General features: G+C 40.1%; 63 protein-coding genes and 1 other RNA gene (2 of these 64 only partly in view). 57 read left to right on the top strand and 7 right to left on the bottom strand.

What is annotated here, in order from left to right; all coding sequences use genetic code 11:
* The 28 genes from der to CZ382_RS06800 form a co-directional block, all read left to right on the top strand.
* Window positions 1-158, top strand: partial view of a ribosome biogenesis GTPase Der gene (gene der / locus CZ382_RS06945; protein WP_088050474.1) — the final stretch only. It extends 1,153 nt beyond the left edge of the window; the window shows 158 of its 1,311 coding nt (coding positions 1,154-1,311); its start codon lies beyond the left edge, outside the window; its stop codon occupies window positions 156-158.
* A 13-nt stretch (window positions 159-171) separates the two neighbouring features.
* Window positions 172-1,206 (top strand): NAD(P)H-dependent glycerol-3-phosphate dehydrogenase, encoded by a 1,035-nt coding sequence (locus CZ382_RS06940; RefSeq protein WP_088050473.1) that lies wholly within the window; start codon window positions 172-174, stop codon window positions 1,204-1,206.
* 111 nt (window positions 1,207-1,317) lie between these two features.
* Window positions 1,318-1,578: a stage VI sporulation protein F gene (locus tag CZ382_RS06935; RefSeq protein WP_088050472.1), complete on the top strand. Its 261-nt coding sequence runs from the start codon at window positions 1,318-1,320 to the stop codon at window positions 1,576-1,578.
* A gap of 275 nt (window positions 1,579-1,853) precedes the next feature.
* On the top strand, window positions 1,854-2,048 hold the full coding sequence (locus CZ382_RS06930) for a DUF2768 domain-containing protein (RefSeq protein WP_088050471.1): 195 nt from the start codon (window positions 1,854-1,856) through the stop codon (window positions 2,046-2,048).
* Between the two features lie 24 nt (window positions 2,049-2,072).
* Window positions 2,073-2,804, top strand: coding sequence for a hypothetical protein (locus CZ382_RS06925; RefSeq protein ID WP_088050470.1), 732 nt, complete (start codon window positions 2,073-2,075; stop codon window positions 2,802-2,804).
* 274 nt (window positions 2,805-3,078) lie between these two features.
* Window positions 3,079-4,557, top strand: a complete 1,479-nt coding sequence (gene spoIVA, locus CZ382_RS06920; protein WP_088050469.1) for a stage IV sporulation protein A — start codon at window positions 3,079-3,081, stop codon at window positions 4,555-4,557.
* Between the two features lie 372 nt (window positions 4,558-4,929).
* Window positions 4,930-5,202 carry an HU family DNA-binding protein gene (locus tag CZ382_RS06910; RefSeq protein ID WP_088050467.1) on the top strand — a complete coding sequence of 91 codons (273 nt, stop codon included), beginning with the start codon at window positions 4,930-4,932 and terminating at the stop codon, window positions 5,200-5,202.
* Window positions 5,203-5,398: 196 nt separating this feature from the next.
* A complete protein-coding gene (gene mtrB, locus CZ382_RS06905) occupies window positions 5,399-5,617 on the top strand; it encodes a trp RNA-binding attenuation protein MtrB (protein WP_088050466.1) in 219 nt (72 codons plus the stop codon).
* Between the two features lie 209 nt (window positions 5,618-5,826).
* On the top strand, window positions 5,827-6,624 hold the full coding sequence (locus CZ382_RS06900) for a heptaprenyl diphosphate synthase component 1 (protein ID WP_088050465.1): 798 nt from the start codon (window positions 5,827-5,829) through the stop codon (window positions 6,622-6,624).
* A gap of 3 nt (window positions 6,625-6,627) precedes the next feature.
* Window positions 6,628-7,347 carry a demethylmenaquinone methyltransferase gene (locus CZ382_RS06895; protein WP_123057243.1) on the top strand — a complete coding sequence of 240 codons (720 nt, stop codon included), beginning with the start codon at window positions 6,628-6,630 and terminating at the stop codon, window positions 7,345-7,347.
* 24 nt (window positions 7,348-7,371) lie between these two features.
* Window positions 7,372-8,343: a heptaprenyl diphosphate synthase component II gene (gene hepT, locus CZ382_RS06890; protein ID WP_088050463.1), complete on the top strand. Its 972-nt coding sequence runs from the start codon at window positions 7,372-7,374 to the stop codon at window positions 8,341-8,343.
* A gap of 152 nt (window positions 8,344-8,495) precedes the next feature.
* Window positions 8,496-8,942: a nucleoside-diphosphate kinase gene (gene ndk, locus CZ382_RS06885; RefSeq protein WP_088050462.1), complete on the top strand. Its 447-nt coding sequence runs from the start codon at window positions 8,496-8,498 to the stop codon at window positions 8,940-8,942.
* Window positions 8,943-9,054: 112 nt separating this feature from the next.
* Window positions 9,055-9,828, top strand: a complete 774-nt coding sequence (locus tag CZ382_RS06880) for a CheR family methyltransferase (protein WP_088050461.1) — start codon at window positions 9,055-9,057, stop codon at window positions 9,826-9,828.
* A gap of 222 nt (window positions 9,829-10,050) precedes the next feature.
* Window positions 10,051-11,217 (top strand): chorismate synthase, encoded by a 1,167-nt coding sequence (aroC, locus tag CZ382_RS06875; RefSeq protein WP_088050460.1) that lies wholly within the window; start codon window positions 10,051-10,053, stop codon window positions 11,215-11,217.
* Window positions 11,217-12,293, top strand: a complete 1,077-nt coding sequence (aroB, locus tag CZ382_RS06870; protein ID WP_088050459.1) for a 3-dehydroquinate synthase — start codon at window positions 11,217-11,219, stop codon at window positions 12,291-12,293. The genes aroC and aroB overlap by 1 nt, the downstream gene beginning before the upstream one ends.
* Complete coding sequence (gene aroH / locus CZ382_RS06865; protein ID WP_088050458.1) at window positions 12,290-12,679, top strand: chorismate mutase; 390 nt, start codon at window positions 12,290-12,292, stop codon at window positions 12,677-12,679. The genes aroB and aroH overlap by 4 nt, the downstream gene beginning before the upstream one ends.
* On the top strand, window positions 12,669-13,751 hold the full coding sequence (gene hisC / locus CZ382_RS06860; RefSeq protein WP_088050457.1) for a histidinol-phosphate transaminase: 1,083 nt from the start codon (window positions 12,669-12,671) through the stop codon (window positions 13,749-13,751). The genes aroH and hisC overlap by 11 nt, the downstream gene beginning before the upstream one ends.
* Before the next feature lie 9 nt (window positions 13,752-13,760).
* Window positions 13,761-14,864, top strand: a complete 1,104-nt coding sequence (locus CZ382_RS06855; RefSeq protein ID WP_088050456.1) for a prephenate dehydrogenase — start codon at window positions 13,761-13,763, stop codon at window positions 14,862-14,864.
* A 49-nt stretch (window positions 14,865-14,913) separates the two neighbouring features.
* On the top strand, window positions 14,914-16,206 hold the full coding sequence (gene aroA / locus CZ382_RS06850) for a 3-phosphoshikimate 1-carboxyvinyltransferase (RefSeq protein WP_088050455.1): 1,293 nt from the start codon (window positions 14,914-14,916) through the stop codon (window positions 16,204-16,206).
* 893 nt (window positions 16,207-17,099) lie between these two features.
* The gene (locus CZ382_RS06840; protein WP_088050453.1) at window positions 17,100-18,362 is read left to right on the top strand and encodes a tetratricopeptide repeat protein; all 1,263 of its coding nucleotides are present in this window, start codon (window positions 17,100-17,102) and stop codon (window positions 18,360-18,362) included.
* Window positions 18,363-18,385: 23 nt separating this feature from the next.
* Window positions 18,386-18,961, top strand: a complete 576-nt coding sequence (locus tag CZ382_RS06835) for a ReoY family proteolytic degradation factor (protein WP_088050452.1) — start codon at window positions 18,386-18,388, stop codon at window positions 18,959-18,961.
* 152 nt (window positions 18,962-19,113) lie between these two features.
* Window positions 19,114-19,575, top strand: a complete 462-nt coding sequence (locus CZ382_RS06830) for a YpiF family protein (protein ID WP_088050451.1) — start codon at window positions 19,114-19,116, stop codon at window positions 19,573-19,575.
* A gap of 144 nt (window positions 19,576-19,719) precedes the next feature.
* Window positions 19,720-20,232 (top strand): QcrA and Rieske domain-containing protein, encoded by a 513-nt coding sequence (locus CZ382_RS06825; RefSeq protein ID WP_088050450.1) that lies wholly within the window; start codon window positions 19,720-19,722, stop codon window positions 20,230-20,232.
* 6 nt (window positions 20,233-20,238) lie between these two features.
* Window positions 20,239-20,913: a menaquinol-cytochrome c reductase cytochrome b subunit gene (gene qcrB / locus CZ382_RS06820; RefSeq protein ID WP_088050449.1), complete on the top strand. Its 675-nt coding sequence runs from the start codon at window positions 20,239-20,241 to the stop codon at window positions 20,911-20,913.
* Window positions 20,914-20,933: 20 nt separating this feature from the next.
* Entirely contained in the window at window positions 20,934-21,710 is a 777-nt protein-coding gene (locus CZ382_RS06815; RefSeq protein ID WP_088050448.1) for a menaquinol-cytochrome c reductase cytochrome b/c subunit, read from the top strand.
* 91 nt (window positions 21,711-21,801) lie between these two features.
* Window positions 21,802-22,383, top strand: coding sequence for a lipoprotein heptaprenylglyceryl N-acetyltransferase LhaT (gene lhaT / locus CZ382_RS06810; RefSeq protein WP_088050447.1), 582 nt, complete (start codon window positions 21,802-21,804; stop codon window positions 22,381-22,383).
* Window positions 22,384-22,455: 72 nt separating this feature from the next.
* On the top strand, window positions 22,456-22,719 hold the full coding sequence (locus CZ382_RS06805) for a sporulation protein YpjB (RefSeq protein WP_088050446.1): 264 nt from the start codon (window positions 22,456-22,458) through the stop codon (window positions 22,717-22,719).
* 68 nt (window positions 22,720-22,787) lie between these two features.
* Window positions 22,788-23,474: a zinc metallopeptidase gene (locus CZ382_RS06800; protein WP_088050445.1), complete on the top strand. Its 687-nt coding sequence runs from the start codon at window positions 22,788-22,790 to the stop codon at window positions 23,472-23,474.
* A gap of 59 nt (window positions 23,475-23,533) precedes the next feature.
* On the opposite strand, the gene CZ382_RS06795 is transcribed toward CZ382_RS06800, so the two are convergent.
* Window positions 23,534-24,406: a YitT family protein gene (locus CZ382_RS06795; RefSeq protein ID WP_088050444.1), complete on the bottom strand. Its 873-nt coding sequence runs from the start codon at window positions 24,404-24,406 to the stop codon at window positions 23,534-23,536.
* Window positions 24,407-24,639: 233 nt separating this feature from the next.
* Here CZ382_RS06795 and CZ382_RS06790 point away from each other — a divergent pair, with 233 nt between their 5' ends.
* The 16 genes from CZ382_RS06790 to nth all read left to right on the top strand — a co-directional run bounded on the left by CZ382_RS06790 (window position 24,640) and on the right by nth (window position 40,735).
* On the top strand, window positions 24,640-24,984 hold the full coding sequence (locus tag CZ382_RS06790; RefSeq protein WP_088050443.1) for a nucleotide pyrophosphohydrolase: 345 nt from the start codon (window positions 24,640-24,642) through the stop codon (window positions 24,982-24,984).
* Window positions 24,985-25,015: 31 nt separating this feature from the next.
* Window positions 25,016-25,813, top strand: a complete 798-nt coding sequence (gene dapB / locus CZ382_RS06785) for a 4-hydroxy-tetrahydrodipicolinate reductase (protein WP_088050442.1) — start codon at window positions 25,016-25,018, stop codon at window positions 25,811-25,813.
* Between the two features lie 9 nt (window positions 25,814-25,822).
* Window positions 25,823-26,230, top strand: a complete 408-nt coding sequence (gene mgsA / locus CZ382_RS06780; protein WP_088050441.1) for a methylglyoxal synthase — start codon at window positions 25,823-25,825, stop codon at window positions 26,228-26,230.
* Window positions 26,231-26,760: 530 nt separating this feature from the next.
* Window positions 26,761-27,879, top strand: coding sequence for an N-acetyl-alpha-D-glucosaminyl L-malate synthase BshA (gene bshA, locus CZ382_RS06775; protein WP_088050440.1), 1,119 nt, complete (start codon window positions 26,761-26,763; stop codon window positions 27,877-27,879).
* A 339-nt stretch (window positions 27,880-28,218) separates the two neighbouring features.
* Window positions 28,219-29,421 carry a CCA tRNA nucleotidyltransferase gene (locus CZ382_RS06770; RefSeq protein ID WP_088050439.1) on the top strand — a complete coding sequence of 401 codons (1,203 nt, stop codon included), beginning with the start codon at window positions 28,219-28,221 and terminating at the stop codon, window positions 29,419-29,421.
* Complete coding sequence (locus tag CZ382_RS06765) at window positions 29,397-30,407, top strand: biotin--[acetyl-CoA-carboxylase] ligase (RefSeq protein WP_088050438.1); 1,011 nt, start codon at window positions 29,397-29,399, stop codon at window positions 30,405-30,407. Before CZ382_RS06770 ends, CZ382_RS06765 begins: the two co-directional genes overlap by 25 nt.
* Window positions 30,391-31,218 (top strand): 3-methyl-2-oxobutanoate hydroxymethyltransferase, encoded by an 828-nt coding sequence (panB, locus tag CZ382_RS06760; RefSeq protein ID WP_088050437.1) that lies wholly within the window; start codon window positions 30,391-30,393, stop codon window positions 31,216-31,218. Before CZ382_RS06765 ends, panB begins: the two co-directional genes overlap by 17 nt.
* A 16-nt stretch (window positions 31,219-31,234) precedes the next feature.
* Window positions 31,235-32,107, top strand: coding sequence for a pantoate--beta-alanine ligase (gene panC / locus CZ382_RS06755; RefSeq protein ID WP_088050436.1), 873 nt, complete (start codon window positions 31,235-31,237; stop codon window positions 32,105-32,107).
* A 34-nt stretch (window positions 32,108-32,141) separates the two neighbouring features.
* Window positions 32,142-32,525 carry an aspartate 1-decarboxylase gene (panD, locus tag CZ382_RS06750; RefSeq protein ID WP_088050435.1) on the top strand — a complete coding sequence of 128 codons (384 nt, stop codon included), beginning with the start codon at window positions 32,142-32,144 and terminating at the stop codon, window positions 32,523-32,525.
* Window positions 32,526-32,867: 342 nt separating this feature from the next.
* Complete coding sequence (gene dinG, locus CZ382_RS06745) at window positions 32,868-35,669, top strand: ATP-dependent DNA helicase DinG (RefSeq protein WP_088050434.1); 2,802 nt, start codon at window positions 32,868-32,870, stop codon at window positions 35,667-35,669.
* Between the two features lie 181 nt (window positions 35,670-35,850).
* Window positions 35,851-36,054: a DUF4264 family protein gene (locus CZ382_RS06740; protein ID WP_250889563.1), complete on the top strand. Its 204-nt coding sequence runs from the start codon at window positions 35,851-35,853 to the stop codon at window positions 36,052-36,054.
* The gene (locus tag CZ382_RS06735) at window positions 36,017-36,550 is read left to right on the top strand and encodes a cell wall elongation regulator TseB-like domain-containing protein (protein WP_140392718.1); all 534 of its coding nucleotides are present in this window, start codon (window positions 36,017-36,019) and stop codon (window positions 36,548-36,550) included. The genes CZ382_RS06740 and CZ382_RS06735 overlap by 38 nt, the downstream gene beginning before the upstream one ends.
* Before the next feature lie 14 nt (window positions 36,551-36,564).
* On the top strand, window positions 36,565-37,752 hold the full coding sequence (locus CZ382_RS06730; protein WP_088050432.1) for a pyridoxal phosphate-dependent aminotransferase: 1,188 nt from the start codon (window positions 36,565-36,567) through the stop codon (window positions 37,750-37,752).
* A 96-nt stretch (window positions 37,753-37,848) separates the two neighbouring features.
* The gene (asnS, locus tag CZ382_RS06725) at window positions 37,849-39,141 is read left to right on the top strand and encodes an asparagine--tRNA ligase (RefSeq protein ID WP_088050431.1); all 1,293 of its coding nucleotides are present in this window, start codon (window positions 37,849-37,851) and stop codon (window positions 39,139-39,141) included.
* Between the two features lie 260 nt (window positions 39,142-39,401).
* A complete protein-coding gene (locus CZ382_RS06720; RefSeq protein WP_188724728.1) occupies window positions 39,402-40,082 on the top strand; it encodes a DnaD domain-containing protein in 681 nt (226 codons plus the stop codon).
* A 2-nt stretch (window positions 40,083-40,084) separates the two neighbouring features.
* On the top strand, window positions 40,085-40,735 hold the full coding sequence (gene nth / locus CZ382_RS06715; protein WP_088050430.1) for an endonuclease III: 651 nt from the start codon (window positions 40,085-40,087) through the stop codon (window positions 40,733-40,735).
* A gap of 167 nt (window positions 40,736-40,902) precedes the next feature.
* On the opposite strand, the gene CZ382_RS06710 is transcribed toward nth, so the two are convergent.
* Both CZ382_RS06710 and recU read right to left on the bottom strand, forming a co-directional pair.
* Entirely contained in the window at window positions 40,903-43,674 is a 2,772-nt protein-coding gene (locus CZ382_RS06710) for a PBP1A family penicillin-binding protein (protein WP_088050429.1), read from the bottom strand.
* A 17-nt stretch (window positions 43,675-43,691) separates the two neighbouring features.
* Window positions 43,692-44,282 carry a Holliday junction resolvase RecU gene (recU, locus tag CZ382_RS06705; protein WP_088050428.1) on the bottom strand — a complete coding sequence of 197 codons (591 nt, stop codon included), beginning with the start codon at window positions 44,280-44,282 and terminating at the stop codon, window positions 43,692-43,694.
* Between the two features lie 133 nt (window positions 44,283-44,415).
* On the opposite strand from recU, the gene CZ382_RS06700 reads away from it, so the two are divergent.
* From CZ382_RS06700 to CZ382_RS06645, 12 genes are all read left to right on the top strand, one after another.
* Window positions 44,416-45,375, top strand: a complete 960-nt coding sequence (locus tag CZ382_RS06700; protein ID WP_088050427.1) for a DUF2515 family protein — start codon at window positions 44,416-44,418, stop codon at window positions 45,373-45,375.
* A 434-nt stretch (window positions 45,376-45,809) separates the two neighbouring features.
* Window positions 45,810-46,016 (top strand): hypothetical protein, encoded by a 207-nt coding sequence (locus CZ382_RS06695; RefSeq protein ID WP_088050426.1) that lies wholly within the window; start codon window positions 45,810-45,812, stop codon window positions 46,014-46,016.
* Between the two features lie 109 nt (window positions 46,017-46,125).
* The gene (locus CZ382_RS06690; RefSeq protein ID WP_088050425.1) at window positions 46,126-46,479 is read left to right on the top strand and encodes a DUF1798 family protein; all 354 of its coding nucleotides are present in this window, start codon (window positions 46,126-46,128) and stop codon (window positions 46,477-46,479) included.
* A 68-nt stretch (window positions 46,480-46,547) separates the two neighbouring features.
* Window positions 46,548-46,952 (top strand): cytidine deaminase, encoded by a 405-nt coding sequence (locus CZ382_RS06685; protein WP_088050424.1) that lies wholly within the window; start codon window positions 46,548-46,550, stop codon window positions 46,950-46,952.
* Window positions 46,953-47,355: 403 nt separating this feature from the next.
* Complete coding sequence (gpsB, locus tag CZ382_RS06680; protein WP_088050423.1) at window positions 47,356-47,658, top strand: cell division regulator GpsB; 303 nt, start codon at window positions 47,356-47,358, stop codon at window positions 47,656-47,658.
* Between the two features lie 388 nt (window positions 47,659-48,046).
* Entirely contained in the window at window positions 48,047-48,253 is a 207-nt protein-coding gene (locus tag CZ382_RS06675; protein ID WP_088050426.1) for a hypothetical protein, read from the top strand.
* A gap of 109 nt (window positions 48,254-48,362) precedes the next feature.
* Window positions 48,363-48,716 (top strand): DUF1798 family protein, encoded by a 354-nt coding sequence (locus CZ382_RS06670; protein WP_088050425.1) that lies wholly within the window; start codon window positions 48,363-48,365, stop codon window positions 48,714-48,716.
* Between the two features lie 68 nt (window positions 48,717-48,784).
* Window positions 48,785-49,189, top strand: coding sequence for a cytidine deaminase (locus tag CZ382_RS06665; RefSeq protein WP_088050424.1), 405 nt, complete (start codon window positions 48,785-48,787; stop codon window positions 49,187-49,189).
* A gap of 403 nt (window positions 49,190-49,592) precedes the next feature.
* Window positions 49,593-49,895: a cell division regulator GpsB gene (gene gpsB, locus CZ382_RS06660; RefSeq protein ID WP_088050423.1), complete on the top strand. Its 303-nt coding sequence runs from the start codon at window positions 49,593-49,595 to the stop codon at window positions 49,893-49,895.
* A 63-nt stretch (window positions 49,896-49,958) separates the two neighbouring features.
* Window positions 49,959-50,338, top strand: an RNA gene (rnpB, locus tag CZ382_RS06655) — RNase P RNA component class B.
* Between the two features lie 161 nt (window positions 50,339-50,499).
* Window positions 50,500-51,642 (top strand): THUMP domain-containing class I SAM-dependent RNA methyltransferase, encoded by a 1,143-nt coding sequence (locus CZ382_RS06650; RefSeq protein ID WP_088050422.1) that lies wholly within the window; start codon window positions 50,500-50,502, stop codon window positions 51,640-51,642.
* Window positions 51,642-53,144, top strand: coding sequence for a carboxypeptidase M32 (locus tag CZ382_RS06645; protein ID WP_088050421.1), 1,503 nt, complete (start codon window positions 51,642-51,644; stop codon window positions 53,142-53,144). The genes CZ382_RS06650 and CZ382_RS06645 overlap by 1 nt, the downstream gene beginning before the upstream one ends.
* Before the next feature lie 141 nt (window positions 53,145-53,285).
* Here CZ382_RS06645 and CZ382_RS06640 read toward each other — a convergent pair whose 3' ends face one another.
* From CZ382_RS06640 to CZ382_RS06625, 4 genes are all read right to left on the bottom strand, one after another.
* Entirely contained in the window at window positions 53,286-54,323 is a 1,038-nt protein-coding gene (locus tag CZ382_RS06640; RefSeq protein ID WP_088050420.1) for a multicopper oxidase domain-containing protein, read from the bottom strand.
* A 386-nt stretch (window positions 54,324-54,709) separates the two neighbouring features.
* Window positions 54,710-56,368, bottom strand: coding sequence for a b(o/a)3-type cytochrome-c oxidase subunit 1 (locus tag CZ382_RS06635; protein WP_088050419.1), 1,659 nt, complete (start codon window positions 56,366-56,368; stop codon window positions 54,710-54,712).
* Window positions 56,368-56,871: a cupredoxin domain-containing protein gene (locus CZ382_RS06630; protein WP_088050418.1), complete on the bottom strand. Its 504-nt coding sequence runs from the start codon at window positions 56,869-56,871 to the stop codon at window positions 56,368-56,370. The genes CZ382_RS06635 and CZ382_RS06630 overlap by 1 nt, the downstream gene beginning before the upstream one ends.
* A 33-nt stretch (window positions 56,872-56,904) precedes the next feature.
* Window positions 56,905-57,051 (bottom strand): cytochrome c oxidase subunit 2A, encoded by a 147-nt coding sequence (locus CZ382_RS06625; protein ID WP_088050417.1) that lies wholly within the window; start codon window positions 57,049-57,051, stop codon window positions 56,905-56,907.
* Between the two features lie 209 nt (window positions 57,052-57,260).
* On the opposite strand from CZ382_RS06625, the gene CZ382_RS06620 reads away from it, so the two are divergent.
* Window positions 57,261-57,671, top strand: partial view of a type III polyketide synthase gene (locus CZ382_RS06620; RefSeq protein ID WP_088050416.1) — the start only. It continues 678 nt past the right edge of the window; the window shows 411 of its 1,089 coding nt (coding positions 1-411); the start codon lies at window positions 57,261-57,263; its stop codon lies off the right edge, out of view.

Raw genomic sequence — 57,671 nt, 5'->3', positions numbered from 1 at the left:
CAACTCAGGTAGCAGCTAAACCACCCAGTTTTGTCGTTTTTGTTAATGATCCGGAATTAATGCATTTTTCGTACAAACGTTTTTTGGAAAATAAAATTAGAGATGCATTTGGCTTTGTTGGTACACCGATAAAAATTTTTGCTAGGAAAAGGCAATAGGAGGAGAGTTATTTTGGCAAAAGTCGCAGTATTAGGTGCTGGCAGCTGGGGAACTGCATTAAGTATTGTACTGGCGGATAACGGGCACGATGTGCGATTGTGGACCCACCGCAAAGAACAGGCTGAGGCAATCAATAGTACCCATAAAAATGAAAAATATCTGGAAATTATGATCCCGGAAAAGATTAACGCATATGATGATTTAGCGAAGGCAATTCAGGGTGTTTCAGCAATTGTCCTGGTTGTTCCAACAAAAGCAATACGTGACGTATGTGCTAGGCTGGACACCATTCTTGAGGAGAAAATAACACTGATTCATGCGTCTAAAGGGATTGAGCCTGAATCGTTAAAGCGGGTATCGGAAATGATTGCTGAAGAAATGGAAAAATATGCGTATGAAGATATCGTTGTACTATCCGGTCCAAGTCATGCGGAAGAGGTCGGTAAGCGGCAGCCCACAACGGTGACCGTTTCATCATTAAATGAGAAAAATGCCAAAATTACCCAGGATTTATTTATTAACGAGTTCTTCCGCGTATATACCAGTCCAGATGTTATCGGCGTTGAACTTGGCGGCGCACTAAAAAATATCATCGCGCTTGGTGCGGGAATTTCTGATGGGCTAGGATATGGCGATAACGCCAAGGCAGCGCTGATAACCAGAGGTTTGGCGGAAATTGCCCGGCTTGGGACATCACTCGGGGCTAACCCACTTACCTTCTTGGGATTACCGGGCGTAGGTGACTTGATCGTAACCTGTACAAGTGTCCACAGCAGAAATTGGCGTGCCGGGAATCTGTTAGGCAAGGGAAATAAGCTTGATCAAGTGCTGGATCAAATGGGTATGGTTGTTGAAGGTGTCAGAACGACAAGGGCAGCACACCAATTTGCCGCCAAACAGGAGATTGAAATGCCGATAACGAATGGTATTTATAAAATATTGTTTGAAGAAGCAAAACCAAAAGATGTTGTTGACCAATTAATGAACCGGACTAAACGGGAGGAAATGGATGATCTCGCCGTATTGCTGAGTAATCGATATGCTTAATAATCCGTTTTTGAACATCCTCTTTGTAATGTTTACGGGTCTTTTGCACACTCACTTTCACCGCCTCTTTGCATATAATATGATGAATTAACATTGCAAGGAGGCGAGCAAGTGAGCAATTTTCAAAAGAATCTATTCGATAAAATAAACCAAAAAGCAAATATTGATCCAAACGAAGTATATAAGGTAGCTGATTCGGTAAAAAATGCAGATTTTTCGGATGAAAAAACAGTCAGAAATCTGGTGCGAAGGTTGGCGAAAATGGCGAATAAACCATTGTCAAAAGAAAAAGAAAATAAAATTGTACAATCCATTACAAAGAATAAAATGCCAGCAGATATGCAATCGTTAAATCAATTATTCAAAAAATAACGTGAACTGGGCAAGTGAGGATACAAAGACAGAAAAACTTGCATAAAATAAATCGCACAAGCATTCATGGATAGAGGTGTTGTGGGTATTATTTAGTCAATCTGAGATGAAGTCAGCCCCCTTCATCTCAGGAATCTTTTAAAATCAATCCATATTTGTGGAGAACCTTTAATGCGTTAATTGTATTAAAGGTCTTTTCGTGCTATGGATAGTGACTCTATGGTATAATACGTTGTCAGGATATAAAAAGCGTTTTGCATTTTAGGAGTGAGTACATGTCAGTAGGCTTGATAAAAATGTGGATATCCTTTGCTGGTATCATCCTGCTTTTCATGGCAATCGGTCTGATCCTTTTAAGCAGGTACAAGCTAAGAGGCTTTTTTGCTGGAGTCGTATCGGTATTAGCCTATCTTTGTTTCATTTTAGGTAGTATTATTATATTTTATATTGTCTTTAGCGGGCCGACCTGATAGAGGGCTTAGGAGGATATGTCAATGAAGTATACATATATACGTGCATTTGGTGTTTTGTTCGCGGTAAGCCTTTTTTTAAGTGGCTGTTTATACCCGGATAACGAGCTTGCAAAAAACCAGGTGCCAAATGAAGATCAGTTGGAATTAGTCCAAAAATCTGTAAATGAATATCGTGAAAAAACAAACGGTTTAGTTCCAATCAAAACAAAAGAGCAGGACACACCGATTTTTCAAAAATATCTGGTTGATTTCACTGCTTTGAAGGAAAAGCATCTTTTAACCGAAATACCTGGGAATGCATATGAAAATGGCGGTGTTTACCAATACACACTAATAACACCAGAGGATAATCCCCGGGTCAAATTGATCGATTTACGCATAACTGAAACCATCCGGAAGGTAAGTGTACAATTGGACATTTACCGTAATGAACATTTATATCCTCCATACGGGGATCAAATTGCGAATGGGATATATAAATTGAACTATAAAAAGTTAGGTTTTGACAGTGAGCCAGTTGTTGAAAGCCCGTACTCGCAAAAAAACCTGCCGATTATCATGGATACAGAAGGAAAAATATATGTTGATTACCGGATGGATTTATATGAAGCCTTAACCGAGGGTAAACATGATTATAAGGAAGGAGACGATATCCGGTATCTATTGGCGGAAAACACGCCGTTCGTACCTGTATACTCCCTTCCATATACAGTACATGACGGAGAGCCTGTTTTTTTACATGTTAATAAATAAGCATATATATTCCCTTGTAACATATATTGTTGCAAGGGAATTTATTTGTTACCGTTTATTATTGCTGAATGAATCACGATGAGGTGTGTTTCAAAACTCCATGATCTCGGTCCTTTCTTATTACAAAACAATCCAAGCGTGTGGACGTAATATTATTTTACGCTTTTACACACTTTTAAGTCATATTTTGATAGGACAACATCATAGACTTGTAATGTCAATTATTCGTAGTTTGTTCATTAGTAAATGGTAATGGAGATCGGGAGGGGATCGTTTGGAAAGAGTTGATATTTTTAAAGATATTTCGAAACGGACGAATGGAGATATTTACTTAGGCATCGTTGGAGCAGTTCGAACAGGCAAATCAACCTTTATTAAAAAGTTTATGGAACTGGTTGTTTTGCCGGATATTGAAGATGAAAGTGACCGCAGCCGGGCGCTCGATGAATTGCCGCAAAGTGCTGCCGGGAAAACCATCATGACGACTGAGCCCAAATTTGTACCAAATAAGGCTGTGTCTGTTCATGTTGACGAAGGACTGGACGTAAACGTTAGACTGGTAGATTGTGTAGGATATGCAGTCGAAGGGGCGAAAGGGTTTGAAGATGAAAATGGGCCGCGAATGATTCACACTCCATGGTATGAGGAGCCAATCCCATTCCATGATGCTGCCGAAATAGGAACTAGAAAAGTAATTCAGGAACATTCTACGATAGGCGTTGTCGTTACCACAGATGGAACAATTGGTGAAATCCCTCGCAGTGATTATGTGAACGCTGAGGCAAAGGTAGTAGATGAATTAAAAGAAGTAGGAAAACCGTTCATCATGGTTGTGAACTCGGTCAGGCCATCCAGTCAGGAGACGGAGCTGCTGCGTCAGGAACTGGCGGAGAAGTATGATATTCCAGTACTGGCAATGAGTATTGAATCGATGACGGAGCATGATGTTCATAACGTATTACGTGAAGCCTTATATGAATTCCCGGTATTGGAGGTCAATGTAAATCTTCCTAGCTGGGTTATGGTATTAAGAGAAAATCATTGGCTCAGAGAGAATTACCAGGATGCAATCCAAACAACAGTCAAGGACATTAAACGATTAAGAGACGTTGATAACATAGTAGGACACTTTACAGATTACGACTATATTGACCGGGCAAATATTGCTGGAATGGAAATGGGCGATGGCGTTGCCGAAATAGACTTGCATGCGCCTGACCATTTATATGATCAGATCTTAAAAGAAATTGTTGGCGAGGAAATCCGCGGGAAGGATCACTTGCTCGAATTAATGCAGGACTTCGCACATGCAAAACGTGAATATGATCAAGTCTCGGGAGCACTGCAAATGGTGAAGCAGACCGGATACGGGATTGCCGCACCGAGCCTGGAAGATATGGTGCTGGATGAACCCGAAATTATCCGTCAAGGATCCAGGTTTGGTGTTCGGCTAAAGGCAGTTGCGCCTTCCATACACATGATTAAGGTCGAGGTAGAATCAGAGTTCTCCCCGATCATTGGAACCGAAAAACAAAGTGAGGAACTTGTAAGATATTTGATGCAGGACTTTGAAGAGGATCCGTTATCCATCTGGGAATCGGACATCTTCGGCCGCTCGCTCAGTTCAATTGTACGAGAAGGCATCCAGGCCAAAATCGCCATGATGCCGGAAAATGCCCGATATAAATTAAAAGACACACTAGAACGGATTATTAATGAAGGTTCAGGAGGATTAATCGCAATCATTTTATAGCAGCAATAGAGCTGCTATTTTTTTTTGGTTTTTAAACACGTACTTAAGAACCACATTTTTAAAATCTTTTTTTATAAAACAGCAGGAAATACTGAATTTACGTCGTATAGATATAATAGAACGAAATCCAGTTGGATAAGGAGGGATCACTATAAATTGGTAAAAAGCTGAAATAATTGCGACAAAATCCTGGTATTGGCCAAAAAATGCGGTTTTAATGTTGAATTTTGTTGCAAACTCAGTTATTATAAGCTTTGTCATCATGAAAAAGATGACATTAGAGTATAAAAGAAGGCAAATTGGTTAACAAATGAAACAAGAATTATTTATTTGTACCAATGTCGATTGAAACTTTGGGAGGAGGTGAATGTCATGAATAAAACAGACTTAGTCAATGCGGTTGCTGAAAAAAGCGAACTATCGAAGAAGGATGCTACAAAAGCTGTTGACGCAGTTTTTGAATCTGTCATGGATTCACTTAAAAAAGGTGAAAAAGTACAGTTGATTGGATTCGGGAACTTTGAAGTACGGGAGCGTTCAGCCCGTAAAGGCCGTAATCCGCAAACTGGTGAGGAAATCGAAATTCCAGCAAGTAAAGTTCCTGCATTTAAACCGGGAAAAGCCCTAAAAGATACAGTAAAATAATCGAACTACATAGGGCGGAAAAAGAGTGCGTTCAAGCGCACTCTTTTTCTATTTTCGCGTGAATTATAATAATGTATAAAATGATAACGGAGCATACATCATCCTGGTTAGCCTCGGAGCGCCTTCCTGCGGTTTTACTTCTTTGTATTCTTCCAGTATAGTATTGTATGATGTAGAAGGAATAGGGAGGGTTTGTATGGATAATGCAAAAACTGATTTTTTTGTTATAAAGGCATTGGAAGATGGCGTTAACGTAATCGGATTGACAAGAGGGTCGGACACACGGTTTCATCATGCAGAAAAGCTTGACAAAGATGAGGTTATGATTGCACAATTTACGGAGCATACATCGGCTGTCAAGATTCGCGGCAAGGCTATCATCCAAACAAGTCATGGTCAACTTGACAACAAGTAGCAATTCGTTGTTCCGCAACTTTTCACCAATTGTAGTCGATAACGATCCCGCCATCAGCCTAATATTCGAAAAAAGGAAGGAAAACTTTTACTGATGAAGTTTCACCTTATGAATTGCCTGGGAATTATGCTATAATGTCTGATGGAAAGTTCAATAGATGCAGGAGATAGACTCGGGGAATCATGGAGAAAGGGCTTAGGTGATGACATTTGAACACAACAGGTATGGAATTTGCACATATAAAAGAATTGATTAAGGATAAAATTCAACATACATATCTAGACAAATACATTAAAAAGCCCATTATTGATGAAGAGAAGCTATTTGTTCTATTATCGGTCATGAACCATACCACACTAACCGAATCCAAAAAAAGGGATTATATTATTACCACCATGCTCGTTCAGATTGCACTGGATACCCATGATTTAGTAGTAAAAACATCGAACTCTGATGAGGGAAAACAACAAAAACAAGAAAAACAATTAACCGTTTTGGCCGGTGACTACTATAGCGGTCTCTATTATGCACTGCTTGCGGAGGCTGGTGACTTTGACATGATTCATGTACTTGCATCCGCAATCAAAGAAATTAATGAATATAAAATGAAACTATATTACCTGGAAGCAGAATCCCTGGAAGTTTTTCTGCAAATAGTCCGGAAAGTAGAATCATTATTATTTGTACATACAGCGAAGTTCGTAAAGGAGGTTGCTGTAAAAAATTTGATAGAGGAATGGCTGTTAGTAAACAGGTTAATCCATGAAAAACAGCAATTTTATGTTAAGGGCTATTCCCCGTTATTGGATATCTGGTCTCATCAAAACGATTCAGAAGGTTATGCAGCACTTATAAAAAACGTTGATTCAATAATAAATAAATTATTAGGAACAATAGAAAAATCTGCCATGGAGCTTCCGGATTATTATCGTGATTTAAAAATGCATATCATAAACAGGATTAATGGGGATCCCACTATGGACACAATACATGTGGAAGAAGGGTAAATGATGCAACAGTCGAAAGAAGCACGCGTTCATCACGTTTTTGAAAAAATATCTAACAATTACGATACCATGAATTCTATCATTTCCTTTCAAAGGCATAAGGCGTGGCGAAAGGATGTCATGAATCAAATGGAAGTTAACAGGGGAGCGCATGCACTTGATGTTTGCTGTGGAACTGGTGACTGGTCAATTTCGCTTGCGAAAAAGGTTGGACAGGAGGGTAGTGTTATCGGGCTTGACTTTAGTGAAAACATGCTCACAGTTGCTAGGGAAAAGCAGAAGCATACATTCCCGATGAAACAGCTTAGCTTTGTGCACGGAAATGCAATGGATTTACCTTTTGAAGATAATTCCTTTGATTATGTAACAATTGGGTTTGGATTACGTAACGTTCCTGATTATATGACTGTTTTAAAGGAAATGTACCGTGTGGTTAAGCCGCATGGTAAAGTCGTATGCCTGGAAACATCGCAGCCAACGATGTTTGGCTTCAGACAGGCCTATTATTTTTATTTCCGTTTTATCATGCCATTCTTTGGCAGGCTTTTTGCGAGGAGCTATAAGGAATACGCATGGCTTCACGAATCCGCTAAAGGCTTTCCCGGAAAAAAACAGCTGAAGCAGATGTTTGAACATGCAGGGTTTTCCCATGTCCAGGTAAAAAGCTATACTGGCGGTGTAGCAGCTATGCATATGGGGTATAAACAGGCGACAAAACAATAGTACGAAACATTAAAGGTGACATGCATGAAAATAGCTAAAACTTACGGATATTTAAAAAAAGATTTGGATTGTATTGAAGTAGCGTTGAGCAACGTTATTCAGGCTGAACATCCCGTTTTAAGAAATGCAGCTACACAATTGCTCAAGGCTGGCGGTAAAAGAATTCGCCCTGTATTTGTCCTGCTATCCGGTCAGTTTGGTAACTATGATCTCGAGCGGATGAAGATAGTTGCTGTTTCACTGGAATTAATTCATATGGCAACACTTGTCCATGATGATGTTATCGATGATGCAGAATTACGGAGAGGCAAGCCAACAATCAGACAACTGTACGATAATCGTGTTGCCATGTATGCCGGTGATTACATATTGGCAAGGTCATTAGAAAGTATTACGATGTTAAGAAAACCAAAAGCACATCATGTTTTATCAAAGACAATTGTCGAAGTGTGCATCGGGGAAATTGAACAAATTAAGGACAAATATGATTGGAATCAGCACCTGCGGGATTACTTGCGCAGAATTAAACGAAAAACAGCATTATTGATCGCAACAAGCTGCAAATTAGGAGCAATCGCTGCGGATGTACCAGAAGCACTTGCGGATAAATTGTATAAGTACGGCTATTACATTGGCATGTCTTATCAAATAATTGACGATATATTTGACTTTACGGCATCAGCTTCAGAACTTGGCAAGCCAGTCGGGAATGATTTATTACAGGGTAACATTACCTTGCCCGTACTGCTTGCCATGAAAGACAGGGAATTCTGCAGATTATTGAAAAATGCCTTTAGCAATCCGGATATACTTTCAGAAACACATATGCATGACTTATTGGCTAAATTGAAGGAAACGGACGCCATTCAGTGTTCCTATGAGCTAAGTGATCATTATTTGGAAAAGGCATTAAAAATTGTTGAACAGCTGCCGAACAATAAAGCAAAGCATATGTTAAAGGATATTGCAAAATATATCGGGAAAAGGCGTTCCTGATAACGTTGTCATTTTTGCCGGAATTTGTTACTATTTTAGAGGCTGTCCAAAAAGTTACCAAATGCCAAGCATCTGACGCTATAGTTGGCAGCTTTTTGCCCACGCATTATTTACGGGCTGAATTAACTATACATACTTGAAGAGGTGGAAAAATGGAGAAAACATTTTTAATGGTAAAACCGGATGGTGTTCAACGTAATCTAATCGGGGAGATTGTGAAACGATTTGAACAAAAGGGATTTCAGCTGGCTGGTGCCAAGTTAATGAACATTTCAAATGATTTAGCTGAAAATCATTATGGCGAACACAAGGAACGCCCTTTCTTTGGTGAATTGGTAAGTTTTATAACTTCCGGTCCTGTTTTTGCAATGGTTTGGGAAGGAGAAAATGTTATTGCGACAGCACGCGAAATGATGGGTAAAACAAATCCTTCAGAAGCTGCACCAGGAACCATTCGCGGTGACTTTGGTGTTACGGTTGGCAAAAATGTTATCCACGGATCAGATTCACCAGAAAGTGCTGAACGGGAAATTGGCCTGTTTTTTAACGAAAGTGATGTTTTATCCTATTCAAAACAGGATAGCGCTTGGGTATACTAAGTCAAAAACCTCCGTCATGGACGGGGGTTTTCCTATAAGAGGATGTTCAAAAAGTCACCAAATGATAAGCGGCGACTTTTTGAACACGCACTATAAAAGGAGTAAAGTATAAATGGATGAGGAATACCTGTACTTTGTTTCGCAGATGAAGCAAAAGCTTGGGATTGATATAGCACTATACAAGGAAACACAAATGAAACGACGCCTTACATCACTCCGAAACAAACGCGGTTATCAAGACTTTAAACAGTATTTACAAGCACTTAATAAGGATGAACAGTTATTGCAGGAATTTGTTGACCGATTAACGATTAATGTTTCCGAATTTTATCGAAATCCGAAGCGGTGGGATATTCTTCAGAAAAAGATTATTCCGGTGTTTCGAAAAGAAAAGCAAACATTATCCATCTGGAGTGCAGCTTGTTCAACAGGCGAAGAACCATATAGTATTGCTTTAATGGCTAGCGAACATTTCCCGGATCTGCATGTGCAAATCTTTGCAACAGATATCGATGAATTGGTACTGGAAAAGGCGGAACAAGGCGTATACACAGAGCAGGCATTAAAGGATTTGCCAGGCAATTTAAAGAAAAAATATTTTAAAGAGAGTCATGGATTATATTCTATTGATAAACAATTGAAACGATATGTGACATTTAAAAAACATAATTTGCTAGCGGATCGTTACCCGCAAAATATGGATCTGATCGTCTGTCGAAACGTTTTAATTTATTTTACTGATCAGGCAAAGGAGATCGTCTATCGTAAATTCAGTGATGCGTTAGTTGAAAAAGGGGTGCTGTTCGTTGGCAGTACGGAACAAATTTTTAGCCCGCAGAAATACGGTTTAACGTTAATGGAGACATTTTTTTATCAAAAGGTATAATACGAATACTCTTGCAGTCATATCAAGAGTATTTTTTATGAGATTTACGAGGCTTAATGTTGAAGTTATATTTAATACGAAAAACGTTGCATAAATAAAAAATTAGTCTTATAATTAGAAATTATTATTTACTTCACTTTAAAAATTTTTCATTAAAATAATGTCACATTAGGGATGTGATATGGTATAGTAATACAAAATTGCTTGGATGGAGGATGTTACGTGCGCTACTTAACTGCAGGAGAATCACATGGAAAACAATTAACGACAATCATCGAAGGTATTCCTTCCAACATGCCATTAGTAAAAGAGGATATTAATGCTTCCTTGCTGCGCAGACAAAAAGGACATGGCCGTGGTAAACGTATGCAAATTGAAAAGGATCTGGCAGACATTACAAGTGGTGTCCGTCATGGGTATACGTTAGGTTCGCCGATAGCTTTAGTAATACATAATGATGATTTTAAACACTGGACAGACATAATGGGGGATGACCCGATTGCAGATGATCAAAAAATCAGACGTGCTGTATCAAGGCCACGACCAGGCCATGCTGATCTGAATGGGGCATTGAAATATGGACACAGGGATATGCGCAATGTCCTGGAGCGCTCGTCAGCCAGAGAAACGGCTGCACGTGTTGCTGCAGGAGCCGTTGCCAAAACACTATTAAAACAGCTCGGGATTGAGGTCGTTGGCTATGTGAAGGAAATAGCTGGGATCAGAGCCAAGGATAATCCTTCCCTAACTATGAAAGAACGATTTGACATGCAGGAAGCTTCACCTGTACGTACACTTGACAAAACGGTGGAGAAGCAAATGATGGAGGCAATTGACCAGGCCAAAAAGGATGGCGATTCTATTGGCGGGGTTTGTGAGGTCTACGTGGAGGGAATGCCTGCCGGTGTCGGATCATATGTTCATTATGATCGTAAGCTTGATGGTAGAATTGCTGGAAGTGTGGCAAGTATAAACGCCTTTAAAGGGGTCGAGTTTGGGATCGGGTTTGAAGCTGCCCGAAAAAACGGGAGCGAGGTACATGATGAAATTGCCTGGAATGAACAAGGTGGCTATTATCGTAAAACGAATCGCCTTGGTGGTTTTGAAGGAGGTATGACGACAGGAATGCCGATTGTCGTCAGAGGAGTAATGAAGCCAATTCCGACATTGTATAAGCCGTTACAAAGCGTTGATATTGAGACAAAAGAACCGTTTCATGCAAGTATTGAGCGGTCGGATTCCTGTGCCGTACCAGCTGCATCGGTCGTAATGGAGCATGTTGTAGCCTTTGAGTTGGCTCGAACCCTTTTAGAGCAATTTCCAAACGATCAATTTTCCAAACTGCAAAAGGCTGTGGCGGATTATCGTGAAGAAATAAGGTGTTTCTAGTGGAAAAACTTTTTGTGCAAACAAGTACACATCCTTATTTTATCTATACAGGAGAAGATATTCGCTTTTCTATTACCGAATTGCTACCGAAAAATTATTCGTCATATTTCATCATTACCGATGATGTGGTTGCCAAGTTATATTTGGATGATTGCTTGCAAAATTTCTCACAAGATCAGCAAGTTGCTCATTCGATTATTCCGCATGGGGAACAATCGAAAAGTGTAGATACGTACTACCAATTACTTACCGATGCCTTATCATACGGACTGGATAGACAATCCTTGATTATTGCATTGGGTGGTGGCGTTGTTGGTGATATTGCTGGTTTTGTTGCAGCTACTTTTATGCGCGGGGTGGATTATATCCAGATACCGACAACGATTCTTGCCCATGATAGTAGTGTTGGCGGGAAAGTAGCAATCAATCATGAATTAGGGAAAAATTTGATTGGCAGTTTTTATCCGCCAAAAGCAGTTATTTATGATACTGCAACATTAACGACGCTGGCAGCCCGTGAAGTACGTTCAGGCTATGCCGAATTAATGAAAGAGGCATTAATTAAAGATGAATCCTTTTTTCATGATTTGTTAGGAACGAGCCTTTCTGCATTAACGAACGATCAGCTTGTCAGCCATTTGCAAAGTGGAATGGTAATTAAAGCGGAAATTGTCGAAGCAGATGAAAAAGAATCAGGTATAAGAAAACACCTAAACCTCGGTCATACATTGGGCCATGCGTTAGAAGCCGAATTAGGGTATGGCAAACTGACACACGGGGAAGCAGTGGCAATTGGCATGTTATTTGCATTAAGGGTAAGCGAGAAGTTATTTTCTATTAATCTGCCATATGATGAATTATATAATTGGCTCAAACAAAACCATTATCCCTTAACACTGAAGCGCCTGAATCCGGATCTATTGCTAAGAAAAATGAAATCGGATAAAAAATCAGTCCATAACAAGGTTCATATGGTATTGGTAAAACAAATCGGCCAGATACAGGATGTCGAGGTCCCTGATCAGGATCTTGCATTATTGCTGGATACTTTTTTAAGGGAGCTGGTGATTGAATGATACGTGGAGTAAGAGGAGCCACAACGGTTCAAGAGAATGATGAACTTGAAATTTTGGAAAATACAAAAGAGCTGATCGAAGAAATGATCAATCGAAACAACATTGATGCTGAGTCGATCTCACACGTTTTTATATCTGTAACAAATGATTTAAATGCCGCCTTTCCAGCTAAATCACTCAGGCAAATACCAGGCTTTGTTTATGTTCCTGTTATGTGTATGAAGGAAATTGATGTTCCCGGCAGTCTCGCCCGATGCATCAGAGTGATGATGGTGACAAACACAACCATTCACCAGCAAAACATCGAACATGTTTTTCATCACGAGGCTAAACAGTTAAGGCCTGACTTAATACGAAAGGCAGGTAACGATACGGATGAACGGTAAACATATATTAAATGAAATGGCACCGTATAAACAAGGAAAGCAAATGGAAGAGGTCAAAGCTGAATTTGGACTAACAAAAATTGTAAAATTAGCTTCGAATGAAAATCCATTCGGTTTTTCCGATAAACTAAACAAGGAATTACCCCACATGCTCGGTCAATTGGAACTTTATCCGGATGGGCATGCCACGGAGCTGCGAAAAAAATTGGCAGCAACATTAGCTGTCTATGAGGATCAGCTTGTTTTCGGAAGTGGATCAGACGAACTTATCCAGATTATCTGCCGGACATTTTTGTATCCTGGTGTAAACACCGTGATGGCAACACCAACCTTCCCGCAATATAAACATCATTCACTGGTCGAAGGAGCAGATGTGAAGGAAGTTCCAACCGTAAATGGGTATCATGATCTTGCTAAGATGCTTGAGGCAATCAATGAACAAACAAGGATTGTATGGCTATGCTCGCCGAACAATCCGACCGGCAGTTTAATTCCAAAAAACGATTTTTACATGTTTATGGATCGTTGTCCGCGGGATGTTCTTGTTATTCTTGATGAAGCCTATTATGAATATGTCGATCCCGAACTTAAATATAATGCAATTGACGGTATAAATGAATACCCGAATCTATTCGTGCTGCGGACATTTTCAAAAGCATACGGACTAGCGGGATTGCGTGTTGGCTATGGAATCGGAAACGAAAGTCTGACAGCCAAGCTGAATATTGTCAGGGGACCATTTAATACATCATCCCTTGCTCAAAAGGCTGCCACGCTCGCCGTTCGGGATCAGGAGTTTATAAGGGAAACGGCTGAAAAGAACCGGATAATAAAAAAGGAATTTCAACAATTTTTAGATGAGCAAGACCTGTCATATGACGATTCGCAGACAAATTTTTTGTTAGTCAAGCTTCCCGTATCAGGAAATGAACTGTTTGATTACTTGCTTACACGCGGGTTTATCGTCAGACCCGGTGAAGCGATAGGCTGTCCGAATGCCGCCCGGATAACGATTGGTAATCAACAGGATATGAAAGAGCTGCAAGCAATACTAAAAGAATTTTTACATTGAGGGGATTTAATGGCAAAACAAAGAGTACTAGTTATTGGGCTTGGGCTAATCGGCGGTTCCCTGGCGAAAGTAATTGCACAATCGAATAATTGTCATATCATTGGCTATGATACAGATGACAAAACGATTGAATTTGCCTGTATGAATGGAATAATCGATGAAGCTTGTACATCTATTACCGATGCGGTAAAACAAGTTGATGTTGTCATCCTGGGGACGCCTATTTCCGAGACAATAACGATTATGCAGCAAATAGACGCTGTTTCGCTTGATCATCCAATTATTATGACCGATGTTTGTTCAGTGAAAAGCTCAATCATGATGGCTGCAAGACAATTAACGAATGACAAGATCATTTTTATCGGCGGGCACCCGATGGCAGGGTCACATAAAAAAGGGATTATGGCTGCCAAGGTTCATTTGTTTGAAAATGCCATATATGTATTAACCCCGCTGGTGAATAGTACCAATACCCATGTCGAAAAGCTTAAAAATCTATTAAAAGCGACAAAAAGTAATTTTATTATGTTGAATCCAAATGAACATGATGAAATGACTGGAGTAATATCCCACTTTCCGCATTTGATTGCGTCATCACTCGTTCACCAGGCGAAAAAATGGGAACACACGCATACGTTTATTCCAAAGCTTGCTGCCGGAGGATTTCGTGATATTACTAGAATAGCATCCAGTAATCCGGAAATGTGGCAGGATATTTTTTATCATAACCGTAATAAAATGTCCAAGTTATTAGGTGAATGGATAACAGAAATGACGGAACTGAAACTGCTGCTCGAACAAAATGAAACGAAGCAGATGGTCAGCTATTTGCAGCAGGCAAAGGAATATCGGGATGGCCTTGGGAAGGAAGATAAAGGGGCCATTCCATCCTTTCATGATCTGTATGTTGATATTCCGGATCAGTCTGGCGCCATTGCATCTGTTGTCCAAACCCTTGCGGCAAAAAGTATCAGCATCAAAAATATCGAGATATTAGAAATAAGAGATAGTATGACCGGTGTCTTACGGCTTAGTTTTCCAACCGAAACAGGCCGTCTGGATGGCTGCCGCATTTTACAGAAAAAGGGATATGATGTCATCATTGATGAATAAACGGAAGACAGAACATTTACGATTGATAAAAGAAGGAAGTGTTGGATGAATGGGTGTCAAAGAACTAGAACCAAGTCACAAACCTTTATCAGGTGTAGTGGAAGTGCCTGGTGATAAATCGATTTCACATCGTTCAGTAATTTTCGGAGCAATCTCAAGCGGAGTGACAACCGTCCGTAATTTCCTCGATGGTGAAGACTGTCTCAGGACCGTCGCGATATTTCAAGCGCTTGGTGTGACAATCGAAAAAACCGATACAACGCTTGTCATCCGTGGAAGAGGGTTGGATTCCTTAAGCGAACCGGTTGAGCCGTTATATTTTGGCAACTCTGGTACAACCGCCCGGCTCATGATTGGACTCCTATCCGGATTACCATTTTTTACAACTGTTTATGGGGACCCTTCACTGACAAAAAGGCCAATGGATCGGGTACTAATACCGACAAAACAGATGGGGGCTGTATTTGACGGACGTGAAAACGGTAATTACCTGCCGTTAGCAATTAGAGGAGGAAGACTGAAAGGAATAAGCTATACACTTCCTGTTAAAAGTGCGCAGGTAAAATCAGCAGTATTGTTAGCAGGACTGTTAGCTGAAGGAACAACGGAAGTTATCGAACAAACGAGGACAAGAGACCATACGGAGAATATGCTGCAAGCTTTCGGGGCAGATGTTAAGCAGCATGGTGGTGTCATTTCCATCACTGGCAACCAGAAATTGCAAGCAACCGATATTTACGTACCTGGCGATATATCGTCTGCTTCCTTCTTTTTTGCTGCAGCCTCGATTGTACCAGGAAGTGAATTGACAATAAAAAATGTTGGGCTTAATGAAACACGGACAGGCATATTGGATGTTTTGCAGCGAATGGGTGGAGCGGTAGAAATTCGTAACGAACAAATTACTGGTGGAGAAACAATTGGTGATGTTACCATTGCCTATAGTAAATTAAATAGCATTATTATTGAAGGGGACCTTATTCCGCGGTTAATTGACGAGATTCCGATTATTGCTTTATTGGCAACACAGGCTGAGGGAACGACCATTATCCGTGATGCCGAGGAATTACGGTATAAGGAGACAGACCGGATTGCGGCTGTTATGGAAGTGTTAAGCCTCCTCGGGGCTGATATCGAAGCAACGAAGGATGGTATGGTCATTCATGGTAAAACAACATTACATGGAGGAAATGTACGCTCGTTTCATGACCATCGAATTGCCATGATGGCGGCGATCGCCTCGCTGATCGCAACAGATCATGTAATTTTGGACGACGATTCCAGTATTGCGATTTCCTACCCCGGTTTTTTTACCGATTTGGAAAAAGCTTTACATCGTTAACAAAGGCGCAAGCGCCCGTTTAGGGACGTATGGACTGGACTGAACCGAAGGAGATAAAGGAAACATGCCCCTGCAAAAGGGGTATGCCGATGTTGGGCGCAAAGCCCGTACTTAGTCGGCCTTCCTCCTTATCCGAACCGATGTTGACTTATCGTACGGAGGCGAGGGAAGTCCACTAGTCGCTGGGCGCTGGAGCCGGACGTGGCCTACTCTGCTGAGAGCAGAATAGAGCCTAAATTTATATACTTTTGTATGAAAACACTTATCGAGAAAAGCCAATACAAAGCTAGACCCTTCATCATTCAATTTTTTGAAGGGGTTAAATTATCTACGGGCTTTATTTGTGATCTAAAGATAAAATACTATGTCCTTTCTTTGAACAAATTTAGCAATTTTGGTTAGGGTCTCCTTTATATTATAGTTAATGGAGGATGACCACATTACCAATATAACAATACAAATGACAGTAGTATTATTGAAAAACTTTTGTATACGTGTTCTAGTCACAATAGATGGTACTTCTATACTGTCACAACCCGTTTCTTATACAGGGTATCCCCTTTCAGGATCCACCAGAGTATTTTCGGCCTTGTTGTATTGTTATTAAACTGTATTGGCAATAAATGAATGTGATATACCTCCTATCCAGGCTAGAAATTCTTTTTCATCATAGATGGTGGCTGCGCGAATGCGGAGCCATGTTGGTTTCTTATCTTATAAGAAAGAATCCGCTTATGTGGATTCTTTTTCAATCTATGATAAAATTTATGTGACAGGCGTGTTCAAACAACTGCTAAATTTGGAAGCGAGTCAACTTCGGAATGCACACTTACCGTTTGGTTGACCATCCTCTTTTACTGTAATCAGTTTGTTGCCGGAAAGGATGTACCAGTTTGGAAACGATAATGAAAGCCGTTCATTTAATGGAAAATAAAAAAAGCAATGAAGCAATTGCCCTATTGGAAGATTATTTGCCAGTGGCTGATGAGGAAGAACGTTTTACTATTGCGGAACTCTTTATCCAATGGGGGTTTCTCCAGGAAGCGAGCAATATCTTGCAGGAGTTATTACAGCAATACCCAAAGGAAAGTGAAATTAAAGTCATGCTTGCCGATATTTATACCGAGCTCGAAAATGATGAAGCAGCCATTAACCTGCTGAATGATATACAGGAGGATGACGAATCTTACCTGGAAGCATTAATTCAACTGGCAGATTTGTATCAGGCCCAAGGTTTATTTGAAGTAGCGGAACAGAAATTGCTATCCGCAAAGCAATTGAATCCGACAGAGCCTATTATCAATTTCGCATTAGGTGAATTACTGTTTTCAACAGGAGATTATAAAAAAGCAATGACGTATTATGAAAAAGTAATCGGTCTAACAAATGAAATGGCGAATGTGTCGATTCCTGAACGTTTAGCTGAATGTTATGCCGGAATTGGAGAATATGAGGAAGCCCTGGCCATTTATCAGGATGTCGATAACGAGAATTCGGATACATTATTTAAATATGGGCTTACTGCATACCAGGCTGGAAGAAAAGACATTTCGATTAAAGCATGGGAGCAAGTAATTGAGATTGACCCATATTACCACACTGTATATTATCAGCTGGCCAAGGTTTATGAAGAAGAGGGGATGCCCGAAAGTGCTTATAAAACGGCCAAAAAGGGCTTGCAGGCTAACGAATTTAATAAGGAACTGTTCTTTTATGCAGGATCATTGGCCCATCAGTTAAATGATGACAAAGAAAGTGAAAAATGGGTTCAACAAGCAATTGCGCTAGATCCGGACTACAAGGAAGCGGTTCTTTTTCTCATTGAAATGTTCAAAACAAAAAATGATGATGCGAAAATTATTGAACTGCTGGAAGAGATTAAAAAAACTGGTGCTGAAGACCCATTATACGAGTGGGAATTGGCAAGAGCATACAATCAAACAGAATCGTATAAAGATGCATTAAATCATTACCGGGAAGCATATAATAGCCTTAATAAAGACAGTGAATTTTTAAAAGAGTTTGCTTACTTTTTAACGGAAGAAGGGAGGGTAGCAGAAGCACTGCCAATTTTTCAAACATATTTGCATCAGCAACCAGAAGATTATGAGGTTGAAGAATTTTACAATCGCCTAAGCGAAGCAACAGATTCATAAATGGCTATTAAAGGAGGTAGACAATGCAAACTCCTGTTTCCGTAAACGATAAAAAGAGTTTTATTAAGTGGTTTTTAAATCATTATCAATTAAAAAAGCGTGAAAGTGTTTGGATTCTTAATTATTTAATCAATCATGACGACATATTGACAAATGTTCACTTTATAAGGGATGCCAGGTTTTGTCCGCGGGCAATCATTATGAGCAGCCACTGCTCCAACGAGGTGCCATTCCGGTTTTACAAAAGTCAATTAGTCACAACCGACGCGGAAAAATCATTTCATGACATTCGCTTAAATCAACAGGAACCTTTATTTATTCAGTTGAATTTTCGCAATTCCAACCAAAATGCGCTTTATGTTGCCGTTTTAGAAGATAATCCTTTTGTACCGGAAGACTACTTTATTACGAAAAAGGATCAGGAGCTAGCGAAACAGCTGCTGGATAAAACGGTTTATGATTACCGGCGAAGCATGCTCCAAAAGGAAATTGACCAGGCTCTGGATGAGAAGGATCAGCAAAAATTCGCAGAACTGGTGCAAAAGTTACATAATTTGGAGTCCGCTAATAAGAATCAACCTAAGCTGTTGAAGCAATAGGTTGATTTTTTTTACCTGTTTAGGATAAGATTTAGAAGAACAACATTTTAGGATGTTCAAAAAGTCACCAAATGATAAGCGGCGACTTTTTGAACACGCACTTATATTTTTTATCCTTTTGTAAAAGAATAAAGAGAAAGGCTGATTTTACTATGCAGTGGGTCAAACAGGATTTACAGCAATACATACAGGCAAAGGAATATGTTGATACCGTTATTATTCCACTGATTCCATTTCAGCTGTCACAGGATGCAAGTATTGATATTGGTGCATTTCAGGGAGAAGTATTAACTATTTTTACGAAAGAAATAGAAAAGGAGTTAACCGGGAGAGTGTTATTAGTTCCGAATTATTATTACTTACCATCGGAAATAAAAGATGCTGAAGTAAAACGGCTGAATTTGTGGGTTAAGGAAATTACAGCACAGCCATTCAAGCATGTATTCTTTGTCACCTTTGACGCTAAATGGAAGAAGCATGAACAACTGCTGGATGGAACGCTAATCTGGCTGCCTGGCATCAAAACGGGTGATATCCATTCACAAGAAATGCGTACTTTTGTTAACGATCAGGTGAATCAGATTAGTGAATTAATCAAATCCTATTGGTCATAGAAAATCGTTTGGAGAGCATATTGCGAAACTTTTGTTACAATAGGGAATATATATTGACCGGACAAACAGTTTGCGCTATCATGGTAATGTCCTAGTAATCTGATTAATAAAGTCCCGAGTAAAATGAATAGAGGGGGGAAAATCATGAGTGAAAAGAAGCAACAAGTATCCCGTCGGCAATTTCTTAATTATACGTTAACAGGTGTGGGTGGATTTATGGCAGCTGGTATGCTTGTGCCAATGTTACGGATGGCAGTTGATCCAGTTTTGCAGCCATCAGCAGCAGGTGAGTTAGTAAATGTTAAAATAGCTGTCGATGATCTTACTAATGAACCACAGCGTGTCGACTGGAAAATTGATCAGGTTGATGCATGGTATGAATCTAAAGTCGACAAAGCGGCTTGGGTATATAAAGATGATAATGGTGATGTTGTCGCACTTTCCCCAATATGTAAGCACCTTGGCTGTTTTGTTTCGTGGGAAGGCAGTGAAGAATTTCCGGATCAGTTTTATTGCCCATGCCACGGAGGGCGTTATACGAAGGATGGGGTAAATGTTCCACACACACCACCAAATGCTCCACTTGACGTTTATGAAACGAAAATAAAAGATGGAATGTTGTTCCTTGGCGAAGCAAAACCACAAGGGGAGGCGTAATAGAATATGCTGCAGAAAATGTATGATTGGATTGATGAACGCGTAGATATTACGCCTTTATGGCGCGATATTGCGGATCACGAAGTACCGGAACACGTTAACCCTGCACACCATTTTTCAGCTTTTGTATATTGTTTTGGGGGCTTAACATTTTTCGTTACAGTAATACAAATACTTTCCGGAATGTTTCTAACCATGTATTATGTTCCGGATATTGAAAATGCATGGAAATCTGTTTATTACTTACAAACAGAAGTGGCTCATGGGCAGATAGTAAGAGGTATGCATCACTGGGGCGCAAGTGTTGTAATTGTAATGCTTTTTTTACATACATTGCGCGTGTTCTTCCAAGGCGCGTATAAAAAACCACGTGAACTTAACTGGATGGTTGGGGTATTATTATTCTTCTGTATGCTCGGCCTTGGATTCACGGGATATTTACTCCCATGGGATAATAAAGCATATTTTGCAACACAGGTTGGACTTGATATTGCCGGACAAGTGCCATTTATTGGTGATTGGATAAAAACGCTATTAGCCGGTGATGTAAGTATTGTAGGTGCTCAGACGCTAACGCGATTCTTTGCCATTCACGTATTTTTCTTACCAGGGGCGCTATTTGCCTTAATGGCTGTTCACTTTTTATTAATACGTAAACAAGGAATTTCCGGACCACTATAAAATAAAAGGAGGGGAAAGCTGTGCATAAGGGTAAAGGAATGAAATTTGTTGGCGATTCGCGAATTTCGGCTGACACGAAACCAAATATTCCGAAAGATTATTCAGAATATCCTGGAAGAACAGAAGCTTTTTGGCCCAACTTTTTATTAAAAGAATGGCTGGTTGGTGCTGTATTCCTGGTTGGATTTCTCTGTTTAACAGTTGCACATCCTTCACCACTGGAAGGAATGGCAGATCCGACAAATGCGGGTTATATACCATTACCAGATTGGTATTTCTTATTCTTGTATGAATTGTTAAAATATGATTTCGCGAGCGGACCATATGTTCTATTTGGTATTATTGTAATTCCGGGTCTTGCGTTCGGCGGCTTACTATTGGCACCATTTTTGGATCGTGGACCTGGGAGAAGACCACATCAGCGTCCGATTGCTGTCGGTATGATGCTGCTTGGCGTAGCATCTGTCGTTTGGTTGACATATGAATCATCTTCACATGTTGACTGGGAAGCCCGTGCCGAAGCAAATAAACCGGAACCAACCGTTCAAGTAGATATTGATAAAGATGACCCAGGCTATGCAGTGTTCCAAGACAACTGTACGTCTTGCCATGGGGATGATTTGCAAGGTGGCGCTTCTGCACCTTCCTTAGTGGGGATTGATCATTCTGCTGATGAAATCAAGAAAATTGCGCAAGAAGGTACTGGCGATATGCCTCCAGGTATATTCAAGGGATCCGATGAAGAATTGCAACAATTAGCAGATTTTATCGTTTCAGTTAACGAGCAAGCAAAGTAAATAATCAAGACATTGTCCTAGACACCTTTGCCATATCGAATGGTGAAGGTGTCTTTTTCCATTCTTGTATGGATAGAAAGGATCGCAAATAATGGTAAAATACATATTACAGGACAGAAAGTTTATTCTTTTTTTATTTATTATCAATTTTCTTGGTACAATTTACGGATATATCTGGTATAAGCAGCAGCTAGCCATAACGCCACCAATATTTCTGATTTTCGTTCCGGATAGTCCAACAGCAAGTTTATTTTTTACAATCGTCCTTTTTTTCTTCTTAATCAGGAAAAACGCACCTTATATCGAAGCACTGGCAATCATCACACTATTTAAATACGGAATATGGGCTGTCGTGATGAACCTGTTAACATTATATATCGATGGAAGTTTAAGCTGGCAGGGGTATATGCTGATCGCCTCACATGGTGCTATGGCAATACAGGGTTTGCTTTATGCCCCATTTTATAAAATCAGATTACGGCATATTGCAGTTGCCGCTGTTTGGACCCTGCATAATGATATCATTGATTACGTTTTTGGAATGATGCCAATGTATGGTTCATTAACAATTTACATGAAAGAAATCGGTTACTTTACATTTTGGCTTAGTGTTTTATCGATTATGATTGCGTATTTACTTACGGTTAAAGGGAAGAATAGTACAACAAGATAATGAATTTGTCCGTTATAAATCCGTAATCAGCCACATACATTATTGTTAGAAGATGTATGCGGGGGGATCTCTATGAAGCATCTGAGAGTTGTTTATACAGCGCTTTTTATTGGCTTGATCATAGGGGTTTTGGCTTTTTTACCGAACATCACTGCTGCAATGCAAGCAACCATCAGCACGAATATAACGGATGTAAAGACAACCAATGATATGACATTATTTTATTGGATCATTGCCATTGTCGGCGGTTTAATTGCGATAACCTTATCCTATGTCAGTTTTCGCAAGTATAAGGGGGAAGAAAAAAAGCGGACAAAAAAAGGACCTGACAGTTGACTTTTGGGCTGTTTTTGACTAAAATTGACCTTAAGATAGATTTTTTATAATTAGATGGAGGAATGCAAATGTTCGCTGGATTTGGTGGATATATTATTTATATTGCGTTGTTAATGATCATCCCGTTGTGGGCGCAATCAAGAGTAAAAGGCACATATAAAAAATATGCAAAAAAACCAACATCCTCACAGATGACGGGTGCTCAGGTGGCCCAAAAGATTTTGCATGATAACGGTATTTACGATGTACAAGTACAGGAAACAAGAGGATTTCTTTCCGACCACTATGACCCAAGGAAAAAGGTAGTAAGACTTTCCAGTGGCAATTTTCATGGCCAATCAATGGCTTCGTCAGCAATTGCTGCACATGAAGTGGGGCATGCCATCCAGGACGCAGAAGAATATGCATTTTTACGATTTAGAAGTGCACTGGCACCTATAGCTAGTTTCGGTTCAAATGCATCGTTCTTTTTAATTATTGCCGGGATTATTTTTAGCATGTCAAACTTATTTCTATTCGGAATTATCTTTTTCTCAGCTGCTGTGCTGTTTCAAGTCATTACATTGCCGGTCGAATATAATGCATCAAGCAGGGCGATGGAGCAGTTAGTATCAACAGGGATAATCCGAAATACTGAAGAGCGTGAAACGAAAAAAGTTTTAAGTGCTGCTGCATTAACCTATGTGGCTGCTGCATTAACTGCAGTTGCGGAATTAATCCGGTTTATTCTGATGTATACAGCAAGTCAAGATTAAAAATGGATGACAGGTATCTGTCATCCATTTTTATGTTCAACAAACATATCTTAGTAAATTTAATTATTAATCGGATTTTTATTCTCGTCCAGTGTGAATCCCTCGCCAACAACATCATGCACCGAACTGACTGCTACAAATGCATGCGGATCAACGCTCTCAATGATCCCTTTTAACCGGACAATCTCATTTCGTCCAACAACGCAATAGAGCACGTCCCGTGATTCCCCGGTGAAACTGCCTCTACCTGCCAAAGCGGTAACGCCTCGATCCATATCGGTAATAATTTTTTTCGCAATTTCTTCGCTGTGGCCAGATATGATTGTTGCTCCCCGTGCTGCATAAGCACCTTCCTGGATAAAGTCAATTACCCTTGCACCAATATATACGGCAACAAGTGTATACATCCCTTCGACAAGATCCAAATAGACAAGGACGGACGTTGTAATCACCGTGAAGTCAAACATGAACATTGTCTTCCCCATACTCCATCCAGCATACCGGTGAACAATCCTGGCAATAATATCAACTCCGCCAGTCGTCCCACCATACCGGAAAATAATTCCCAGACCAATCCCGATGAAAACCCCGGCAAACAATGCAGCTAATGTCATATCGGATTGTAATTTAATGGAGAACGGGTGAATTTGAAAAATACTTAGGAATAATGATACTGCAACCGTTCCGATAATCGTGTATAAAAAGGTAGTCCTCCCAAGAAATTTCCATCCGACGAAAAACACTGGTACGTTAAGAACTAAATTCGTTATGGCCGGATCCCAGTTCCATAAAAAATAGAAAAGTAATGTTATCCCAGTAAATCCGCCTTCACTAAGGTTATTCTGCATATTAAAGTGGACAATTCCAAACGAGAAAATAGCGGAACCAATTAGAATAAAAAAGATATTTTTTATTTTTAAACCGAAGACCATCATGAAAACCTCCTATCTTAAAAAACCAATCAATACACTTTTTCTATTATAGAGGATGTTCAACAAGTCACCAAATGATAAGCGGTGCCTTGTGAACGCGAACTTATAGTCAATAACACCATCGAAATGGTGTTTAAAGCCTTAAAATTCCTAAAGGGGAAATAAATAATTTGTCAAACCAGTACGTTTTCCGCTAACATGAAAGAAGATTAATAAATAAGAGGAGAATAACGATGGCTAATGAAGGACCAATATATAGCACGAAAGAAATACAAAAACGTGTCGACTCTTACATATCACAATTTAAAGAAGGCTATTTTTCTCCATTAAGTTTAATGGCTCGTCTGACCGAGGAAGTGGGAGAGATGGCACGGGAAGTAAATCATTATTATGGGGAGAAGCCGAAGAAGCTTAGTGAACAGGAAAATACAGTAGAAGAAGAGCTTGGCGATATTTTGTTTGTCTTATCTTGTTTTGCAAACTCACTTGACATCGACCTTTCAGAAGCTTTCGAAAGGTCGATCAGCAAAATCGAAACACGGGATAAGGATCGGTGGACGAGAAAGGACAGGCAGTGACGTTCTAGAAAATTTACAGGAGGTTGAATACATGACCATAAAAATAATCATAGCAGGACCAAGAGGCAAAATGGGATCAGAAGCAATCCACATGGTGGAAAATGAAGCTTCGTTTAATCTGGTTGCGTGTGTTGATCGGATAAATGGCGGCAGTCAGATGAAGGATGTCGAAGGATTACCCAATTTGGATGTACCAATTTTTGAAGATGCAGTAGCATGCTTCGGTCAGGTACAAGCAGATGTATTCATTGATTTGACTGTTCCTGGTGCTGCATTTGAACATACGAAGCAAGCATTGAATCATAACATCCGGCCGGTCGTCGGTACATCGGGCCTTTCGAATGAGCAAATTGAAGTATTAACCCAAATCGCTCAGGAAGTGAAAACAGGATGTCTCATCGCGCCAAATTTTGCTGTTGGTGCAGTATTAATGATGCAATTTGCCAAAATGGCGGCAAAACATTTCCCTGATGTAGAAATTATCGAAAAGCATCATGATCAGAAACTGGATGCGCCATCCGGTTCGGCAATTAAAACAGCACAGCTGATTGCGGAAACCCGCAGAGCTAAACAGCAAGGACATCCTGAGGAAACGGAAACAATTTCTGGTGCAAGAGGTGCGGAAATGGATGGAATGCGTATCCACAGTGTCCGGTTACCAGGACTTGTCGCACACCAGGAAGTTATGTTTGGCGGTTCTGGACAAACCTTGACAATTAAACATGATTCCTATAACCGCGGTTCATTTATGGCCGGTATCAAATTTGCGGTTAATCAAGTCATGAACCTGGATGAATTAGTATATGGACTGGAAAACATATTAGAGTAGGTGAAAGGGATGAATATCGCATTAATTGCCCATGACAAAAAGAAACAAGATATTATTAGTTTTAGCATTGCATACAAACATGTTTTACAAAAGCACAACTTATATGCAACTGGTACGACTGGCAAATTAATCAATGAAGCAACCGATTTGCGAATTCACCGGTTTCAATCGGGCCCGCTCGGTGGTGATCAACAGATTGGTGCGATGATTGCCAACAACGAAATGGATATGGTGATTTTTTTCCGGGATCCGTTAACTGCACAGCCGCATGAACCAGATGTCAGTGCTTTGATGCGTTTATGTGATGTTCATTTAATCCCATTAGCAACCAATCTGGCAGCAGCTGAAATCACTGTTCGGGCACTGGAACGCGGCGATTTTCAGTGGCGGGAAATCGTTAAAAGAACAAAGGCGTAAGCGCCCGGTTAGCGGCGTATATGCTGGACTGAGCCGTAGGAGATAAAGGAAACACGACGACCAAAGGGAGTCGATGTTGACTTATCGTACGAAGGTGAAGGAAGCATACTAGCCGCTGGGCGCTGGAGCCGGACGTGGCTTATCCGGTTATTAAGTTATCCACAGCCACCAAATTTTATAATTTCCTAGACAAGAACAAAGGCGTAAGCGCCCGGTTAGCGACTAGAGGACTCGCGCCCTGCCAAGCAGGGTGGTTCGGTGTTGCTGCCGGGAGCAGCGGTCTTAACCGAACATTCCTGCCGTAGGAGATAAAGGAAACATGCCACTAAAAAAGGGGTAGACGTGAGTTGGGCGCAAAGCCCGCTTTTAGTCGGCCTCCCTTCCTACCCGAACCGATGTTGACTTATCGTACGGAGGTGAGGGAAGTCCACTACAGCTTTAGCGCTGGAGCCGGACGTGGTCTGCTCTGCGGTGAGTAGAATAGGCCTCATTTATATTCAAAATTATACTGAGAAAAAGGATCGGGAATCATGAAGAAAATAGGAATTACGTGTTATCCAACAGTCGGTGGCTCCGGTGTCATTGCAACGGAATTGGGTATCCTTCTTGCAGAGCAAGGGAATGAGATTCATTTTATTACATCAAGTCTGCCTTTTCGGCTTGATCACATCCACCCGAAGCTATTTTATCATGAAGTTGAACTTAATCATTACCCTGTATTTCAATATCCACCGTATGATCTTGCCCTGGCAAGTAAAATGGCAGAGGTTATTGATCAGGAGGAGCTGGATATATTACATGTCCATTACGCCATGCCGCATGCCATTTGCGCGATACTGGCGAAGCAAATTGCCAATCGTGATGTGAAGATTGTCACAACATTGCATGGGACAGATATCACCGTTTTAGGGATTGATCGAACATTCAAAAAAATGATTAAGCATGGAATCGAACAATCGGACGCTGTTACCGCCGTTTCCCATAGTCTGGTTAAGCAAACTGCTGATATGCTTGGTATCAACAAAGACATTTCAGTCATTTATAATTTTGTCAATGAAAAAGAATACCATAAACGCGAACGCACAACAGTTAAACGGCAATATGGGATAAAGCCGGATGAAAAAGTAATCATTCATATCTCCAATTTTCGCAAAGTGAAACGGGTCCAGGATGTCATTCAAACGTTTGCTATCGTAACGAAACATGTAAAGGCAAAATTACTCTTGGTTGGGGATGGTCCTGAATATTCAGAGGCACGTCAATTAGTGGTCAAGTTACATTTGGATGATCACGTTTTATTTTTGGGAAAACAAAAGAATGTTAGCGAATTATTGTCCATATCTGACTTAAAATTGTTATTATCCGAAAAGGAAAGCTTTGGACTCGTGCTGCTTGAGGCGATGTCGTGTGAAGTACCTGGAATTGGGACAAACGTCGGTGGTGTTCCTGAAGTAATCAAACATAATGAAACAGGTTATATTGTTGAACTGGGCGATGTGGAACAAGCAGCATCATATGCGATCCGGTTATTGCAGGATGAGGAAATGCTTGAGAAATTTTCCCTTAATGCACTAAAACGTGCGAGAACCGAGTTTCATTCCGACAAAATTGTTGCAGCATATACGGCGTTATATAATCGTGTTTTATAAAGAACAAAGGCGCAAGCGCCCGTTTAGCGGCGTATGTGCTGCGCCCTGCCAAGCAGGGTGGTTCGGTGTTGCCGCGCAAAGCGGCGGTTTTAACCGAACATTCCTACCGTAGGAGATAAAGGAAACATGCCACTAAAAAAGGGGTAGACGTGAGTTGGACGCAAAGTCCGTTTTTAGTCGGCCTTCCTTCTTACCCGAACCGATGTTGACTTATCGTACGGAGGCGGGTGTTGCACACTAGCCGCTGGGCGCTGGAGCCGGACGTGGCTTATCCGGTTATTAAGTTATCCACAGCCGCAAAATTTTATAATTTCCTAGACGATGAAAAATGGTGATGTTATGGAAAAGAATCCGTTTGAGCTAGCAAAACCAATATTGAAGAAATTGGTGGATCATGGTTACCAGGCGTTTTTTGTTGGCGGCTGTGTACGTGATATGCTGCTTGACCGTCCGATTGGTGATGTTGATATTGCTACGTCTGCACAGCCGCATGAAGTGCAGGAGCTTTTTGAAAAAGTCATTCCTGTTGGGATCAAACACGGAACCGTTATTGTCCGCCATCAACATGAATCTTATGAGGTAACGACATTCCGTTTGGACGGGGAATACAGTGATAGCCGGCATCCAGATGATGTCGAATTTATTCAAACGATTGATCAGGACTTAAAGCGCCGTGATTTTACGATTAATGCGCTTGCAATGGATCTGCATGGACACGTCATTGATCGATTTGCCGGTAAAAAGGATTTGGAACGAAGACTCATTCGTACGGTTGGAAATGGCAATGAACGTTTTAGCGAGGATCCACTGCGGATTATTCGAGCGTTACGGTTTGCCAGTCAATTGGGCTTCACGATTGAACAAGAAACATTGTCCAACATGATCAGGCAAAGGCCACAAATCAATGGATTGGCAGTGGAGCGGATAACAACAGAGGTTACGAAACTGTTCAGCGGCGCGTTCGTCAACAAGGGATTGGATTATCTGAAAAGCACGGAAATATATAAACAACTCCCGGTTATGATAGAATATCCATATATGATAAAAAACTTGCCAAATCCCATTAAACCATTGCAATCGTTTGGTGAGGTTATCGCACTGTTTCATTTTACCGAACCAGACGTAAAGGTTGACAGGTGGGCGAAAAGCTGGAAGTGCTCCAACAAAATAAAGCAGGAAGCAGAGCAGTTAGCAAATGCCCTCTTTCATTATCAACAATTTGGGTTGGATCGGTGGTTAGTCTATCGTCTTAATACGTCAATTTTTCCAGGATTTATTCGCTTAGGGGAAAATCTGTTTGCTAGGTTTTTGGTAACGCTTGACGATCTTCAGCAAATGACGGAGGATTTGGCAATTCACTCCATAAGGGAATTGGACATTGATGGAAATGATTTAATTCAGCTTTTTCCGGAATTGAAAAAAGGTCCATGGATAAAAAATTATTTGTCCAGGCTGGAAAAAGCAGTGGTGAATGGAAAGTTAAAAAATAATAAAACTGAATTAAAGGAGTGGATAAAATGGAATCCACCCGAAACAAATTAATTAAATTATTGGCAGACAGCGGGGAATGTTATATTTCGGGGCAATTATTGTCAGAAAAACTGTCGATATCAAGAGCGGCAATTTGGAAGCATATGAAGGAATTAGAAAAAGACGGTTATCAAATTGAGGGGAAGTCCAAGAAAGGGTACAGGATATTGAAATTCCCGAACAAGCTTAGTGAAAACACCATTCAATGGGGCTTAAACACCGAATGGCTAGGCAAAACCATTGTACATAAACAAGTAACTACATCAACACAGCATATCGCCCATCAATTGGCCAGAGACAATGCAGATCACGGGACAATCGTTGTTGCCGATGAGCAGACAGCTGGAAAAGGCAGAATGGATCATACGTGGAACTCACCCAAAAATAAGGGGATTTGGATGAGTCTGATACTAAGACCGGCAACCTTACCGTATCTTGCGCCACAGTTCACGCTTTTAACAGCTACGGTATTGGCTGACGTTTTGACAGAAGAGACTCATACTGCGCCAAAAATTAAATGGCCAAACGATATTTTATTAAACGGCAAAAAAATAGCTGGGATTCTTACTGAGATGCAAGCGGAACAGGACACAATTCAATATGTCGTAATTGGTATTGGTATCAATGTTAATCAGTCTGAACAAGAACTACCGGCAGATATACGCCATAAAGCAACATCGCTAGCTATTGAAACAGGCAGAACATGGGATACACAGAAGCTTATTCAACGAATTCTTTTGACATTTGAACAGGCATATGATCATTATCTAAAAAATGGCTTTCTTGAAGTTAAACATAAATGGGAAAGCTACGGGTTTAAAATTGGTGAAACAATCCGGATTAAAACGATGAGGGAAACCTGGCGGGCAAGATTTATGGGAATTGCCGAGGATGGTGCATTACTGACAAAAGCAAGTGACGGAGAAATGAAAAAAATCTATTCGGCTGAAATTGATTGGTTTAAACAAGGGGGAGAGAACAATGCTGACACGAATTGATTTACAAAAGATGAAACAAGCGAACGAAAAAATGTCAATGATAACAGCCTACGATTATCCTGGAGCAAAACTAGCACAAGAAGCAGGTATTGACATGATACTAGTCGGGGATTCGCTCGGAATGGTGATGCTTGGCTATGATTCAACGGTCCAAGTAACAGTAGCGGACATGATTCATCACGCCAAAGCCGTAAAACGCGGTGCTGATAAAACATTTGTTGTTGTTGATATGCCATTCATGTCCTATCATATTTCACTAGAGGATTCATTACGAAATGCACAGAATATTTTCCAGGAAACAAATGCCCAGGCAATTAAAATTGAAGGTGCCTCCCCGGAAATTTTACTGCTGACAAAACGGCTTACGGATGCAGGGATTCCGGTTGTTGCCCACATTGGATTGACACCACAATCGGTAAATGTTTTAGGGGGATTTAAAGTTCAAGGTAAAGATCAAGAAACAGGGGTTAAATTATTAGAGGACGCCAGAAATTTAGAGGAGCATGGGGCGATTGCGGTTGTGCTTGAATGTGTTCCAATGGAGCTTGCGGAAATCGTTACCGGAAAGCTTGGCATCCCAACGATTGGAATTGGTGCAGGTCCACATTGTGATGGTCAGGTATTGGTTTATCATGATATAATTCAATATGGTGTTGACCGGTTGCCTAAATTCGTCAAATCGTACGCCGATAGTAATAAAACTATAAAACAGGCTATTCGAGCATATCGTGAGGATGTGAAACAACAGCAGTTTCCTACTGAACAGTATAGCTTCAAAATAAAAAATAAAGAATTTTTACCTAAGGGATAAAGCAGGTGGAATAGAAATGGAAGTCATTCGTTCGGCAGCGGAAATGCAGAAAAAATCATTTGCATTTATCCGCGAAAGTAAAACAATTGGCTTCGTGCCGACTATGGGGTTTTTTCATGAGGGGCACGTTGCGTTAATGGAACAAGCAAGACGGGAAAACGATCTCGTTATTACGAGTATATTTGTTAATCCATTACAATTTGGCCCAAACGAGGATTATGAGCGGTATCCAAGGAATGAAGCCAATGATTTAGCGCTTGCCGCTGATGCTGGTGTGGATCTCGTTTTTATTCCCAGTGCAGCGGAAATGTATCCGGCAAAAATGCTTATTTCCCTGACGATTGAAGAACGGGCGAATGTATTGTGCGGACGAACACGCCCGGGGCATTTCGAAGGTGTTCTTACTGTATTAGCGAAATTATTTCATCTAATTCAGCCGACAAAAGCATATTTCGGCATGAAGGACGCCCAGCAATTTTCGGTTGTCTCAGCACTTGTCGATAATTTGAATTTTCCGGTTCAATTAATTGCTGTACCAACGGTCAGGGAAAGTGATGGACTGGCGAAAAGCAGCCGGAATGTTAACCTTGATGAGAAAGAACGCAAGGAAGCAGTATCCCTGTATAAGGCATTGCAACATGGCAGACAATTAGTTGTTGACGGTGAAAAAAATCCTGCTATCATTGTAAAAGAGGTTAAAGAGCAAATTGCTTCCCAATTGAATGGGAAAATGGACTATGTCGAATTATGGAGTTATCCGGCATTAGAGCCTGTTTCTGTAATTGATCGGCAAGTTATTTTAGCTATAGCTGTTCAATTTGAGAAGGCTCGTTTAATCGATAACCTAGTATTTGATGAAAGAGGCTGTATAGGTAGTCAAATTAGGTAGGGGGAGGTAGTCAAATTAGGTAGGGGGAAGAATTATGTTTCGTACTATGATGAAAGCAAAAATTCATCGTGCTCGGGTTACTGAAGCAAATCTTAATTATGTTGGAAGCATTACAATTGATCAGCAGATTCTAGATAACGTTGGTATTTTACCACACGAAAAGGTCCAAATTGTAAATAATAACAACGGTGCTCGAATGGAAACCTATGTTATACCAGGTGAGCACGGTACTGGGGTTATTTGTTTAAACGGCGCGGCTGCCCGTCTCGTTCAACCGGGTGATACAGTAATAATTGTTTCGTATGCAATTTTGTCGGATGAAGAGTTACCTTCATTTAAACCGAAAGTTGCAATTATGAATGAAAATAATGAAATTATCAGACTGATTGACCAAGAACCCCCGTTATCCGAAAATTAGGAAACCGTGATCCTTGCTGACTCTTATCAGAATACGTTGATAAGAGTTTTACTTTAGAGGATGTCTAAAGTTATCAGCTAATATGTTAAGTAGTAACTCTATAGTTGCTTAGTACTCATTTGTCAAATTTAATTTTTTAAGAGGATGTTCAAAAAGTCACCAAATGATAAGCTGCGAATCGTGTCGCCCGCTTGCTTTTCCGCTCCTCATGTACCTTTTTGTGTACATTCCGGTGCTCAAAGTTACGCCGCCTCGACCTTCTTGCTTCTCATTCGGCGACTTTTTGAACACGCACTTTAACAAACATTTTATAGGCAGTACAGGGATAGAAGGTGTGGCAGTATGGATAAATTTGTCGTTATCGACCTGGAAACGACAGGACATTCACCGGCAAATAACGATAAAATCATTGAAGTCGGGATTGTAACAATTGAACGTAATGAAATAAGCAATGAATTTTCGACGTTATTAAATCCTGAGAAGGAAATTTCGCCTTTTATTACGAATCTAACAGGTATAGCTGATCAGGATGTTGCTGATGCCCCAACCTTCAGGGAAAAAGCGGACGAAATTACTGCGCTGTTTCATGATAGTTATTTGATTGCTCACAATGTTCCGTTTGATTTGGGATTTTTAAATCAAGAACTCGCGAAGCAAAACAAGAGGAAACTAACAAATCCAGTACTTGATACAGTCGAACTTTCGCGAATTCTTTATCCGCAGGCACCAAGTTTTAAGCTGGCGCAAATTGCTGATTACGTAAACATCCATCATGACGACCCGCACCGTGCATTATCAGATGCATACGTAACGGCAAAATTATTTTTGAAATTAAAACAAAAGCTTGAATCATTACCATATGAAACGATCGAACAGCTATTAAAACTGGAAAAAATGCTTAAGTCAGATTTATATCAGTTATTAGATGACCGACTGAAGGAACTGGCATTCACAATAGAAAATAACGATGATATTGCCTCGTATCGCGGGTTAGCATTTAAAGAAATACGGGAATATAAACGAAATAAACCCAAAGTTGATTTTTCCTATGGGGATTATTTGGACCATATTTATGAAACAAACGGTTCCATGCAGCAGCAAATGAGTCATTATGAAAAAAGAACTGGACAGAGGGAAATGTCAGAACATATATATGACGCATTCCAATCGGGACAGCATGCATTAATTGAAGCCGAAACGGGAACCGGAAAGTCATTAGCGTACTTGATTCCCGCAATTTATCAAGCTGTTAAAGAAAAGCAGCGGATCGTGATTAGCACCTACACAACTCCATTGCAATCACAGTTACTTGATGAAGAAATCCCATTCGTTCATCATCTGATCCCATTTCCCTTCAAAGCTGCATTATTAAAAGGGAAACAACATTACATAAGTCTGGAAAAGTTTGAACACGAGCTTTCATCCGGACAAACCGAAAACTATGATTTTACACTGACAAAGGCCATGATCCTCGTTTGGCTAACCGAAACAGAAACCGGAGATATTGATGAAATTCAGCTGCCATCAAGTGGCTACTTATTTTTTAAACGAGTCTCTGTTGATACAGAAGGGTATCCCGATCCAGCTTCACCATGGTTCCAGAAATCGTTTTATCAGCATGCCAAACGACAAGCCCAAAAGGCAGACATTGTGATTACGAATCATGCATTACTGTGCACGGATATATTCAACGACTATCAGTTTCTTCCATCGTATGAAAAGGCGATTATCGATGAGGCACATCACCTGGAAGAGACCGCCTCAAAACATTATGGGTTAAGGCTGGATTATGCAAGCATTCATTACAGTTTGAACCATATTGGTACAATCGACGAAACGAACTGGTTGGGTAAATTGATTTCATCTTACTCATTTAATCCAAATGAAACACTCATAGATAACTGGAATGACATTTTTGAGCGGGTAAAGTATGAAGTCGATGATTTGTTCCGTTATCTTTTTCAGTATGTTACAGACCAACAAAAAAATGAAAAATCATTTAGTGATATCGGTAGAACGCAGTATCGGATTAAAAGCGGACAGGAACATCCAAAAAAGTGGAATACGATTAAAGAAATGGCAACAAGACTGATATTTTATTTTCGCGATTTAATCCATATGTTGGCTCAGTTGGAACAATATTTAGTAAAACAGGAACAGCTTGAAAAAAATGACAAAGATGAAATCGAGGTTACGATTGAAAAACTGCAGCGATTCATTGACCATCTTGAGCAATTATTCTTATTGGAGGATGAGGAAAATCATGTAAAATGGATTGAAATCGAAGCAAGTGGGGCAAAAAATGCTGTTTATTTATACAGTGAACCAATCAATATGGCAAACCTATTAGCAAGTGACTTTTTTGAAGAAAAGCAAAGTGTTATCTTAACAAGTGCCACTTTAACAATGAAACGCTCCTTTTCATTTATTCAAAACAGATTAGGACTATCTGCTGACCGGTTGATAACGAAAAAAATAAATTCACCTTTTACCTATCAAAACCAGGTTCAGCTAATGGTTCCAAATGATTTTCCGGACGTTAAATATGGGAATATAACTGATTTTATTTACGCCACATGTGAGGCAATTTTATCATTGGCGGAAATTACCAAGGGAAGGATGCTTGTCCTTTTTACTTCCTATGACATGTTGCATAAATCGTATGGGGTGCTGAAGGAAACCATGGATTTATCAAGGTATATGCTAATCGCCCAGGGAATATCAAGCGGAAGCCGGTCTAGATTAAAGAAAAACTTTATTCATTATGAACAATCAATTCTTTTAGGAACAAGTTCATTTTGGGAGGGTGTCGATATTCCAGGAGAAGATTTATCCTGTCTGGTTATTGTTCGTTTGCCATTTGAACCACCAGATCATCCGATATATGAGGCGAAAGCAAATTTTTTAAAACATGAAGGTAAAAATGCGTTTATGGAGCTTTCCTTACCAAATGCGGTTATTCGGTTTAAACAAGGGTTTGGTCGTCTGATTCGCTCAGCAAGTGACAGAGGAGTTGTGTTTGTTTGCGACGCCCGTATAATAAAGGCACGCTACGGCAAATATTTTACTGAATCAATTCCGGATGTACCAATAACATTCGACTCGACACAAAAATTAATCGAAAAGGCTGAACAGTGGTTTTAAAAAGATGCTGATGCACCGAATGATACATCAGCAAAAATTTGGTATGGGCCGGGAAATTTTTTGTTGAAATAAATACAAAACAAACGAAAGGCTTGTTATACTATATAAGGTAATCCTTAATATTTATCTTCAACTGTACCATTAGTTTTAACGAAGCGCAGTGTACTATGTGTAGCAAAAAATGATAAAACAAGAAGCTTTTTTGGAGGGGAAAATAGTGAATAATATCGAGACGTTATCAATTGTAAAAGTCGAGTATTTCAAAGACTTGTACAAAATTGTCGATTTGTTAAATCGAACACTAAAAAAGGAATATCCAATGTACGGAATGGCATGGGATGAATCAGATGAGAATCAGGCAGTATTCACCATCTATTGTGCCTAGTTGGCTAAAGTGGGTTTTGGCAGGTTTATGTCTTGTCCTCCTTGCTTGTTTTATCTATATGGCGTTTTTATATCATGCTATTCAGGAAAGTAAAACGAACGGTTTCAATGAAGCAAAAGAAACAGTACTGAAAAATACCGAACTGACCGAAGTTAAAGAAATATCGAGATTTCAAGGTGAAGAAGCTTATTTTATTTTAATTGGCAATACAAAGGAGCAAAAGAAAAAAATAGCTTTCATGCCGGTTAAAAATGATACAGAAAAAATAACGATTGTGGACGCAAAGAAAATAATAAGTAAACAGTCAATTATTGATGAATGGAAAAACCAATGTCATAAATGCGAATTAATTAAAGTTACAACGGCAATGGTCGATCAAAACCCGTTATGGGAAGTTACTTACAGAAATAGTTCAGGTTACCAAATTATTGATTATTTATCCATTTATGATGGGAAACGATATCAACAGTTCCGTTTAAAAAGTATGTTTAATTAGGAAGGTGAGTGGCTTTGGATTTAGCGAACAGAGTAAAAACATTAACACCATCATCAACACTTGCGATTACAGCAAAAGCAAAAGAATTGAAGGAACAAGGCTATGATGTAATTGGTTTGGGGGCGGGGGAACCAGATTTTAATACTCCTTCCTATATTATCGATGCTGCCGAAAAGGCGATGCGTGATGGTTTGACCAAATATACCCCATCTGGAGGAATACCGGCGCTTAAAGAAGCGATTGCAGGGAAATTTAAAAATGATAATCAGCTATCTTATAAAAGCGAAGAAATTATCGTGACAACCGGAGCCAAACATGCGTTGTATACGTTATTTCAAGTGCTTTTAAACCCAGGGGATGAAGTGATTGTTCCTGCGCCATATTGGGTAAGTTACCCGGAACAAATTAAATTGGCTGGCGGAAACCCTGTTGTTGCGAAAACAATGGAGGACAATCAGTTTAAATTGACCGCGGAGCAATTGGAATCGGCAATAACGGTAAAAACAAAGGCAGTAATCATTAATTCGCCAAGCAATCCAACAGGTATGATGTACAATGAAGCAGAACTGGCTGCGCTCGGTGAAGTTTGTTTAAAACACAATATCACCATCGTTTCAGATGAAATTTATGAAAAACTGATTTATACGAACGACGAACATATTTCGATCGCACAACTTTCGGATACATTAAAAGCGCAAACCATTGTCATTAATGGTGTGTCAAAATCACATGCGATGACAGGCTGGCGAATTGGCTATGCTGCGGGAAATGAAAAAATTATTAAAGCGATGACAAACCTGGCATCCCATTCTACATCAAACCCGACGTCAATTGCACAATTCGCAGCACTGGCTGCCTATAAAGCAAATAATGATGCAACGAATGAAATGAAACAAGCTTTTAAAAAGCGACTTGATACATTATACAATTTGTTAATTGCTATACCTGGAATCACCTGTATAAAGCCAAAAGGAGCTTTTTATTTGTTCCCCAATGTACAACAGGCTGTTAAAATGAATGGATTTACGAATGTCGATGAGTGGGTAACGGCAATACTGGAAGAAGAAAAGGTTGCCCTTGTTCCCGGATCTGGCTTTGGAGCAGCTGAAAATGTACGCTTATCTTATGCAACATCAATTGGATTATTAACAGAAGCTGCAAAGCGGATCGACCGTTTTGTCCGCAGTAGAAAAAATATATGATTACAGGCTTTATTTTGTTTACAAGCACAAAAGCGCGGCATCCGGTTAGTGGAGCTTTTGGGCAACTACCAATCAAAGGTCATGGAGGGAATTTTTTTGAAAACAACGATAGCACAAGTACCAAAGTATGAAGGACAAACGGTAACAATTGGCGCATGGCTTGCAAATAAACGTTCCAGCGGGAAAATTGCCTTTTTACAGCTTCGTGATGGAACAGGGTTCATGCAAGGGGTCGTTGTGAAGAACGATGTTAGTGAAGATGATTTCGGGCTTGCCAAAAACATGACACAGGAAACATCGATGTACATAACCGGGACGATTGTGGAAGATAAGCGATCACCATTTGGGTATGAAATGCAGGTGAAGCAAATCGAGGTCATTCATGAAGCGGTTGACTATCCGATCACACCGAAAGAACACGGAACCGAATTTTTAATGGATCACCGGCACCTGTGGCTTCGTTCCAAACGACAGCATGCAGTTATGAAAATCCGCAATGAAATAATTCGGGCAACTTATCAATTTTTTAACCAAAATGGCTATGTAAAAATTGATCCGCCGATTTTAACCGGTTCATCTGCCGAAGGAACAACCGAATTGTTCCATACAAAATACTTCGATGAGGAAGCATATTTATCGCAAAGTGGCCAGTTATATCTAGAAGCAGCTGCAATGGCTTTTGGCAAAGTATTTTCATTCGGACCAACGTTTCGTGCGGAGAAATCGAAAACAAGACGGCATTTGATTGAATTTTGGATGATTGAACCGGAAATGGCATTTGTTGATCATGATGAAAGTCTGGAAATTCAGGAACAATATGTAAGCTTTGTTGTCCAAGCGGTTCTTGCCAATTGCCAGCTCGAACTAGCCGTGTTGGAACGTGATACAACAAAATTGAAAGCAATTAAGGCACCATTCCCAAGGATTTCCTACGATGATGCTATCGAACTTTTAAAGAAGAAGGGATTTACCGATATTGAATGGGGGGAGGACTTCGGTGCACCACATGAAACAGCAATTGCCGAAAGTTTTACTAAACCTGTGTTCATCACAAACTATCCGAAAGACATTAAAGCATTTTACATGAAGCCGGATCCGAATCGGGAGGATGTCGTCTTATGTGCGGACTTGATTGCTCCAGAAGGATATGGTGAGATCATCGGTGGTTCACAACGAATTGATGATTTAGCGCTTATGGAACAGCGATACAAGGAACACAATCTTACAGGAGAAGCGTACCAGTGGTATTTAGAGCTTCGTAAATATGGAAGTGTCCCACATTCCGGATTTGGCCTTGGACTGGAGCGGACAGTTGCGTGGTTATCCGGAGTAGAGCATGTACGCGAAACGATTCCATTTCCACGTTTGCTTAACAGGTTATACCCTTAATTAGGTACCAATAATTTTATTATGTAAACTCTTGTAAAGTAGATATTTAATGCCAACCATATTAATTATTTATCTGGAAAGGCTATGTCCAGCATATACTCGGAGCAGCATGATGCAGATCATGCCAACATTGGCAATTGTCGTCCCGGTATTAGTTAGTCTTCCTTAATCGGGCATCTCCGCTTTTCTTTTAAAATCCCTTGTCTAAAGCGAGGGATTTTATATTTTTCATGCTATACTTATTGATGAGGTGCATTATCATGAGCAAATCAATTCAAATTCAACAAATTTTATTAAATCAGCTGCAGATTCCGACAAGGCTATTAACGAATTATAAAGCACTTGGCCTTAACGAAACAGAGGTCATGCTGCTATTACAAATTTATCGATTTATTTTCGATGAGAATGAATTTCCCACACCAGCTGAGCTTGCTTCTTTCTTGACCATCAATGAACAGGAATGCTCAAATGTGTTGCGTAAACTTATGCAAAAAGGGTTTTTGGCAATCGAACAAACAAAAAATGAACAAGGTATTTGGAGTGAAGTCTATTCATTAGATCCGCTTTGGGAGAAAATATTTTCAACAAATAAACCGGAAAATGGGCAGGAAGAGGGGACGATTTTTATTTTGTTTGAACAGGAATTTGGCAGGCCGCTTTCGCCATTCGAAATAGAAACGATAAATGTCTGGCTGGATGAGGATAAATTATATCCGTCCTTGATTAAAGCTGCACTACGGGAATCCGTTCTAATGGGGAAACTTAACTTTAAATACATTGATCGAATTTTACGAGACTGGAAAAAGAAAGGGATTCATACGGTAGAACAGGCAAGGGAAGCAACCAAATCATTCCATCAAAAACAGACATCGAAACAACCAGTTCCAACACAAAAACGAGACACATCATTTTACTATAATTGGTTAGAGGGGGACGAGTAAAGATGCTGACTAAAAAACAGGTTCAGCATTGTTTGGATGTAATGCGTGCAATGTTTCCTGAGGCAAAATGCGAGTTAAACCATGCTAATCCGTTTGAGTTAGTAATTGCCGTATTATTATCTGCACAGTGCACCGACGTATTGGTTAATAAAGTCACAGAAGACCTGTTTAAAAAATATAAAACGCCTGAAGATTATTTAGCTGTTTCGTTGGAGGAATTACAGCAGGACATCCGCTCCATTGGCCTATACCGAAATAAGGCAAAAAATATCCGCAAATTATGTCAAATGTTGATTGATGACTATGGTGGAGAAGTACCAAAATCGAAGGAAGAACTGATGAAACTGGCTGGAGTTGGCCGAAAAACGGCAAATGTTGTTGCTTCGGTGGCATTTCACGAACCAGCTATTGCTGTAGACACACATGTAGAAAGGGTCTCAAAGCGTCTGGCCATATGTCGTTGGAAGGATTCGGTGCTGGAAGTAGAAGAAACGTTGATGAAAAAGGTTCCAAAGGAAGAGTGGAGTGAAACCCATCACCTCTTGATATTTTTTGGCCGGTATCATTGTAAGGCGAAGAATCCAAATTGTCCGGAATGTCCGTTATTGAATATATGCAGAGAAGGACAGAAGCGGATGAGAAAACGGTTATAATGTGATGTTACAGGTGTATAAAATAGTGTTTTCAACTAGTTGGCATAGAAACAGGCAGGCAGTCGAGTCGGGGCAGTTTCGAGCCGTGAAAACTTTTTGAATAACCACCAAATAGGAAAGAGGCAGCTCTCTAACGAGGCTGCCTCTTTCCTTGATAAAAAATCTGCTCATCCTTCTGGTTCACCACCTTCTTCCTCACCTTGCTCGTTTTCACTACCGTCTTGACCACCACCTTGCTCACCATTATTACCGTCTTCGTTTCCGTCGCCATCATCTCCTGGTGGTGCTTCTTCACCAGGAATGGTAATGGTTGTACTTTGCGGTTCACCTCGGGCACCTTGTGTATCGCCATTTTTTCCGACTGGTGTAACCGAAATAGTATACGTCCTACCCGGCTGGGCATTGTCAATTTTAATGCCATTCGAATTCACTGTTTGCTGCTGTGACCCGTCGCCACTTACGGTTACTTCAAATACAGCTGCAGGCCCATTATACTTCCACGATACATCAATCGTGTTATTCTTATAGGTCGCTTTCAATCCACTGACAGGCTCCATTTCCCCTTGATTTTCCTCGTTATCTTCATCATCTTCACCTTCTCCAGGAACCGTCACTGTTGTTGATTTGGCTTCACTCGTTTCTTCGTTTTCATTACTGATTGCAACAACTTGAATCGTATACTCACTACCTGGTTCAACACTTGAGATTTCCATTGATGTATCACCTGTAGTCGAGAGCTCCTGCATCTGGCCGCCGTCAACACTGGCACTTACCTGGAAGGAAACATCTTGATCCTTGTCATAGTCCCATTTTACATTAATTTTGTTTTTATCTTTATCATATTCTGCCGTCAAACCACTAACTGGATCAAGCTTATCGTATTTCTCCGAAGTTTTTGTGGGCTCGGTTCCTTTTACGAATAACTCGGTTACAATATTCGAATCCGGAGTGTATGCACTAGGCAATTTGGCCGGATTTGATCCTTTTTCAACCCCAACTTCAACAACTGAATCTGGTTTCTTGAAATCTGCCGTTTCGATACCGTCAGAGATATGTGACATCGTGTTTTTAAACAACGCATGCGGTATCTTGGTGTTGTCACCGGATAAACCAATATCATTATTGTTGTAACCCGTCCATACGGATATGGTGTAATTGGTGGTATAACCACTAAACCATGAATCCGGGCTTCCTTCTACTCCTGGTCGGTTTGTTGTTCCAGTTTTACCGACAACCGGTAGCCCTGGGACATCAGCCAATTTACCGGTACCACTTGTAATTGCTGTTTTCAGCATATCTGACATCATATAGGCTGTATAATCCGACATTACTGGTTTTTGTTTTGGTTTTAAATCTACTGTCCGTCCATCAGGGTATTCTACCTTTGTCACGGAATACGGTTCACTTGAGATACCTTCATTAGCAAAGGCACGATAGGCTCCTGCTAGCTCAAGTGGAGAAACGCCTAATTCGCCACCGCCTATTGTATCGGTACCGATCATATCTTTATCAAATTTAATGCCTAATCCCTCGGCAAATTTCTGTGCATTGCCCTGTCCGACTTCCTCAACAGTTTTCATTGCTGGAACGTTTAACGACTCTTCTAATGCTTTTCGTATTGACATCCAGCCCTGATATTGGCCATTCCAGTTTCCAACTTTTTTATCTGATCCCGGAATTTGATACGGTTTGTCATCATTCATTTGATGGTAAGTAGACCATTTTTCATATTCGATAGCTGGGCCATAAGCTAGGATTGGTTTCATGGTTGAACCTGCTTGTCTGTTTGTACCAATCGCATAATTGAATCCATCATTTTCAAGTCCGCCGCGCGCACCGCCAATTGCTCGTATTGCCCCGTTTTTCGAGTCCAATACAACCATGCCGGCCTGCATATCGACCATTTTCTTCGTTTTCGGATCTTCTACCTTCTCCGGGTATTGGATTGGATTATCTTCTTCATCGGATAATAAAAATTCTACATGTTCTTGTATGTCCTTATCGATTGTTGTGTATATTTTTAATCCATCCGTGTATATATCTGCACCATCAATTTTCTTTTCCACTTCTTTTCGCACTTTTTGCAAAAAGGCTTCGTATGGAGTAGAGTCTGGATGGGAATCAGTTAATAATGACGGAATGTCAACTTTTCGCGCTTCATCCGCCTGTTTTTGCGTTATTTTTCCATGCTTGACCATCAGTTTTAGAACTGTATCCATCCGTCCCTTCGTTAAATCCGGGCTTTGATACGGGTTATAAGCAGACGGACGCTGTGGTAATCCTGCTAAAATCGCGGCTTCCGGCAGCGTTAATTCTTTTAAATCAGTTTTTCCAAAATAAAACTGTGCTGCTTTTGCTACACCATATGCGCCACTGCCGTAATACACTTTATTCAAATACATTTCCAGTATTTCTTCCTTGGAATAATCCCGCTCCAATTGCAGGGCAAGCCACATTTCCTGTACTTTCAGACTGATTTTTTTCTCATGTGACAAAAAGGCTTGTTCGACAACCTGCTGGGTAATGGTGCTTGCTCCTTCAGAACCAAATCCGTGTTTTATATTTGCGACGATAGCGCCGCCAACACGGACGGGATCAACCCCATGATGCTGAAAGAAGCGGGAATCCTCCGTTGCAGTAACAGCATCAATCAGAACTTTCGGCAAATCATCATAATTCACTTTTGTCCGCTGCTCCGCACCCAGATCGGCAAATAACTCGCCGTCCATGTCATAAATCTTTGAAGAAAATGGATCCTGTAATTTGGCTGCATCCAATTTTGGTGCCGTGGCAATAAAATAGGTGAACATTGCCCCTACTCCAATTACCATCGCTAAAATAATGATCCCGGTATAAAGTAATATTCGTTTCCATAATGGTTTTTTCTTTGCTTTCTTTTGTTTTCTTCTTGCTACACGAGATTGGCTATTTTCTGCCATAGCTCATTCCTCCGTCTCTAAAAATAAAGCTTATCAATCACCCGCAAGTAATCCACTCTTTTTTGAAAGTGAAAGGGGATAGAGTATCCGTTTTGTTTGATGGTTTGATAGGGGACTGATTTACGTCCACCGGTTAATTTATCATGCCAATACGGAAAAAGCTTCTCAGCAGGCACATAATAAGTTTCATCCAAAACAGCAAACCGGATCAGTATAAAACAAATGCCACCATGGTTTACAATCGATTGCATATGTCTGATCTGGTGATCGTGAATATTTGCAAGTGGAAATCGTGATGTATGCTTTGTTTCCTTTGCCTCAAAATCGACATATTTTCCCCGATACAGACCATTATAATCTGTTGTTGATGCTTGCTTAAAATACCCTTCCGTAATAACCGCTGCACTCCGCCTTGGATAATGAACGTTAACGATTTGTACAGGAGTTGGTTTTTTATGAATAACGGCTATGTCACTCTCTAAATAATATACATTTGTTATATTAATATCTTCTTCCAGTGTCATCCCCCGATTACTAAAGCTGTCTTTTGTTTCGGTTTCACCTTTCCTTTGCAGGCTATGATGTTTTTTTCCATTCGGATAATTCATACCCATTCCCCCTTGCATATTACAGTATCATAACAGAAAAACTGGCGCTTGATAACTGTTAATGCATAATCCAATCCGCAAAAACGGAACCTAAGCAATAGAATAATGGAACCTGTTTAGGAGTGGGAGCATCATGCAGACGAAACACGATTACCTTTATTATATAATAAAGACGACAAAAGAACATAATCTTGATAACATTACCCGAACAAAAGCATACCAAAACTTTTATCTCCGGTTTCCAGAAATAAAGTGGTCATTTATTGCCAGTATCGTTTCCCGAAACGCTGGGTGGAATATGACGGATCTCCGCCTGCCAGCTTTCCAAACACTTCTTGGCAAGGAGAAACGGGAGCGCTTGTTCATGACCTATGAACGGGCAAACTGGTTGATTTTTTCTGACGCCTATCCGCAATTATTGCTTTATCAACTTTCCAAACAACAGAAAACCCCATTGTTTCATTTGTTGCCGGAATTACATGTTTCCAGGTTTATGGCCAATGAATGGTACCATTTTTGGCAAAATCACGATGATGATAGGTTAATGATTGCTTTGATCATTAATGAGCAAAACGTCATTCAGCTTCCCGTCATTAAACAGACTTATTTCAAGTATCGAGTATTTTTAAGACTTCCATACCTCTTGCAGGATTTTTTATTCATGAATGCCGTCCTGTTACCGACAAGATCGACTGTATTATATGGTTCGTTTGTGCACGATTTTACGAACCTGACGAAGCGGGTCAATTTAGGAAAACGACTTGCCACGATGATTTTCCATCCGGACGTCTATGGGAAGCTGCTGGATTTTGCCCGCAACATTGAACATACTGGTTCCCGTCGCGATTATGAGCGTTTTCTGAATATACGTGTACCTAAAAGCCCATTGCTGCGTGTTGCTTATCCAATAATCTCCCATCAAGATACTATTCGTAATGATTGGTATGTATTGGGGGGCATGAAGAATAAATGGCTGGAAGAATTGCCAGGTGATCTGGAGCTTAACGACGTCGGTTCGTCCTTCTATCATAAGAGAAAAATGTTATTTGCCTACTGCCGTATTAAAAATGCCATCATGGGGAAATCAAATTAAAAAAATCGGCCTTGAAGCCGATTTTGTAGTTAAGTCGATGGCCGATTAGGGCCGTCTAATTTTTTGTTTCCATACCCGCGTTGATCTTTTTGTTGCTTTTCATCGGTCTTGCGTTTATTTTCCTGTTTCTTCATTCTGCATACCTCCTTTTTCTTAGGATAAAAAGCGTAAAATTCCAGCTCTATTCAGCTTGAATCAGAATAGGCCGCGTCCGGCTTCAGCGCCCAGCGGCTAGTGGACACACCCGCCTTCGTACGATAAGTCAACATCGGTTCGCTTACGCCTTTGTTATTAGCTTGTCTAATTTTAGAGAAAAAATAAGTCTTGGCACTAGTTTTAACTGTTTTTTTCTAGTTTTGTCGAATGGGAAGGGACTATTTCATTTTTACCGAATTAAATATGTAAACATAATAACGAGCGAAGGGGTGAGGAAGGTGACAATCGCGGCTCGAAGGCTATCATATTCGAATAATGGAATGGATAGGCAAACATTCGCAAATTCATTGCAGCAAATATCAGATCAGTTAAGATGGGTTGATCAAAAATTAACGATGAAAGTGGATAATGAAATCGTTGATGCATTCTATTCTCAGCAAAAAAAGATTAACAAAATACAAGCAAATATAAACCATGTAAAATGAACTCTTTTCGGATCTATTGGCCGACCAATAAGCAGGTGAAAGTCGTGCAAACCGCCCTCTATTCATGATAAAGTAAAAGAGACTTTATCAAAAGGGCGGTTTTTCGATAATGGAACTAAAGGAACAAACCGAAACATTAAAAAAATATTTAGATCAATTGAAGGAACAGTATGAACATAATGATCCTCCAAAAGATAAAAGAGATAAGGAATTCTTTTCATATGTAAAAGAAACTACTTCACCAATATATAAACTTGTGGAAGATTGGGAAGAGAACGCACTAACAGCGATCAAACAAAGGAAAGCAAATGTCCACCCACAGCAAGTACAGTCAACACGGGAAAACTTGGAACTGCTTTTAATGCACAGTTTTTATATCGATGTAAAACGGAAGCGCTATATGGAATTGAATCATTCCATCCATTACGTCCTCGATCAATTACAAAGGGAAATAACGGATTAAAAGCGCTTTACATTCACTGCATTGTTTCGTATAATTACTTTCCACTTGGAGTGAAAGGGGAAAGCGGAATGAACAAAGAGGGTTTAATCAATGAGGCAAAAAAAATGACAGAAAAAGCGTATGTTCCTTATTCAAACTTTCCGGTTGGTGCAGCTTTGCTAACCGGTACAGGGAAAGTGTATACTGGATGCAATATTGAAAATGCAGCATTCCCGGTTACCTGCTGTGCAGAACGGGTTGCTATCTTTAAAGCAATTTCAGATGGAGAAACAGACTTTAAAGAAATGGCTGTTGCAGCGAATACGGAAAGGCCAGTCCCACCATGCGGATCATGTCGTCAGGTAATGAGTGAGTTTTTCGACAAATCAATGCATGTCCATTTGGCAAACCTGGACAACAATACAAAAACAGTCACTGTTGAAGAACTATTACCTTTTTCGTTCCAGTCAGATGATATGGCAAGGTCAAATTAAAAGGAGCTGTTGTTATCCAGCTTCTTTTTTAAAAGTAAAGAGAGTATAAAAATTTAGGCTCTATTCTGCTTACGTCAGAGTTGGCCATGTCTAGCTCCAGCGCTAAAGCCAAGCAAACTTCACGCTCCTACACTACGATAAGTCAACATCGGTTCGGGTAGGAAGGAAGGCCGACTAAGAACGGCCTTTGCGGCCAACGTCGGCATACCCCTGTTGCAGGGGCATGTTTCCTTTATCTCATTGCGGAGTGCTCCAGTTTGTACGTTGCTAAACGGGCGCTTCCGCTTTTCTTATTTAAAATGGCATATATACAAAAAAGATTAATACAATTAAAATTGACATTAGCTTGTTTATTTGAAAAAATATAGATGAACTTTGTGCAGAATATGAGGTGATGATAACAATGAACGTGAATCGCATTCAACTCAGTGGAAAAGAAATTCTCGAGAAGAATTTCAAAACAGCTATGCGCGGTTATAACCAGGAAGAAGTAGATGAATTCCTAGATACAATCATACAAGACTATGAAGCATTTCAACAGGAAATCGAACGGCTTGAACAAGAAAATGAGCGATTAAGAAAACATTCTGATCAAACGAGAACACGGACACAAGCACCGAATCATCAGGTTAATTATGACATTTTAAAACGTTTATCCAACCTGGAAAAAGCAGTATTTGGCAAAAATGTCGCCGACTCTCAATAAGTACTTTTTTTAACAGTGAAACAGCACGAAAAATGTGGTATACTGTTTACAGATGAGAATTGAATACTTGTGTAATCGCTGCATGTCACATGCAGAGGAAAGTCCATGCTCACACAAACTGAGACGTTTGTAGTGTTCGTGCTTGACGAAATCATAAGTCAAGGTAGCCTTCATTGGTTAACGGCAGGAGAAATTCNCCCGCCTTCGTACGATAAGTCAACATCGGTTCGCTTACGCCTTTGTTATTAGCTTGTCTAATTTTAGAGAAAAAATAAGTCTTGGCACTAGTTTTAACTGTTTTTTTCTAGTTTTGTCGAATGGGAAGGGACTATTTCATTTTTACCGAATTAAATATGTAAACATAATAACGAGCGAAGGGGTGAGGAAGGTGACAATCGCGGCTCGAAGGCTATCATATTCGAATAATGGAATGGATAGGCAAACATTCGCAAATTCATTGCAGCAAATATCAGATCAGTTAAGATGGGTTGATCAAAAATTAACGATGAAAGTGGATAATGAAATCGTTGATGCATTCTATTCTCAGCAAAAAAAGATTAACAAAATACAAGCAAATATAAACCATGTAAAATGAACTCTTTTCGGATCTATTGGCCGACCAATAAGCAGGTGAAAGTCGTGCAAACCGCCCTCTATTCATGATAAAGTAAAAGAGACTTTATCAAAAGGGCGGTTTTTCGATAATGGAACTAAAGGAACAAACCGAAACATTAAAAAAATATTTAGATCAATTGAAGGAACAGTATGAACATAATGATCCTCCAAAAGATAAAAGAGATAAGGAATTCTTTTCATATGTAAAAGAAACTACTTCACCAATATATAAACTTGTGGAAGATTGGGAAGAGAACGCACTAACAGCGATCAAACAAAGGAAAGCAAATGTCCACCCACAGCAAGTACAGTCAACACGGGAAAACTTGGAACTGCTTTTAATGCACAGTTTTTATATCGATGTAAAACGGAAGCGCTATATGGAATTGAATCATTCCATCCATTACGTCCTCGATCAATTACAAAGGGAAATAACGGATTAAAAGCGCTTTACATTCACTGCATTGTTTCGTATAATTACTTTCCACTTGGAGTGAAAGGGGAAAGCGGAATGAACAAAGAGGGTTTAATCAATGAGGCAAAAAAAATGACAGAAAAAGCGTATGTTCCTTATTCAAACTTTCCGGTTGGTGCAGCTTTGCTAACCGGTACAGGGAAAGTGTATACTGGATGCAATATTGAAAATGCAGCATTCCCGGTTACCTGCTGTGCAGAACGGGTTGCTATCTTTAAAGCAATTTCAGATGGAGAAACAGACTTTAAAGAAATGGCTGTTGCAGCGAATACGGAAAGGCCAGTCCCACCATGCGGATCATGTCGTCAGGTAATGAGTGAGTTTTTCGACAAATCAATGCATGTCCATTTGGCAAACCTGGACAACAATACAAAAACAGTCACTGTTGAAGAACTATTACCTTTTTCGTTCCAGTCAGATGATATGGCAAGGTCAAATTAAAAGGAGCTGTTGTTATCCAGCTTCTTTTTTAAAAGTAAAGAGAGTATAAAAATTTAGGCTCTATTCTGCTTACGTCAGAGTTGGCCATGTCTAGCTCCAGCGCTAAAGCCAAGCAAACTTCACGCTCCTACACTACGATAAGTCAACATCGGTTCGGGTAGGAAGGAAGGCCGACTAAGAACGGCCTTTGCGGCCAACGTCGGCATACCCCTGTTGCAGGGGCATGTTTCCTTTATCTCATTGCGGAGTGCTCCAGTTTGTACGTTGCTAAACGGGCGCTTCCGCTTTTCTTATTTAAAATGGCATATATACAAAAAAGATTAATACAATTAAAATTGACATTAGCTTGTTTATTTGAAAAAATATAGATGAACTTTGTGCAGAATATGAGGTGATGATAACAATGAACGTGAATCGCATTCAACTCAGTGGAAAAGAAATTCTCGAGAAGAATTTCAAAACAGCTATGCGCGGTTATAACCAGGAAGAAGTAGATGAATTCCTAGATACAATCATACAAGACTATGAAGCATTTCAACAGGAAATCGAACGGCTTGAACAAGAAAATGAGCGATTAAGAAAACATTCTGATCAAACCAGAACACGGACACAAGCACCGAATCATCAGGTTAATTATGACATTTTAAAACGTTTATCCAACCTGGAAAAAGCAGTATTTGGCAAAAATGTCGCCGACTCTCAATAAGTACTTTTTTTAACAGTGAAACAGCACGAAAAATGTGGTATACTGTTTACAGATGAGAATTGAATACTTGTGTAATCGCTGCATGTCACATGCAGAGGAAAGTCCATGCTCACACAAACTGAGACGTTTGTAGTGTTCGTGCTTGACGAAATCATAAGTCAAGGTAGCCTTCATTGGTTAACGGCAGGAGAAATTCCTATAGTCTAAAATGATATGGAATACGCTCCTTGAAGGTGCCACAGTGACGTAGTCCAGGTGGAAACGCCTGGAGTGGAACGAGGTAAACCCCGCGAGTGAGCAACCCAAATAATGGTAGGGGCATCCTTTAGTAGGGAAATGAACCGAAAAAGGGACAAGCTATTCGCTTGTAGATAGATGATTACGACCAAAGTACAAGGCTGACCACCGATGGAGTACAATGGAACAGAACATGGCTTATCGAGTATTCAATGGTCGAAAACGAAACCAAACCTTTCTATTGGCATATTACTTGCCGAGTAGAAAGGTTTTTTGTGTTTTAAGATTTGTTGTCTGGTTTTCTTTTTACTTTTCGTAACAGAATGGTAAACTAAAAGTAATCTACATAAAGGAAACGAGTGAAGGTATGGTACACCATGTAAAAATAATCGCGACAGCGGCAATGGGATTGGAATCTGTCGTTGCAAATGAAGTAAAAGGACTTGGTTATGATGCAGAGGTTGAAAACGGTAAAGTACGCTTTCGAGCACCAGTTTCAGCAATCTCACGTTGTAATTTATGGCTTCGTTCAGCCGATCGGGTTCGCTTGCTTGTTGGCGAATTTACCGTGAAAACATTTGATGAGCTATTTGAACAGACGAAAGCACTGCCTTGGGAAGATTTTATAAGTGAAGATGGGCAATTTCCCGTATCTGGCAAATCGGTAAAATCAATATTACATAGTGTCCCAGACTGTCAAGCTATTGTAAAAAAGGCAATTGCTGAACGATTGAAACTGAAATATGGACTAGCGACAAAAATGCCGGAAACAGGTGCACTTTACAAGGTGGAGGTTGCACTACATAAGGATACTGCCCAACTGACCATTGATACGTCCGGGACAGGGCTCCATAAACGCGGATATCGGGTTGGTCAAGGGGAAGCACCATTAAAAGAAACAATGGCTGCAGCACTTGTCCTGCTAACGAATTGGAAACCAGATGATACATTGATTGACCCATTTTGCGGTTCCGGTACGATCCCGATTGAGGCAGCACTGATTGGGCAAAATATTGCACCTGGATTTAACCGGGAGTTTGCCTCGGAAAATTGGGGATTCATAAAAGGTTCCGTTTGGGAGCAGGCGTTTGAAGAGGCAGAGGATTTGGCAAATTATGATCAGCAGCTTGATATCATTGGCACAGATATCGACCATAAGATGGTAAAAATCGCAATGGATAATGCAACAGAGGCAGGACTTGGCGATTTAATCCAGTGGAAACAAATGCAAGTGAAGGATTTATTTATCCGCAAACAAAATGGTTATATCATTGGTAATCCGCCATATGGTGAGCGAATAGGGGACCATAAGACCATTGCAGCGATGTACAAAGACCTGGGGAATATCATGAAAGACCATCCAAGCTGGAGTGTGTACATTCTTACTGCATTTCAAGATTTTGAAAAGCATTATGGACAAAAAGCAACGAAAAAGCGAAAACTTTTTAATGGATTCATTCGTACTGATTATTACCAGTACTTTGGAAAGAGACAGAGGGGAGAGATTTGATGGAAAACAATACAACGCTATTGGAAAAGGATTTTCGGGAATTATTGAAGGAACAGAATGCTTATCGGGAAGCAATCGCACTGACGCAATGGGATATGCGGACAAAAATCCCGAAAAAAGGTATAGAACAGCGGGCAGAGGTTGTTGGCTTCCTGTCCGAAAAACTGCATCAATTGGAAACCTCAGAGAAAGTGAAATATTTTATTGATATGTTAAAAGACAAAACGGGGGACGAGGTAATCGCGAAAACAGTAGAGGATTGTGAAGAAACGTACGAACGCAATAAAAAAATTCCGCACGACGAATTCAAAGCGTATGTCATGCTGCAAGCAAAATCAGAGGCTGTTTGGCAGGATGCAAGAGAGAAAGCTGACTTCTTAATGTTTCAGCCATATTTGGAAAAATTAGTTGATTACAATAAAAAATTTGCGAACTATTGGGGATATGAAGATAACATCTATGATGCCCTTTTACATGAATATGAGCCAGGGGTTACGACAAAGACTTTGGATGATGTATTTCCTAAGCTCAGAAAATCATTAACGTCCTTACTTGAACAAATCAATCAAAGCAGTACAAAACCGGATCCTTCTGTATTAACCGGACACTTTCCGAAGCAGGATCAACGGGCATTTACATTAGACGTTTTAAAGCAAATGGGGTATGATTTTGCTTCTGGCCGACTTGATGAAACGATTCATCCATTTGCAATTGGCATAAATCAGAACGATGTCCGGGTTACAACGAGGTACGATGAGGAAGATTTCCGAATGGCTGTGTTTGGCACCATCCATGAAGGGGGACATGCCCTTTACGAGCAGAATATCAGCGGGAAGCTTGCTGGAACACCGCTTGCAGCCGGAACTTCAATGGGCATCCATGAATCACAATCGTTATTTTGGGAAAATTTTGTCGGACGCAGCAAAGCTTTTTGGCAAACCCATTATCATCTGTTTAAATCGTATGCACCAAGCCATTTCGATACCGTAATACTTGATGTTTTCTACCGTGCAGTCAATGAGGTGAAAGCATCATTCATCCGTATCGAAGCAGATGAATTAACCTATCCACTCCACATCATGATCCGTTATGAATTGGAAAAGGCATTGATTAATGGTGATATTATGGTTGCCGATTTGCCGCATCTGTGGAACGAAAAGATGGTGGATTATCTTGGGATAAAACCGCCAACTGATCGGGAAGGTGTATTACAGGATATTCACTGGGCCGGCGGCGATTTCGGCTATTTTCCATCCTATGCACTCGGTTACATGTATGCCGCCCAGTTCCAGCAGGCAATGGCAAAAGATCTGAACCTTGATGGTGTAATAGCAAATGGCGATTTTGCCCAAATTAGACAATGGCTTACAAAAAACATCCATCAATACGGAAAAATGAAAAAACCATTAGAAATTATTAATGAAGTAACAAATGAATCGTTAAATCCGGATTATTTGGTTGCTTACCTGACCAATAAATATACCGATATCTATAACCTGTAAAAAACAGGGAGCGTTGCTCTCCTGTTTTTTACAGGAATACCACTACCTCTAAGTGTGAGTAAAACAAAAAACGTAAAGGTAGGGCAGGAAGGGGATCCCTCCTACTGAAGGAAGTTTCGCTTTATTTAGGGTGTATATTGGTTATTTTGTTACTTTGATTAATCCGGCAGCACCTTTTGTAGCATGATTGAATTGATGTGTAACAAATTTATAGTCGCCAGCTTCTTTTAAAGTGAACTCGACGACTGCTCCTCCACTAGCTGGCAGCATGATCGTTTGCATTCCTTTATAGTGGTTTGCCGGGTTACCATCGATGTATACATCATCAAACATAGTTCCGATCACATGGAAACTGCTTACTTCATTTGGTCCAACATTATTTACGTAGATCCGTACTTTGTCACCTTCCTTGGCCTCAAGCGGTGAATGGATAACTGCTCCAACTGTACCATTTGTATTTGGCTGGCCTTGATGCAGTGCCTTTGTGGAAAATACGACGTGAGATGGTACACCATTTGTCATATCATCCAGATCATTGTATTTATACCATTCGTTTTGAATAACAACATATTCTTTATCCACTTCCTGATCTGTCGGGTATCCATCAGCTGGCTTGACAATAATCACCCCGTGCATTCCATTTGCGATGTGAGAGAGAACAGGGTCTGTCCCGCAGTGATACATAAATACTCCAGGATTGGATGCCTGGTAAGAGAATGTTCCTTCTTCATTTGGTGCAACATCGGTAAAATTTTTACTTGGAGCTGTGTGTACCGCATGGAAATCCATGCTATGTGGGATTGCCGGATCATGATTTTCCAATGTAAAATGGATCGTATCACCCTCATTTACTACAACTAGCGGACCCGGCGCCTGACCGTTAAATGTCCATGCTTTATAAACGTTTCCTTCGTCAATTTCAATGTCGGAAATTTGGGCTGTCATCTTCACGTATACATCTGATCCATCTCGTTCCATTTCCAAAGGGATTGGTTTTTCATTAAGATCCGCGTGTTGCTTGATAACATTTGGTGTTTTTGCGTTCACGGTTTCAGCAGCTTTTTCAAGATCAGGAGACACTTCTGGTTTGGTTTCATTTGTTTCATTTGCACAAGCAGCTAGCAGTAGTACTAATGAACTTAGTCCGACAATTGCACGAAACCCAAGCTTTTTAAACATGATTACTCACCCCATAAATGTTTTGATGGATAAGTAGAGCTTTTCCATCCAGTCATAAAAGACTTAAGTTGTTCTACCGAATGACTGAATGGTTTATCTTATCCTCACTTTCAGTTTAGTTGATAAAGACAGTTGACAAGCGTGATCCAGATCACAGATGTATTGTGCGTATGTGAACAATATTTGACTGATAATTAATGTGATTAGTATGGTTAATAACCTTGATATAGTAATAATAGTGGGGATGATTGAAGGGAATAAAATATGTTATCTTTCGCTATATTTGTGATTTATTTCACAATAAATTGAGAGAGTTAACAAGATATAAAACATGAAAGGACGCATTGGTTCTAACCAATGCGTCTCGGTTTAAAGCAGTTCCTATTTTAAGAATTTCCAATTGGCCAATCAAATGGTGGTGACCCTGGTGGCGAATGCTGGATAATATCCATAAATGGAATGGTATAAGCGAAAAGAATGAGTACTACTGTTAAGCCAATCCAAAGCCTCCAGTTCTCCAGGAATTTAGGTGTTGGCTCTGCATCTTTTTCCTCTTCAGCAATCGGAAATTCCTCTGTACCTTTTGGCGCGAAAAAGGTGAGATTAAGAAAGATGTATACCATTAATAAGATACCTATAAATAAAATAGTACCACCAATTGCCTGACCAATCTGATAACCAATCCAGTCCGATGCCTGCTCTGTACCACTATATGTGGAATAAGCAGAGCGCCTTGGTGCGCCAAGCAGTCCAGCAATGTGCATGGATCCGGACATAAAGAACATTCCAACAGTCCAAATGATCGTTTGGATAATCCCCAGTCTGTTTATCTTCGCCGTCAGCTTACGACCGGTCAAAACCGGGATAAGCCAGTAGGAGATACCGAAAAACGTCAAGATAACCGTTGTAGCTACCGTTAAGTGAAAATGCCCGGTAACCCAGATAGTGTTGTGGACAACAGCGTTTAGCTGGTGGGACGCATTAATGATCCCGCCTGTTCCTGCCGGGATAAAGGCCAGCATACCGATCATCGGTGCGAAAAAGCGTACATCCTTCCATGGCAAATGTTTAAACCAGCCAAACAAGCCGCCAAACCCTTTTTTTCTTCCGGTTATTTCAAATGTGGCAAACAACGAAAACGCCGTTAATAATGATGGGATGATGACCATAAATGTTAATACAACTTGAATGAATTTCCATGTTGGATCAATTCCCGGTTCTGTTAGCTGATGGTGAAATCCAACCGGAATCGAGAACATGATAAATAAAACAAACGCTAAACGGGCAAGTGAATCACTGAATATTTTACCACCGATAATTTTTGGGATAATCGCATACCATGCCATGTATGCCGGCAGCAGCCAAAAATAGACTAATGGATGGCCAAAATACCAGAATAAAGTCCGGCTGACTAGTACGTTAATTGTCTCTGCATAGCCTAATGACCATGGAATGAATTGGACAAGTACGGTAGCAGCAACACCAAGCGTTGCGATTAACCATAATATCATGTTTGCTACAACCATAAATGCTAATAGTGGTGATTTTACCCCTTTATGCACTTTTTTCCATCGATACAACTGATGAAAATTAACAAAGCAGGCGACCCAGCTGCCGATAATGACCAGCGCCAAACCAATGTAAAAAACGGGATGTGCCTTAAGTGGGGCATAAAAGGTATAAAGTACATTCGCTTTTCCTAATAAAATAGTTGTTGCAGTCATAATTGTCCCGACAAGCATCACCCAAAAGCCGAGCCAGGCAATTTTCCGTTCCTTTACGGTCATTCCAACTGTTTTACCCATTAATGCATATTGAAACCCAATAATAAAGTACGTTGTCAGGACTAAACCGAGAATAACCCCGTGAACGGTTAATATCTGATAATAATCGATTCCCCACGGAAGGGTCAAGGTGCCGGATCTGACCAGCGTTTGCAGAAGTCCCATCAAACCACCGATTAATAAAGAAATAAATGCTACAGCAATAAAAGCCAGCGAAAGTTTTTTATTCGCTTTCGTTAATTGTAATGTTTCACTTAACATTATTCTGTCACCTCCACAATCGCTCCCATAAGATGGTGCCCTGTCCCACAATACTCATTGCATAATAAGGTGTATTCTCCGGGCTCCTCCAAGATCGTTTCATAGCTGCTTATATAACCAGGTTCGACCATCATATTGACATTTGTTCCAGCTAATGAGAAACCGTGAACAACATCTTTTGAGGTTACTTGAAATAAAACAGTAGAACCTTTGGGGATACTTAACTTCTTAACCAGTGACCCATCATCATTTTTTCCCAAATCATAATTAAACGCGGAAGCAGCAACATTCACAATGTATTGCTTATCATCAACCTTTGTCAGTCCGAGGTTATCCGGCTGGAAGGCTTCATTTGCTTCGATGTTTTCGGGATCAATCGTCATCATATGGCTTTGCGGATGTGTTCCTTTATAAAAAGCACCGACTCCAATTACGACTAAAAAGACAATTAATGAACCAATTCCAAATAATAACCAGATCTTTTCATATTTGTGTAAATGCATAATTGATACTCCTTTCAAATGTGTGTTCAAAACTTATCTGGACATAAATAATGCATACACACCTGCCCAACTAACAATAATAAACACACCTAGCAACATGACAGATATAAAGGTACCTTTTAACTCTGGATTTTTCTTTTGTGTACTCGATTCATCTGTTTTCTTTGGCAAACCGGCCATCTCATTCCCTCCTTTTCAGCAATAATAGCTGTCTTTTGTTTTCATTCTACTTAATCTGAATAGGTAAACTGTGACAAACCTCACAAATAAACCAAAAGTCACAATTTTGACATCCTTTGCTAGAAAAAAATTCAATTCCTTATGGTCATGGAGCGGATTTGTCATAAATATCATCAAATAACACAGACTATCTTTAAAAAGGTGATTATATGACATACATTTGTTCAGCAGGTGTCGGTATTCCCAACTACGAAATCACCCAACAGGAGATAAAGGGACTGGTAGGTGAGTTATTCCCATACACAGAAAAACAGTTAGTAAGACTACTGCCGGTTTTTGATCATGCTGCAATAACGAAACGGCAATTTGCGGTAGCGAAAGATTGGTTTAAAGAAAGCCATACATTTCAGGAAAAAAATAATTTATATCAAATGTATGCCTGTCAATATGCACTTGAGGCCATTGATCATTGTCTTCTAAATCAGCAATTTTTGAACAAAGCTGTTTCATATGAAGCAATCGACATGATAATCTTTGTTTCAAGCACCGGTATTGCTACACCATCACTTGATGCGCACTTGTTCAATAAACGCCCGTTTCGGGAAGATGTGAGGCGAATG

The sequence above is a fragment of the Virgibacillus dakarensis genome, assembly GCF_900155625.1.
In the GTDB taxonomy this organism is placed as follows: domain Bacteria; phylum Bacillota; class Bacilli; order Bacillales; family Amphibacillaceae; genus Lentibacillus_C; species Lentibacillus_C populi.
The sequence above is the reverse complement of the archived record's forward strand: the minus strand, read 5'-3'. Positions and strand labels throughout refer to the sequence as shown.

Excerpts from the sequence above, each read along its gene's own strand:
- CZ382_RS06930 (WP_088050471.1), top strand. The coding sequence starts at position 1,854 with ATGTCAGTAGGCTTGATAAAAATGTGGATATCCTTTGCTGGTATCATC.
- CZ382_RS06925 (WP_088050470.1), top strand. The coding sequence starts at position 2,073 with ATGAAGTATACATATATACGTGCATTTGGTGTTTTGTTCGCGGTAAGC.
- CZ382_RS06910 (WP_088050467.1), top strand. The coding sequence starts at position 4,930 with ATGAATAAAACAGACTTAGTCAATGCGGTTGCTGAAAAAAGCGAACTA.
- mtrB (WP_088050466.1), top strand. The coding sequence starts at position 5,399 with ATGGATAATGCAAAAACTGATTTTTTTGTTATAAAGGCATTGGAAGAT.
- CZ382_RS06895 (WP_123057243.1), top strand. The coding sequence starts at position 6,628 with ATGCAACAGTCGAAAGAAGCACGCGTTCATCACGTTTTTGAAAAAATA.
- hepT (WP_088050463.1), top strand. The coding sequence starts at position 7,372 with ATGAAAATAGCTAAAACTTACGGATATTTAAAAAAAGATTTGGATTGT.
- ndk (WP_088050462.1), top strand. The coding sequence starts at position 8,496 with ATGGAGAAAACATTTTTAATGGTAAAACCGGATGGTGTTCAACGTAAT.
- CZ382_RS06880 (WP_088050461.1), top strand. The coding sequence starts at position 9,055 with ATGGATGAGGAATACCTGTACTTTGTTTCGCAGATGAAGCAAAAGCTT.
- aroH (WP_088050458.1), top strand. The coding sequence starts at position 12,290 with ATGATACGTGGAGTAAGAGGAGCCACAACGGTTCAAGAGAATGATGAA.
- hisC (WP_088050457.1), top strand. The coding sequence starts at position 12,669 with ATGAACGGTAAACATATATTAAATGAAATGGCACCGTATAAACAAGGA.
- CZ382_RS06855 (WP_088050456.1), top strand. The coding sequence starts at position 13,761 with ATGGCAAAACAAAGAGTACTAGTTATTGGGCTTGGGCTAATCGGCGGT.
- aroA (WP_088050455.1), top strand. The coding sequence starts at position 14,914 with ATGGGTGTCAAAGAACTAGAACCAAGTCACAAACCTTTATCAGGTGTA.
- CZ382_RS06835 (WP_088050452.1), top strand. The coding sequence starts at position 18,386 with ATGCAAACTCCTGTTTCCGTAAACGATAAAAAGAGTTTTATTAAGTGG.
- CZ382_RS06830 (WP_088050451.1), top strand. The coding sequence starts at position 19,114 with ATGCAGTGGGTCAAACAGGATTTACAGCAATACATACAGGCAAAGGAA.
- CZ382_RS06825 (WP_088050450.1), top strand. The coding sequence starts at position 19,720 with ATGAGTGAAAAGAAGCAACAAGTATCCCGTCGGCAATTTCTTAATTAT.
- qcrB (WP_088050449.1), top strand. The coding sequence starts at position 20,239 with ATGCTGCAGAAAATGTATGATTGGATTGATGAACGCGTAGATATTACG.
- lhaT (WP_088050447.1), top strand. The coding sequence starts at position 21,802 with ATGGTAAAATACATATTACAGGACAGAAAGTTTATTCTTTTTTTATTT.
- CZ382_RS06805 (WP_088050446.1), top strand. The coding sequence starts at position 22,456 with ATGAAGCATCTGAGAGTTGTTTATACAGCGCTTTTTATTGGCTTGATC.
- CZ382_RS06800 (WP_088050445.1), top strand. The coding sequence starts at position 22,788 with ATGTTCGCTGGATTTGGTGGATATATTATTTATATTGCGTTGTTAATG.
- CZ382_RS06795 (WP_088050444.1), bottom strand. The coding sequence starts at position 24,406 with ATGGTCTTCGGTTTAAAAATAAAAAATATCTTTTTTATTCTAATTGGT.
- CZ382_RS06790 (WP_088050443.1), top strand. The coding sequence starts at position 24,640 with ATGGCTAATGAAGGACCAATATATAGCACGAAAGAAATACAAAAACGT.
- dapB (WP_088050442.1), top strand. The coding sequence starts at position 25,016 with ATGACCATAAAAATAATCATAGCAGGACCAAGAGGCAAAATGGGATCA.
- mgsA (WP_088050441.1), top strand. The coding sequence starts at position 25,823 with ATGAATATCGCATTAATTGCCCATGACAAAAAGAAACAAGATATTATT.
- bshA (WP_088050440.1), top strand. The coding sequence starts at position 26,761 with ATGAAGAAAATAGGAATTACGTGTTATCCAACAGTCGGTGGCTCCGGT.
- CZ382_RS06770 (WP_088050439.1), top strand. The coding sequence starts at position 28,219 with ATGGAAAAGAATCCGTTTGAGCTAGCAAAACCAATATTGAAGAAATTG.
- CZ382_RS06765 (WP_088050438.1), top strand. The coding sequence starts at position 29,397 with ATGGAATCCACCCGAAACAAATTAATTAAATTATTGGCAGACAGCGGG.
- panB (WP_088050437.1), top strand. The coding sequence starts at position 30,391 with ATGCTGACACGAATTGATTTACAAAAGATGAAACAAGCGAACGAAAAA.
- panC (WP_088050436.1), top strand. The coding sequence starts at position 31,235 with ATGGAAGTCATTCGTTCGGCAGCGGAAATGCAGAAAAAATCATTTGCA.
- panD (WP_088050435.1), top strand. The coding sequence starts at position 32,142 with ATGTTTCGTACTATGATGAAAGCAAAAATTCATCGTGCTCGGGTTACT.
- dinG (WP_088050434.1), top strand. The coding sequence starts at position 32,868 with ATGGATAAATTTGTCGTTATCGACCTGGAAACGACAGGACATTCACCG.
- CZ382_RS06740 (WP_250889563.1), top strand. The coding sequence starts at position 35,851 with ATGATAAAACAAGAAGCTTTTTTGGAGGGGAAAATAGTGAATAATATC.
- CZ382_RS06735 (WP_140392718.1), top strand. The coding sequence starts at position 36,017 with ATGAGAATCAGGCAGTATTCACCATCTATTGTGCCTAGTTGGCTAAAG.
- CZ382_RS06720 (WP_188724728.1), top strand. The coding sequence starts at position 39,402 with ATGAGCAAATCAATTCAAATTCAACAAATTTTATTAAATCAGCTGCAG.
- nth (WP_088050430.1), top strand. The coding sequence starts at position 40,085 with ATGCTGACTAAAAAACAGGTTCAGCATTGTTTGGATGTAATGCGTGCA.
- CZ382_RS06710 (WP_088050429.1), bottom strand. The coding sequence starts at position 43,674 with ATGGCAGAAAATAGCCAATCTCGTGTAGCAAGAAGAAAACAAAAGAAA.
- recU (WP_088050428.1), bottom strand. The coding sequence starts at position 44,282 with ATGAATTATCCGAATGGAAAAAAACATCATAGCCTGCAAAGGAAAGGT.
- CZ382_RS06700 (WP_088050427.1), top strand. The coding sequence starts at position 44,416 with ATGCAGACGAAACACGATTACCTTTATTATATAATAAAGACGACAAAA.
- CZ382_RS06690 (WP_088050425.1), top strand. The coding sequence starts at position 46,126 with ATGGAACTAAAGGAACAAACCGAAACATTAAAAAAATATTTAGATCAA.
- CZ382_RS06685 (WP_088050424.1), top strand. The coding sequence starts at position 46,548 with ATGAACAAAGAGGGTTTAATCAATGAGGCAAAAAAAATGACAGAAAAA.
- gpsB (WP_088050423.1), top strand. The coding sequence starts at position 47,356 with ATGAACGTGAATCGCATTCAACTCAGTGGAAAAGAAATTCTCGAGAAG.
- CZ382_RS06670 (WP_088050425.1), top strand. The coding sequence starts at position 48,363 with ATGGAACTAAAGGAACAAACCGAAACATTAAAAAAATATTTAGATCAA.
- CZ382_RS06665 (WP_088050424.1), top strand. The coding sequence starts at position 48,785 with ATGAACAAAGAGGGTTTAATCAATGAGGCAAAAAAAATGACAGAAAAA.
- gpsB (WP_088050423.1), top strand. The coding sequence starts at position 49,593 with ATGAACGTGAATCGCATTCAACTCAGTGGAAAAGAAATTCTCGAGAAG.
- CZ382_RS06650 (WP_088050422.1), top strand. The coding sequence starts at position 50,500 with ATGGTACACCATGTAAAAATAATCGCGACAGCGGCAATGGGATTGGAA.
- CZ382_RS06645 (WP_088050421.1), top strand. The coding sequence starts at position 51,642 with ATGGAAAACAATACAACGCTATTGGAAAAGGATTTTCGGGAATTATTG.
- CZ382_RS06640 (WP_088050420.1), bottom strand. The coding sequence starts at position 54,323 with ATGTTTAAAAAGCTTGGGTTTCGTGCAATTGTCGGACTAAGTTCATTA.
- CZ382_RS06635 (WP_088050419.1), bottom strand. The coding sequence starts at position 56,368 with ATGTTAAGTGAAACATTACAATTAACGAAAGCGAATAAAAAACTTTCG.
- CZ382_RS06630 (WP_088050418.1), bottom strand. The coding sequence starts at position 56,871 with ATGCATTTACACAAATATGAAAAGATCTGGTTATTATTTGGAATTGGT.
- CZ382_RS06625 (WP_088050417.1), bottom strand. The coding sequence starts at position 57,051 with ATGGCCGGTTTGCCAAAGAAAACAGATGAATCGAGTACACAAAAGAAA.